The organism is Chryseobacterium koreense CCUG 49689, from assembly GCF_001045435.1.
GTDB classification, from domain to species: domain Bacteria; phylum Bacteroidota; class Bacteroidia; order Flavobacteriales; family Weeksellaceae; genus Kaistella; species Kaistella koreensis.
Genome location: NZ_LFNG01000008.1, coordinates 1 through 57,671 on the forward strand (window position 1 = coordinate 1; position 57,671 = coordinate 57,671).

At 40.0% G+C, this 57,671-nt stretch carries 50 protein-coding genes and 1 pseudogene; 24 read left to right on the forward strand and 27 right to left on the reverse strand.

Annotation, left to right across the window (positions count from 1 at the left end; genetic code table 11):
- Nucleotides 1-64: 64 nt before the first annotated feature.
- From ACM44_RS06885 to ACM44_RS06900, 4 genes are all read left to right on the forward strand, one after another.
- The gene (locus ACM44_RS06885; RefSeq protein WP_048499305.1) at nt 65-613 is read left to right on the forward strand and encodes a hypothetical protein; all 549 of its coding nucleotides are present in this window, start codon (nt 65-67) and stop codon (nt 611-613) included.
- 378 nt (nt 614-991) lie between these two features.
- Nucleotides 992-1,525, forward strand: coding sequence for a DUF5025 domain-containing protein (locus ACM44_RS06890; RefSeq protein ID WP_234109559.1), 534 nt, complete (start codon nt 992-994; stop codon nt 1,523-1,525).
- A 4-nt stretch (nt 1,526-1,529) separates the two neighbouring features.
- Entirely contained in the window at nt 1,530-4,517 is a 2,988-nt protein-coding gene (locus tag ACM44_RS06895; protein WP_048499306.1) for an esterase/lipase family protein, read from the forward strand.
- 150 nt (nt 4,518-4,667) lie between these two features.
- Nucleotides 4,668-5,636 (forward strand): ROK family protein, encoded by a 969-nt coding sequence (locus ACM44_RS06900; protein WP_048499307.1) that lies wholly within the window; start codon nt 4,668-4,670, stop codon nt 5,634-5,636.
- A 92-nt stretch (nt 5,637-5,728) separates the two neighbouring features.
- On the opposite strand, the gene hflX is transcribed toward ACM44_RS06900, so the two are convergent.
- The 3 genes from hflX to ACM44_RS06915 all read right to left on the reverse strand — a co-directional run bounded on the left by hflX (nt 5,729) and on the right by ACM44_RS06915 (nt 7,729).
- Complete coding sequence (gene hflX, locus ACM44_RS06905) at nt 5,729-6,940, reverse strand: GTPase HflX (RefSeq protein ID WP_048499308.1); 1,212 nt, start codon at nt 6,938-6,940, stop codon at nt 5,729-5,731.
- An 82-nt stretch (nt 6,941-7,022) separates the two neighbouring features.
- Nucleotides 7,023-7,292, reverse strand: coding sequence for a SemiSWEET family sugar transporter (locus ACM44_RS06910; protein WP_048499309.1), 270 nt, complete (start codon nt 7,290-7,292; stop codon nt 7,023-7,025).
- A gap of 104 nt (nt 7,293-7,396) precedes the next feature.
- Nucleotides 7,397-7,729 carry an META domain-containing protein gene (locus tag ACM44_RS06915; protein WP_160303976.1) on the reverse strand — a complete coding sequence of 111 codons (333 nt, stop codon included), beginning with the start codon at nt 7,727-7,729 and terminating at the stop codon, nt 7,397-7,399.
- Nucleotides 7,730-7,903: 174 nt separating this feature from the next.
- Between ACM44_RS06915 and ACM44_RS06920 the strand changes: the two genes are divergently transcribed.
- Both ACM44_RS06920 and ACM44_RS06925 read left to right on the forward strand, forming a co-directional pair.
- On the forward strand, nt 7,904-8,380 hold the full coding sequence (locus tag ACM44_RS06920; protein ID WP_048499311.1) for a YdeI/OmpD-associated family protein: 477 nt from the start codon (nt 7,904-7,906) through the stop codon (nt 8,378-8,380).
- Nucleotides 8,377-8,910, forward strand: a complete 534-nt coding sequence (locus ACM44_RS06925; RefSeq protein ID WP_048499312.1) for a GNAT family N-acetyltransferase — start codon at nt 8,377-8,379, stop codon at nt 8,908-8,910. Before ACM44_RS06920 ends, ACM44_RS06925 begins: the two co-directional genes overlap by 4 nt.
- A 169-nt stretch (nt 8,911-9,079) precedes the next feature.
- On the opposite strand, the gene hemE is transcribed toward ACM44_RS06925, so the two are convergent.
- Genes hemE through hemA form a run of 4 tightly spaced genes read right to left on the reverse strand, consistent with a single transcriptional unit; the run spans nt 9,080 to nt 13,024 of the window.
- A complete protein-coding gene (gene hemE / locus ACM44_RS06930; protein ID WP_048499313.1) occupies nt 9,080-10,108 on the reverse strand; it encodes a uroporphyrinogen decarboxylase in 1,029 nt (342 codons plus the stop codon).
- Nucleotides 10,109-10,125: 17 nt separating this feature from the next.
- A complete protein-coding gene (locus tag ACM44_RS06935; protein ID WP_053215447.1) occupies nt 10,126-10,809 on the reverse strand; it encodes a uroporphyrinogen-III synthase in 684 nt (227 codons plus the stop codon).
- 42 nt (nt 10,810-10,851) lie between these two features.
- On the reverse strand, nt 10,852-11,763 hold the full coding sequence (gene hemC, locus ACM44_RS06940) for a hydroxymethylbilane synthase (protein ID WP_048499314.1): 912 nt from the start codon (nt 11,761-11,763) through the stop codon (nt 10,852-10,854).
- Nucleotides 11,750-13,024 (reverse strand): glutamyl-tRNA reductase, encoded by a 1,275-nt coding sequence (hemA, locus tag ACM44_RS06945; RefSeq protein ID WP_048499315.1) that lies wholly within the window; start codon nt 13,022-13,024, stop codon nt 11,750-11,752. The genes hemC and hemA overlap by 14 nt, the downstream gene beginning before the upstream one ends.
- A 306-nt stretch (nt 13,025-13,330) precedes the next feature.
- On the opposite strand from hemA, the gene ACM44_RS06950 reads away from it, so the two are divergent.
- The 5 genes from ACM44_RS06950 to rodA all read left to right on the forward strand — a co-directional run bounded on the left by ACM44_RS06950 (nt 13,331) and on the right by rodA (nt 19,039).
- Nucleotides 13,331-14,356: a rod shape-determining protein gene (locus ACM44_RS06950; RefSeq protein WP_048499316.1), complete on the forward strand. Its 1,026-nt coding sequence runs from the start codon at nt 13,331-13,333 to the stop codon at nt 14,354-14,356.
- A gap of 25 nt (nt 14,357-14,381) precedes the next feature.
- Nucleotides 14,382-15,233, forward strand: coding sequence for a rod shape-determining protein MreC (gene mreC / locus ACM44_RS06955; RefSeq protein ID WP_048499317.1), 852 nt, complete (start codon nt 14,382-14,384; stop codon nt 15,231-15,233).
- The gene (locus tag ACM44_RS06960) at nt 15,230-15,736 is read left to right on the forward strand and encodes a hypothetical protein (protein WP_048499318.1); all 507 of its coding nucleotides are present in this window, start codon (nt 15,230-15,232) and stop codon (nt 15,734-15,736) included. Before mreC ends, ACM44_RS06960 begins: the two co-directional genes overlap by 4 nt.
- Before the next feature lie 61 nt (nt 15,737-15,797).
- Nucleotides 15,798-17,813: a penicillin-binding transpeptidase domain-containing protein gene (locus ACM44_RS06965; protein WP_048499319.1), complete on the forward strand. Its 2,016-nt coding sequence runs from the start codon at nt 15,798-15,800 to the stop codon at nt 17,811-17,813.
- Entirely contained in the window at nt 17,810-19,039 is a 1,230-nt protein-coding gene (gene rodA, locus ACM44_RS06970) for a rod shape-determining protein RodA (protein WP_048499320.1), read from the forward strand. Before ACM44_RS06965 ends, rodA begins: the two co-directional genes overlap by 4 nt.
- Nucleotides 19,040-19,494: 455 nt before the next feature.
- Here the strand turns inward: rodA and ACM44_RS06980 are convergent, their stop codons facing one another.
- Nucleotides 19,495-20,181: a C40 family peptidase gene (locus tag ACM44_RS06980; protein WP_048499322.1), complete on the reverse strand. Its 687-nt coding sequence runs from the start codon at nt 20,179-20,181 to the stop codon at nt 19,495-19,497.
- 318 nt (nt 20,182-20,499) lie between these two features.
- Nucleotides 20,500-22,698, reverse strand: a complete 2,199-nt coding sequence (locus tag ACM44_RS06985; protein WP_048499323.1) for a glutamine synthetase III family protein — start codon at nt 22,696-22,698, stop codon at nt 20,500-20,502.
- 202 nt (nt 22,699-22,900) lie between these two features.
- Here ACM44_RS06985 and ACM44_RS06990 point away from each other — a divergent pair, with 202 nt between their 5' ends.
- The 3 genes from ACM44_RS06990 to ACM44_RS07000 all read left to right on the forward strand — a co-directional run bounded on the left by ACM44_RS06990 (nt 22,901) and on the right by ACM44_RS07000 (nt 27,408).
- Nucleotides 22,901-24,586, forward strand: a complete 1,686-nt coding sequence (locus ACM44_RS06990; protein WP_048499324.1) for a DUF6909 family protein — start codon at nt 22,901-22,903, stop codon at nt 24,584-24,586.
- 122 nt (nt 24,587-24,708) lie between these two features.
- Nucleotides 24,709-26,556, forward strand: a complete 1,848-nt coding sequence (locus ACM44_RS06995; RefSeq protein WP_048499325.1) for a M1 family metallopeptidase — start codon at nt 24,709-24,711, stop codon at nt 26,554-26,556.
- A gap of 93 nt (nt 26,557-26,649) precedes the next feature.
- Nucleotides 26,650-27,408: a type III pantothenate kinase gene (locus ACM44_RS07000; RefSeq protein WP_048499326.1), complete on the forward strand. Its 759-nt coding sequence runs from the start codon at nt 26,650-26,652 to the stop codon at nt 27,406-27,408.
- 24 nt (nt 27,409-27,432) lie between these two features.
- On the opposite strand, the gene ACM44_RS07005 is transcribed toward ACM44_RS07000, so the two are convergent.
- From ACM44_RS07005 to ACM44_RS07030, 7 genes are all read right to left on the reverse strand, one after another.
- Nucleotides 27,433-27,864, reverse strand: coding sequence for a nucleoside deaminase (locus tag ACM44_RS07005; RefSeq protein WP_048499327.1), 432 nt, complete (start codon nt 27,862-27,864; stop codon nt 27,433-27,435).
- A gap of 20 nt (nt 27,865-27,884) precedes the next feature.
- On the reverse strand, nt 27,885-28,511 hold the full coding sequence (locus ACM44_RS07010; protein WP_083993665.1) for an energy transducer TonB: 627 nt from the start codon (nt 28,509-28,511) through the stop codon (nt 27,885-27,887).
- Nucleotides 28,512-28,632: 121 nt separating this feature from the next.
- Nucleotides 28,633-28,908 carry a hypothetical protein gene (locus tag ACM44_RS15580; protein WP_152669319.1) on the reverse strand — a complete coding sequence of 92 codons (276 nt, stop codon included), beginning with the start codon at nt 28,906-28,908 and terminating at the stop codon, nt 28,633-28,635.
- Nucleotides 28,871-29,512 (reverse strand): 50S ribosomal protein L25/general stress protein Ctc, encoded by a 642-nt coding sequence (locus ACM44_RS07015; protein ID WP_048499328.1) that lies wholly within the window; start codon nt 29,510-29,512, stop codon nt 28,871-28,873. The genes ACM44_RS15580 and ACM44_RS07015 overlap by 38 nt, the downstream gene beginning before the upstream one ends.
- Before the next feature lie 141 nt (nt 29,513-29,653).
- Nucleotides 29,654-30,592 (reverse strand): ribose-phosphate pyrophosphokinase, encoded by a 939-nt coding sequence (locus ACM44_RS07020; RefSeq protein ID WP_048499329.1) that lies wholly within the window; start codon nt 30,590-30,592, stop codon nt 29,654-29,656.
- A 97-nt stretch (nt 30,593-30,689) separates the two neighbouring features.
- Nucleotides 30,690-32,237, reverse strand: a complete 1,548-nt coding sequence (locus ACM44_RS07025; RefSeq protein WP_048499330.1) for an SGNH/GDSL hydrolase family protein — start codon at nt 32,235-32,237, stop codon at nt 30,690-30,692.
- Nucleotides 32,238-32,246: 9 nt separating this feature from the next.
- Entirely contained in the window at nt 32,247-33,482 is a 1,236-nt protein-coding gene (locus tag ACM44_RS07030; RefSeq protein WP_048499331.1) for an OmpP1/FadL family transporter, read from the reverse strand.
- A gap of 390 nt (nt 33,483-33,872) precedes the next feature.
- On the opposite strand from ACM44_RS07030, the gene ACM44_RS07035 reads away from it, so the two are divergent.
- The 7 genes from ACM44_RS07035 to ACM44_RS07065 all read left to right on the forward strand — a co-directional run bounded on the left by ACM44_RS07035 (nt 33,873) and on the right by ACM44_RS07065 (nt 42,090).
- Nucleotides 33,873-35,201, forward strand: coding sequence for a PSP1 domain-containing protein (locus ACM44_RS07035; RefSeq protein ID WP_048499332.1), 1,329 nt, complete (start codon nt 33,873-33,875; stop codon nt 35,199-35,201).
- Nucleotides 35,194-35,658, forward strand: a complete 465-nt coding sequence (locus tag ACM44_RS07040) for a gliding motility lipoprotein GldH (RefSeq protein WP_048499333.1) — start codon at nt 35,194-35,196, stop codon at nt 35,656-35,658. The genes ACM44_RS07035 and ACM44_RS07040 overlap by 8 nt, the downstream gene beginning before the upstream one ends.
- A gap of 8 nt (nt 35,659-35,666) precedes the next feature.
- On the forward strand, nt 35,667-38,048 hold the full coding sequence (locus ACM44_RS07045) for a penicillin-binding protein 1A (protein WP_048499334.1): 2,382 nt from the start codon (nt 35,667-35,669) through the stop codon (nt 38,046-38,048).
- A 38-nt stretch (nt 38,049-38,086) separates the two neighbouring features.
- Nucleotides 38,087-38,662 (forward strand): hypothetical protein, encoded by a 576-nt coding sequence (locus ACM44_RS07050; RefSeq protein ID WP_048499335.1) that lies wholly within the window; start codon nt 38,087-38,089, stop codon nt 38,660-38,662.
- An 84-nt stretch (nt 38,663-38,746) separates the two neighbouring features.
- Nucleotides 38,747-39,169 carry a hypothetical protein gene (locus ACM44_RS07055; RefSeq protein ID WP_048499336.1) on the forward strand — a complete coding sequence of 141 codons (423 nt, stop codon included), beginning with the start codon at nt 38,747-38,749 and terminating at the stop codon, nt 39,167-39,169.
- A gap of 71 nt (nt 39,170-39,240) precedes the next feature.
- The gene (locus ACM44_RS07060) at nt 39,241-40,785 is read left to right on the forward strand and encodes a protein adenylyltransferase SelO (protein WP_048499337.1); all 1,545 of its coding nucleotides are present in this window, start codon (nt 39,241-39,243) and stop codon (nt 40,783-40,785) included.
- Nucleotides 40,786-40,815: 30 nt separating this feature from the next.
- Nucleotides 40,816-42,090 carry a DUF6080 domain-containing protein gene (locus tag ACM44_RS07065; RefSeq protein ID WP_048499403.1) on the forward strand — a complete coding sequence of 425 codons (1,275 nt, stop codon included), beginning with the start codon at nt 40,816-40,818 and terminating at the stop codon, nt 42,088-42,090.
- An 86-nt stretch (nt 42,091-42,176) separates the two neighbouring features.
- Here the strand turns inward: ACM44_RS07065 and ACM44_RS07070 are convergent, their stop codons facing one another.
- The 4 genes and pseudogenes from ACM44_RS07070 to glmM form a co-directional block, all read right to left on the reverse strand.
- Nucleotides 42,177-43,547 (reverse strand): tetratricopeptide repeat protein, encoded by a 1,371-nt coding sequence (locus ACM44_RS07070; RefSeq protein WP_048499338.1) that lies wholly within the window; start codon nt 43,545-43,547, stop codon nt 42,177-42,179.
- 68 nt (nt 43,548-43,615) lie between these two features.
- Nucleotides 43,616-43,852, reverse strand: a pseudogene (locus ACM44_RS07075) (Txe/YoeB family addiction module toxin); the annotation flags it as partial.
- Between the two features lie 12 nt (nt 43,853-43,864).
- Entirely contained in the window at nt 43,865-44,059 is a 195-nt protein-coding gene (locus tag ACM44_RS07080; protein WP_048499340.1) for a DUF2683 family protein, read from the reverse strand.
- 230 nt (nt 44,060-44,289) lie between these two features.
- Nucleotides 44,290-45,672, reverse strand: a complete 1,383-nt coding sequence (glmM, locus tag ACM44_RS07085; protein WP_048499341.1) for a phosphoglucosamine mutase — start codon at nt 45,670-45,672, stop codon at nt 44,290-44,292.
- Between the two features lie 184 nt (nt 45,673-45,856).
- Between glmM and ACM44_RS07090 the strand changes: the two genes are divergently transcribed.
- Nucleotides 45,857-46,825 (forward strand): Fic family protein, encoded by a 969-nt coding sequence (locus ACM44_RS07090; protein ID WP_048499342.1) that lies wholly within the window; start codon nt 45,857-45,859, stop codon nt 46,823-46,825.
- Between the two features lie 101 nt (nt 46,826-46,926).
- Here ACM44_RS07090 and ACM44_RS15315 read toward each other — a convergent pair whose 3' ends face one another.
- The 4 genes from ACM44_RS15315 to ACM44_RS07105 all read right to left on the reverse strand — a co-directional run bounded on the left by ACM44_RS15315 (nt 46,927) and on the right by ACM44_RS07105 (nt 50,511).
- Nucleotides 46,927-47,076, reverse strand: a complete 150-nt coding sequence (locus ACM44_RS15315; RefSeq protein WP_160303978.1) for a hypothetical protein — start codon at nt 47,074-47,076, stop codon at nt 46,927-46,929.
- A gap of 71 nt (nt 47,077-47,147) precedes the next feature.
- On the reverse strand, nt 47,148-49,184 hold the full coding sequence (gene feoB, locus ACM44_RS07095) for a ferrous iron transport protein B (protein ID WP_048499404.1): 2,037 nt from the start codon (nt 49,182-49,184) through the stop codon (nt 47,148-47,150).
- Between the two features lie 45 nt (nt 49,185-49,229).
- Complete coding sequence (locus ACM44_RS07100) at nt 49,230-49,484, reverse strand: FeoA family protein (protein WP_083993666.1); 255 nt, start codon at nt 49,482-49,484, stop codon at nt 49,230-49,232.
- Between the two features lie 139 nt (nt 49,485-49,623).
- Nucleotides 49,624-50,511 carry a GLPGLI family protein gene (locus ACM44_RS07105; protein WP_048499343.1) on the reverse strand — a complete coding sequence of 296 codons (888 nt, stop codon included), beginning with the start codon at nt 50,509-50,511 and terminating at the stop codon, nt 49,624-49,626.
- A 128-nt stretch (nt 50,512-50,639) separates the two neighbouring features.
- On the opposite strand from ACM44_RS07105, the gene ACM44_RS07110 reads away from it, so the two are divergent.
- Entirely contained in the window at nt 50,640-51,137 is a 498-nt protein-coding gene (locus ACM44_RS07110) for a DinB family protein (RefSeq protein ID WP_048499344.1), read from the forward strand.
- A gap of 72 nt (nt 51,138-51,209) precedes the next feature.
- Here the strand turns inward: ACM44_RS07110 and ACM44_RS07115 are convergent, their stop codons facing one another.
- Both ACM44_RS07115 and ACM44_RS07120 read right to left on the reverse strand, forming a co-directional pair.
- Nucleotides 51,210-52,082 carry a GLPGLI family protein gene (locus tag ACM44_RS07115; protein WP_048499345.1) on the reverse strand — a complete coding sequence of 291 codons (873 nt, stop codon included), beginning with the start codon at nt 52,080-52,082 and terminating at the stop codon, nt 51,210-51,212.
- A 43-nt stretch (nt 52,083-52,125) separates the two neighbouring features.
- A complete protein-coding gene (locus ACM44_RS07120; RefSeq protein WP_048499346.1) occupies nt 52,126-54,813 on the reverse strand; it encodes a carboxypeptidase-like regulatory domain-containing protein in 2,688 nt (895 codons plus the stop codon).
- Nucleotides 54,814-54,965: 152 nt separating this feature from the next.
- On the opposite strand from ACM44_RS07120, the gene ACM44_RS07125 reads away from it, so the two are divergent.
- The gene (locus tag ACM44_RS07125) at nt 54,966-55,847 is read left to right on the forward strand and encodes a cupin-like domain-containing protein (RefSeq protein ID WP_048499347.1); all 882 of its coding nucleotides are present in this window, start codon (nt 54,966-54,968) and stop codon (nt 55,845-55,847) included.
- Nucleotides 55,848-55,908: 61 nt separating this feature from the next.
- Here the strand turns inward: ACM44_RS07125 and ACM44_RS07130 are convergent, their stop codons facing one another.
- Nucleotides 55,909-57,603 carry a M14 family zinc carboxypeptidase gene (locus tag ACM44_RS07130; protein WP_048499348.1) on the reverse strand — a complete coding sequence of 565 codons (1,695 nt, stop codon included), beginning with the start codon at nt 57,601-57,603 and terminating at the stop codon, nt 55,909-55,911.
- Nucleotides 57,604-57,671 lie beyond the last annotated feature (68 nt).

Here is a 57,671-nt window from a genome sequence, read left to right on the forward strand (position 1 = left end):
CAAATCATATTCATTACATAAAAAACTATTGTATATTTACATCAATCACAAAAAATAAAATGATATGAAAACAGTCTTTCTTTTACTCTTTCTTTTTGTCGTGCTCTCATGTGGTAGAAATTCTTCCAATGATGCTACGCCGCAAGATATTTTGCCGGCCGCAACCACTTCGGGGGCAAACACCGCCGGTTGCTTGGTAAACGGAAAAGTTTTAATTCCAAAGAATGGCAATCAAAGTATTGGGGGACAACCGCTATATGGATTAACGATAAATGCGATTGATACTAATTATTATATAAATATAAAAAATTATTCTACAAATCAACGAGTGTACTTTTACATGTATAATGTTACTGCTTCTGGGGATTTTATTGTAAACCAATCAGGAGGGTATGGATCGCCTACAACTCAAATTACGCAGATGTATCTTGAGTTTGATGGAAAAATTTTTTTGTCATCTGATAATTGTGGTATAATAACAATCAATAGATTTGATTATCCATATTTCTCCGGAACATTTACAGCAACACTATATAACAAAGAACAACCAACAGAAAAGATACAAATAACTGATGGCAGATTCGATATTAATAGATTAACATTAAACAAATAATATTATGAAAAAACTCTCCAATATTTTAATCTCATTTTTTTCAATACTTTTTTCATCAATCAATATCTATGCACAAACAAAGACATATACGCAATCGATGGACAGTTTGCTTGTATATCTTGACAAAAGCCAGATGGTGACTCCAATATTGTATGACCGGGTATTTTCTAATTACAATAGTAAACGACAAATATCATAGAAACTTCTTCAGAAATGGAGAAGTTTTTTTTGTTAGAAACAAAACATGCCTCAAATCATATTCATTACATAAAAAACTATTGTATATTTACATCAATCACAAAAAATAAAATGATATGAAAACAGTCTTTCTTTTACTCTTTCTTTTTGTCGTGCTCTCATGTGGTAGAAATTCTTCCAATGATGCTACGCCGCAAGATATTTTGCCGGCCGCAACCACTTTGGGGGGCAAACACCGCCGGTTGCTTGGTAAACGGAAAAGTTTTAATTCCAAAGAATGGCAATCAAAGTATTGGGGGACAACCACTTTACGGACTAAAAGAATTTTTCGGAAATAATTTCTATCCTGGAATGAATGATTTTTGGCAACTAGAAATTTCTAATAAAAAGGATTCCAACGGTTACTCCATTTTTTTATGGATCAATAATATGTCTGCTGGAACGGGAAACTATGTTGTCAATCAGTCGAATGGTTTATTATATGAAGAAGGACCAAACAACAATCAAATTATATTAATCTCGCCAGAAGGGAAAAAATATCTTTCCTCAACAAATAGTGGAAATATTTTTATAAGCCGTGCAGAAGTTACTTCTTCTACCAACATAATTTCTGGTACTTTTAGTTGTAAAGTATATAACATAGAAAATTCATCTGATATTATCAATGTAACTGATGGTAGATTTGACATTAATTACACCACTCTAAACCATTAAATTCATGAAAAAATTTTACACAAGAATTCTACAGATTATTTTCTTCAATTTTTCGATAGTATTTGTTGTATCTCAAACAAAGACATATACGCAATCGATGGACAGTTTGCTTGTATATCTTGACAAAAGCCAGATGATGACTCCAATACTGTATGACCGGGTGTTTTCTTTTACAGATATAGACAGAGCAGTAAAGGATACAGTTAGTTCAGATTATTTTGTTCAATCTTGGAGCGAGCTGTATCGGGCACATAATAATGCGCCTTTTCTCAATCCGGACCAGTTAAAAGATATGTCAAAACAAAGTGCAAAAGTTAATAATGTAGAGATTGGGCTTTTAAACCTAAAATTCGACTATCTCAACTTTGGGGATCAAAACAATCCCAATATCAATATAAATGACGGTTATTTTAGAAATGTCCCCGGTAAAAACCCGTTCTCTCAAAAGACAATTTCTATTGCTGCTCCAATTTATTCTCAATTTAATTCCGGCGCAGTCACCTTTTCCCTCAAAAATGATTTTGTGGTGCAGGATGAATCCATACCAAAGGTCACCTCAATAAATGTAGATATTGGTAATGGGACTACACAAACTTTCCAAGTCAACGGTTTTGCTTCAAAACCGATCAATCCACCTGTAGTGATTACCTATACTTCTTCGGGAAAAAAGAATTTAAAATTCACCCTGATTTTCTCGGATAATACAACTAAAATTCTATACAGCAGTATTGATGTAAATATACCTCAAACTGGGAATGCACCCAGTGGGACATACAATGAATGGGAAAATTTTATCGGAGTTAACGGTATTAACAACACGATTCCCTTTCAGGGATATGGCGAAAATAGCGCAACGAGTGGAAAATTGGAATACAGGACTTACTATAATACGATTTCTAATCCCGGATATGATCCTGTTACCAAAACATTCAGTATCCAACCCAAATTGCGAAATCCCGTTTATATTCTGGATGGATATGATCCTGGTGATAAAATAAGCATAGACATGTTATATGGTTTTATGGCATATGACATTGATAATATACCAAATAATGGAAATGAAAAAAACTTGATTGAAGATATGAGAGATAATGGATTTGACGTCACCCTTGTTAATTTTCCGAACGGTGCAGATTTTATCGAAAGAAATGCGATGGCAGTAGTTGCCTTACTCCAAAGGGAAAATTTAAAACTTCAAGAAAATGGCAGTAGTAATCAAATAGCATTAATAGGTCCGAGCATGGGTGGTTTAGTGAGCAGATATGCACTCGCATATATGGAGAAAAATAATATTCCGCATAATACCAGATTATGGGTGAGTTATGACGCACCTCATTTAGGTGCCAATATTCCAATTTCAGCCCAAAGCAATTTATATTTTTATGGTTTTCTCGGAGGGAATGAGGTGGCAAAAACCAAATATTCAGAAAACTTTTTTTCGCCTGCGGCAAGAGAAATGTTAATAGAGCAATTAGATGCTGCAAATCCGATGAAAGGTGTCGGCGGACAAAATAATGGGGACCCCGTTAGAAATTTATTTAGACAAAACCTTATTAATAATGGCGTTGCGAACTCTAACGGTTTTCCGCAGCTGAGTAGGAATATTGCTATTTCTAACGGAAATACAGATATGACAAAAAACGTAAATGATGGTCAATGCTTGTTGGAAATGGCAGCGTTTAAAAAAATACTAGGATTTAATTATAAAGCGGCAACACTCGTTGACTATGCTCTTCCATCTTATACTACAAATGCATTAAATTTTGAAGGAAAATATACAAAGACAGGTTGGTTTACAAATGGCAATATTTTTTCAATTACGATTCTTAATACAAAAGTTTATAGAACCAATAATAATTTTCATGGCTCAATGGATGCAGTACAAGGTTCAAAATACAATACGATGATGATTATGAAAGAATCATTTGAAGAACCATTAAATCAAATGACATCATTTCACGAATGGAGACAAGGACCATATTACCATACCTTTATGCCCACTGTAAGTACATTGTCCTTGAAGAATCCTAATTTTAATTGGAATGATGATATTAGTAGAAATCTTCTTTGTAATAACGAGATTCCATTCAATACCTATTTTGTTACAAGCCAAAACGACATGCATGTTGCATTTGACCAAGAAATCGCAAATTGGCTGAGTGAAGAAATTAAAGGGAATTTTCAAAGTCCTCATTTATCACTGAAGAACGTAACATTATCTGCAACAAAGACAAATCTATGTGTAAATGAAACATTTCATGTTCAAACAAACGTAACGCTATTATGTAACCTTCCAAGCAATTACTATTGGACTGTTTCAAATAATCTTCAACTTATAGGGAGCAATACAAGTTCAGTAATTGAAGTTAAAGCATTACAAAACGGTTATGGTTTTGTTGAGTTAAATTTTGATAATGGCCAAAAAGTTACACAAAAGATTTGGGTCGGAGCAAGTTCGTTACAAATCGAACCAGCATCTAACAATACAAATTATGTAACGTTTTATGCTGTTAGCTCAAACCCAAATTTAACTTTAGAACAGCAAGGGATTACATCAGAGAATGTCAAATGGAAAAGACTGGACAATGGTGTCATAAAGACAGGATATTCCTATTTTGCCAATGCTCCCGGTTATAATTGGAGTTTTGATGTTGAAGTTAAAGCAACCAATAGTTGCGGTACTTATACAACTTATGCCACAATATCTCCACCACCACCTGTTGATTGTACAATTTATAAATTAACTAAAAACGGAAATTCTGAGGATTATTCGGTTTCAAAACAAGTTGAGCCACCATGTCCAACAGCTCCAAATGGCTCTGGAAGACAAATTGACGAATATCAAATTACGGTTGCCAACAGCATGGGGGTTATCGTAATTTCCAAAACAGGAGATGGCTTCGATATGAGCGGATTTCCGACAGGAATGTACGTGGTAAATATTCAAAAAGACAATCAGGTGGTTATTAATCAAACGATAATTAAAAATTAATGAATTTTTATTTTCAATGAAAATGCCTGAATGCAGATTCATTCAAAATTAGTAAACGACAAAGATCATAAAGACTTCTTCAGAAATGGAGAAGTTTTTTGTTAACCTACTATTAATTTTTGTATTTTTAAAACTTAAATTTACAAACGGATGTCATTAATAGATTTGTCGAAACAGGTTGCGTTAGGAGTGGACATTGGCGGTACCAATACCAAATTCGGTTTGGTCAACCACCGTGGTGAAATTCTTGCAAAAGGAAGCATCAAGACCGACGAATATGAGAAAGTAGAAGAATTTATCGACGCCCTTTATGAAAAAGTTTCGCCATTAATCAAACAATACTTTTCAGAAAAACAATTTGATGGAATTGGAGTTGGTGCCCCAAATGCGAATTATTTCCGGGGAACCATCGAACAAGCTCCCAATCTGCGGTGGAAAGGTGTGGTTCCATTTGCTGAATTGATGACCAAAAAGTTTGGTGTTCCCTGCACGATGACGAATGATGCAAACGCAGCCGCTTTGGGCGAAATGATGTTTGGTGCCGCACGCGGAATGAAGGATTTCATCATGATGACACTGGGAACCGGCGTAGGTAGCGGAATTATTTCCGGCGGAAAATTAATCTATGGCCACGACGGTTTTGCGGGAGAATTAGGACACACCATCGTAAAACCGGGAGGAAGAAAACATTGGAGCACCGGTTCTGAAGGTTCTTTGGAAGCTTATGCATCTGCAACGGGAATAGCAATTACCGCAAAAAAAATGCGCGCAGAATTCCCGGATTCAATGCTGAATGATTACCGCGAAGAGGATATCGATTCAAAAGTGGTTTACGAATGTGCCAAAAAAGGCGACCCGACTGCAATTGAAGTTTTCAGATATACCGGACAAAAATTAGGTGAAGCTTTAGCCAATTTCGTGATGTTTTCTTCACCGGAAGCGATTCTGCTTTTCGGCGGAGTAATTAAAGCAGGAGATTTCATCCTAAAACCGACCAAACTTCACATGGAAAGAAACCTATTACCAATTTTTAGAAATAAAGTGAAATTGGTTTTCAGTGAATTGGACGAAGCGGATGCAGCTATTTTGGGAGCGAGCGCTTTGGTCTGGGAAAAATAAAAAACATTCACATAAAAAATCGCCACTGATTCGCGAATATTTTCGTCAAGAATCAGTGGCAATTATATTTCTGGAATTGAGTACAGAATTCGCTAATTTTCCTCGTCGTCATAATATTCAAAAAGAAAATCATTGTAGGGAAACCTCGAAATATGGATTTTCAAAACCTCGTCGTAAATCATTTTCTTCATTTCGGGGAAATTCTCTTTGGTTAAAGCCGAAATAAAGACCGTCGGATATTTGGATTTCGACATCCAGGTCTTTTCCCATTCTGCCAGAGAAATATTCTTTCTGTTGGAAGGCGTCAAGTCATCTTCTTCTTTTTTCTCGTAAGCAAAAGCATCGATCTTGTTGAAAACCATAATCATCGGTTTTTGATGCGCTCCGATTTCCATTAAAATTTGATTCACGGAATTGATATGGTCTTCAAAACTGTCGTGGGAAATATCAACAACATGAATCAGCAAATCCGCTTCACGAACTTCATCCAAAGTCGATTTAAAGCTTTCCACCAACTGTGTCGGTAATTTTCTGATGAAACCAACGGTGTCCGTCAACAGAAAAGGTAAATTCCCTACTACCACTTTTCTCACCGTGGTGTCCAAAGTGGCAAACAGTTTATTTTCGGCGAAAACCTCTGATTTCGAAATCGCGTTCATCAAAGTGGATTTTCCCACGTTGGTATATCCAACTAATGCGACACGTACCATCTTTCCACGGTTTTGTCTTTGGGTAGACATCTGTTTATCGATGGTTTTCAGTTTTTCCTTTAATAGTGAAATCCGGTCGCGGATGATTCGCCGGTCGGTTTCGATTTCGGTTTCTCCGGGTCCTCTCATTCCAATTCCACCACGCTGTCTTTCCAGGTGGGTCCACATTCTTGTCAAACGTGGCAAAAGATATTCGTATTGTGCGAGTTCTACCTGAGTTCTTGCATAAGAAGTTTGTGCTCTTTGCGCGAAAATATCCAGAATCAAATTGGTTCTATCCAGAATTTTCACCTCCATTTCCTTCTCAAGATTTTTCAGTTGCGAAGGTGAAAGTTCATCATCAAAAATAACAGTCGTAATTCCGTTTTCCTTGATATAATTTCTGATTTCTTCCGCTTTTCCGCTTCCGACAAAAGTTTTGGAATCCGGTTGCGACATTTTTTGGGTGAAACGTTTATCCACAGTTGCTCCTGCCGTAAACGCCAAAAACTCAAGTTCATCAAGGTATTCCTTAAGTTTTGCTTCGTCTTGATTTTGGGTAATTAAGCCCACCAAAACGGCTTTTTCGTATAAATGTTCTTTTTTTTCTAGCATAGGTTAATTGCGTTCAGCATTCCTGCAAATTTAAGAATTTTATTTCCGGGAGTTTAAATCCTTTACACAAAAGCAGGGAAAGTCACACTTCCTTTCCGCCAAATTTCCACTTCATCCAAAGCATAATTAATGCCGTTAAAAAAACGACAATGTTGGTAAGCATCACAGAAATACTATCTTTCAAAATCCCATAACCAATCCAAATAATAGTACTTGCAAGAACAATCATAAAGGTGTGCACGGAAATATCCTGAACAGATTTTGATTTCCAGGTTTTGAAGATTTGTGGAACGAAGGTGATGCAGGAAAGGAAACCTCCGAGCAAACCGATGAATTCAGGATTGATGTCCATAAGTAATAAGTGATATTTGAGACTTCAAATCTATGAAATTCACCTCGTAATTCAGGCTTTTTACCACTATTACAAAAAAACACTTCATGACCATATTACTGAAATCAATCCCAGTCTGATGCGATAAATTTCATGGTTTCTCCCGCATCATTGGAAAGTGTAAGATAATGTCCGTTGATTTTGTACTTAGACATGCTTGGTAAAGTTTTGGCGAAAGCGGTCTCCAAATCCATGTTATTTTCGCAATACATCATCGTGGATCCAATGCCAGAAAATCTCACCAAACCATCCGAATAAAATTCTGCGGTAAAAAACATTTTATTACAACCCATTTCCGCTCCGTATTGATTGGGATTGGTTTTCGCGGAAGTCAAATCCATATTTGCACGGTTTTTCACCATCAGATCCCGACTGAAATTTTGAAATTCAACAAGCATCCATTGACGGTTTATACCTTCATAAACTAAAGTTTTAGTTGAACAGTTTTGAAACAGAAAAATTGCGATTAAGAAGATCAAAATCCGACCAAGTCCTTTCATAATATTAATTTTCAACAACACCGCCATTATTGTGCCGTAATTCCTAAATTTGATTTCAGAAAATAATTAAAAATGACTCAGAATTATTTTAGTTTTGAAGGTGAGATTCAGAAAGCGGGCGAAATCAACGCCGCATTCGTAGAATTCCCGTTTTCGGTACAGGAACTTTTCGGGAAAAAAGGCCAGGTCAGGATCCAGGCGGTTTTTGATGGAAAAGTGGAGTATCGTGGAAGCTTGACGAAAATGAATTCAGATTGCCATATTTTGGGTTTAACTCAGGAAATTAGAAAGAAACTGGGGAAATCATTTGGGGACACTGTTTCCGTGAAATTGTGCGAAGACAAAGAAGAGCGAATCGTGGAAATTCCCGAAGATGTGAAAATAATTTTCAATGAAAATCTGAAGGCAAAGGAATTGTTTGATGCGATGAGCTATACGCACAGAAAAGAATACATCCGCTGGATTGTGGAAGCCAAAAAGCCTGAAACCCGCGAAAACCGAAAAGTAAAAATGATCGAAATGATTCTTGCAGGAAAAAAAGGAATATGATGGAAAAACAAATAATAGAAACTGAAAGACTTCTCCTGGAACCTATGTCAACCGACGATTCGCAGTTCATCTTCGAATTGTATAATTCGCCGAACTTCATCAGATTTATTGGGGACCGGAATATCAAAACCATTGCTGACGCTGAAAATTACATCAGAAACAGATTCCTGCCGCAGATCGAAAAACTGGGTTACGGAAACTATTTGATTACCAAAAAAGAAGACGGCAAAAAAATCGGCAGCGTCGGAATTTTCGAGCGTGACGGTTTGGAAGTGCACGACATCGGATTTAGTTTTCTACCAGAGTTTGAGGGAAAAGGTTATGGTTGCGAAGCCGCCTCAAAGCTGATGGAAGTTGGATTTAAAGAATTTGGCTTAAAGAAATTTTCGGCTATTACTACGAAGGAAAATATTTCTTCTCAAAAACTGATTGAAAAACTAGGCCTAAAATTCCAAAAAATGGTGAGCCTGCCGAATGACGAAGAGGAATTGATGTACTATGAAGTTGAGCAATCTGCGGAATCCATGTAATCAGCAAGAGGGAAAAACGTGCTTAGATTCTTGCTGATCACTCAAATGAAGCAGATCTAAAACAGAAAATAATGATTTACCCTAGAAAAAAAAACGCATCAAAAGTGATACGTTTTCTATTTTTTTCCAAGACCAAATACACTGTGCAACAGTCTGCTCCCACCCAATCTCAGTTCGCTTTCCAATCGACCACTGCACGAATAAACGCTTCAGCATTTTCCAGTGGGATATTGGGTAAAATTCCGTGTCCTAGATTTGCGATATAACGGTCTTTTCCGAATCGGTTGATCATTTCGTTCACCATTTTTTTAATTGTTTCCGGTGTGGAATGCAATCTCGCTGGATCAAAATTTCCCTGCAAAGTCATCGTGTGGTTCGTCAAAACCCTCGCATATTCAGGTCGGATCGTCCAATCAACTCCTAAAGCCGAAACTTTCGACAAGGTCATTTCCTCCAAAGCGAACCAGCATCCCTTTCCGAAAACTACCACGTGAGTGAGCGGACTCAATGCTTCCACAATTTGGTTGATGTATTTCCACGAAAACTCCTGATAATCCTCCGGCGACAACATTCCGCCCCAAGAATCAAAAACCTGAACCGCGGAAACACCTTTCTCCACTTTTCTTTTCAGATAAGCAATGGTGGTATCTGTGATCTTCTGTAATAATAAATGGGCAGCTTCCGGATTTTGGAAACAGAAAGATTTCGCAATATCAAAAGCTTTTGAACCCTTTCCTTCTACACAGTAGCAAAGGATTGTCCAAGGTGAGCCGGCAAAACCGATCAATGGAATATCATTGTCAAGTTTTTGCAAAGTCAGTTCTATCGCATCGAAGACATATCCCAAAGTATCATTAACATTCGGAACTTCAATATTTTGAACTTGTTCCATGGTTCTGATCGGCGTTTCCAACCAAGGTCCGACGGAATCCACCATTTTGAAATCCATTCCCATCGCTTGCGGAACCACCAGGATATCCGAAAATAAAATCGCGGCGTCTAATGGATATCTGCGAATCGGCATCATGGTGATCTCAGCGGCTAATTCCGGTGTTCTGCATCTGGTGAAAAAATCGTATTCATCGCGCATCGCACGGAATTCCGGCAGGAATCTCCCTGCCTGTCTCATCATCCAAACCGGTGGTCTTTCTACGTTTTCTCCTCGCAATGCCTTTAAATACAGGTCGTTCTTAATCATAATATTTCATTTTACGCTCATTTTTTTTGAGCATCATATTTTGCAATTAAATTCAGTAAATCATCCATGTTGCTTTCTGAACTTGTAATTACTTCATTTTTTGTAAACTTTTTAATCTCACTTTCTGTGGTTTCCCCGATGGAAAAAAGCAGGTATTGATCAAGCGAATTATGCTTCGCAAAACTTCTCACACCGCTCGGGCTGAAAAAACAAACCGCATCATAATCTCCCGAAACCTGCGGATATAGCAACTGCGTTTCATAGATGGGAACCTTCTTGTAGGAAATGTTTTGCAGCGGCAATGCATTGTTGAGCACGTTTAAAGCGAGGTTACCGCAGAAATGGAGGAATTTTTCCTTGTTATTATTTTTGATGATGAAATCGGCAAGTTCTTTGGCATGTTTCGCCACCTTGAACGTCCCGAATCCATTTTTCCTTAGCTCTCTTTTTGTCTGTAAACCCACTGCATAAATCTTGTTGAAATCTCTCTCCACGAAATTTTCATTGGGCATAAAACCATTTTCAAAAAAAGCCTCCACCGCATTCACGCTGGTGAAAATCAAAGAATAGGCCTTTAAATCATAAGGTTTCACTTTCAAATGTTTAATCTTGATCACTTCCAGAAAGTCATAAGAAAAATGATTCCCCAGTTTTTTGGAAATCATTGATTCATTGAATTTTTTGGTGAAAAGGATTCTCATTTTTATCTAGGTAATTGGTAAATAATCGCTTCTATGCGCTTGTTACAATTGGGTTTTGATTTGCTGCATTATTTCTCTTCCGCCATTCCTGATGACTTCTTCGGCGAATTTCTTACCGTAATTCACTCCTTCTTTATAGGCAAAAATTTCGTCTGTTTCAATGCAGTTTTGTCCATCCAGTGAACATAATCTTCCCCGGAAACGGATTTCATTCTTGTCATTAATTTCGGCAAAAGCACCAATCGGGGCGGTGCAGCCTCCTTCCAACGTGTTCAGAAAATTTCTTTCGATATTGATACAGATCTGAGTCGGAAGGTGATTAATTTCTTTAAAAACCTCCTTCATTTCCGGATCGTCACTTCTACCGGTAATGGCCACTACTCCTTGTGCAGGTGCTGAAATCATGATCGGAATTGCTTCATAACGAATATCTAAACCCATTCTTTCAATCGCCGCCAAGGAAAAAAGCGTGGCGTCAAAATCTTGTTCTTCAAGTTTTCGCAGGCGTGTCTGCACATTTCCGCGGATATCTGAAAATTCCGTATCCGGAAATTCCTTTAGCCAAAATGCTCTTCTACGGAGGGAACTGGTGGCGATTTTCAAATCCCGCAAATCCAAAGTCTCAGCATCTGGTTTTCTGACCAGCACATCCTGCGGAAAATCCCTTTTTAAAACCGCGATGATTTCAATGTTTTCAGGAAGTTCGGTAGGAATATCCTTTAAGGAGTGTACGGCAATATCCACTTCATGATTCAATAAGGCAATGTCTAAATCTTTGGTGAAAATCCCCGTGATTCCCATCGCATAAAGTGGTTGCTGAAGATTTTTATCGCCAGAAGAAACAATCGGCGTGATTTCGGTACTGTAATTTCTGTTTTGCAGATTTCGTTCGACTTCCCTTGCCTGCCAAAGTGCGAGCGGCGAATTTCTGGTTCCGAGTTTAATGCTTCTCATTGAATTCCTTGTTGGGTTGTTCCACTAAAATCTCATGCATTAACTTGCTGATCTCCTCAGCTTTCCATGGATTATCGATGATGTATTTCGCAAAACGGTTGGTGATTTTCTGGATCATTTTCCCAGAAAGTTCCATATCTTCTATTTCTATATATTTGTGTTTTTTGTGAATATTGTGCATTTCATTGCGTTCCATGTTTTTCAGAACGGCTTTAAAATGGTGAATGTTAGGTGCCAATTTTCTTTTCTTTTCCCATTCCAGAAAATCCTTGGTCATTTCTTTAATGATTTCCTCGGCTTTGGGAATTTCTTTTTTCCGCTGAACCATGGTTTCGCTGATGTGCAGGGAAAGTTGATCCACATCCACCAAACTGACATTCTGGTTATCCGTGATGTTTTTTTCCACATTATTGGGAATCGAAAGATCGATGACAAGCGTTTCTTTTCCGTTTGGGAAATGGCTTTTGTTGATGATCGGGTGTTTTGCTCCAGTTGCTACAATCAGGATATCAGTTTGTTTCAATTCTTCATGAAAGTCCGCAAATTCAATGTGTGGAATCTGATATTTTTCAGCGATCTTTTCTGCTTTATCTTTGCTCCGATTGGCGATTTTTACTTTTGGTTTGTAAACGTGTTTTACCAGATTTTCTACCGTGTTCTGACCAATTTCTCCAACTCCCAACAACAAGATATTCTTGTCAGAAATCTGTTGCTGATTTTTCAGGATATAGTGAACTGCGGCGTAAGAAACAGAAGCCGCCCCGTTTGAAATTTCGGTTTCATTCTTGATTCTTTTCGAAATTTGAATGGCTGAATTGATTGCTCTTTCCAAGAATGGATTTGAGTTTTGCTTTTCTTTCTTGAAACGGTGGTATGCATTTTTGATTTGACCGATGATTTCAAAATCACCAATGATCTGGCTTTCCAATCCAGCTGCCACACGGAAAAGGTGATTCAATGCTTCTTCGTGTTTCAGGATGTTCACGTATTTCATGAACTCGGTGAGACTCACGCCGGTGGTTTTGCAGTAAAGTTCTGCAATCAAAAGGTAGTTTTGGGAAGTGGTGTAAATCTCGGTTCTGTTGCAGGTGGAAACCACGAAAGCGTCACCCAAATTCTCTTCATGAATTTCGTTGACAAAACTTTTGACATTTTCATCAAAAAAGGCAAATTTCCCCCTCGTTTCGGCATCGGCTTTTTCAAAACTGATGCTCAAAACGGCAAAATTGGCGGTTTTGTGAATGTTTGGATCGGTATTCATAAAGCAACGGCAAATTTAAGACTTTATATTGAATAAAAGAAAGGCTGGAAATATGAGGATTATCATCGAAATCTATCAAATCCGGACTTCAGATTTTCTCGGTAAAATTTCTTCCAATTCATATTTTGCCTTTAAAATTAACTGATTCACAATTTTTTACAACCGACAAAATAATCTATGGCTAAAAAAGTTTAATTAAAAACCCCGTTCAACTTTAATAAAACTTTAACGGAAATTAATTATGACTAAATTCATAAAACAGTTCTAAATTTATATCTTTGTACACTTTAAAAAATCAGCAGAAAAATGGGGTTATTTGATATGTTCACGCAGGATATTGCGATTGACTTGGGAACAGCAAACACACTAATTATACATAACAACAAGATTGTAATCGACCAACCTTCTATCGTTGCAATCGAAAGAACTTCTGGGAAACCAATTGCAGTGGGCGAAAAAGCAAAACACATGCAGGGAAAAACCCACGAAGATATCAAAACAATCAGACCTTTGAAAGATGGCGTAATCGCTGATTTTCATGCCTCTGAACACATGATCAAGGAATTCATCAAACAAATTCCGGGAATTAAGGGAAAACTTTTCCAACCCACCTTGAAAATTGTGATTTGTATTCCCTCCGGAATTACAGAGGTGGAAAAAAGAGCGGTTCGTGATTCCGCACAAAAAGTGAATGCAAAAGAAGTCCGTTTGATCTATGAACCAATGGCGGCCGCAATCGGTGTAGGAATCGACGTGCAGAAACCTGAAGGAAACATGATTATCGATATAGGTGGAGGAACAACAGAAATCGCTGTGGTTGCTCTTGGAGGAATCGTTTGCGACAAATCCGTGAAAATTGCGGGCGACGTTTTTACCAATGATATTGCTTATTACCTGAGAACCCACCACAATTTATACATCGGTGAAAGAACCGCTGAAAGAGTGAAAATCGAAGTAGGTTCCGCCATCGAAGAACTGGATGTGGAAATTGAAGATATTCCGGTTCAAGGCCGCGATTTGATTACCGGAAAACCGAAAGAAATCATGGTGAACTACAAAGAAATCGCAAGGGCTTTAGACAAATCCATCATAAGAATCGAAGATGCAGTCATGGAAACTTTATCTCTGACTCCTCCGGAATTGGCGGCAGATATCTACAAAACCGGAATTTACCTTGCGGGTGGTGGTGCGCTTCTTCGCGGATTGGCAGACAGACTTCACAAGAAAACAGGACTTCCGGTTTTCGTGGCAGAAGATCCGCTGAGAGCTGTAGTTCGCGGTACAGGAATCGCATTGAAAAACATGGACAAATTCAACTTCCTGATTAAATAACAGTTAATTTTTACGACACTTTCTGATGGGATTTTTGCTGAGATTATTTTCGAAGAACGGTTTGTTCGTCTTCTTTATATTCCTGCAACTCATTGCTTTGGTATTGATTTTCAGCAGAAACTCGATGCAGCAGTCGTGGCTTGCCGCACAAACTGCTGCGTTCAATTCCTGGGTTTCCGGGTATATTGACGAAGGTGCTTCATACCTAAAACTCAAACAAATTAACGACGAACTTGTGAAGCAAAACAAAGTGCTGATGGAACAAGTTTATGGAAAAGGTACCAGCGAAATTCCAGAATTCAGAAAAGTTCACGATACAATTGGAGGAGGACAAATCTACACTTTCGTAGATGGCGAAATCGTTTTTAACAGCATCAATAGAAAAGACAACTACTTCACCATCAACCGCGGAAAACGAGACGGAGTTTTCCCGAAAATGGGAGTGATGGCGCCAAATGGAATCGCAGGAATCGTTATTAACACCACGGATTCCTATGCTTTGGTTCAATCAGTTTTAAGTTTGGATAAAATTAAGATCAATGCAGCCCTGAAAAAATCCGGATATTTTGGCACCTTGACTTGGCGTGGCGACGATTCGCGAACCATGCACCTCTCTGATATTCCAAAATATGTCGCACTGCAAGTGGGAGACACCGTGGTAACCGACGGGAAATCCGCCATTTTTCCGAGAGGAGTCATGATCGGAAAAGTTGCCGGTTATCAAGTGGACCAAAAAACAGGTTTCTGGGACATTTCCGTGGAACTCAGTGAAAAAATGGGGAATCTAAGCAAAGTTTACGTCGTAAAAAACTTAAAGAAAGCTGAAGTGAGCAGAATTCAAGATACTTTGCAGGCAACAATAAAACGGGAAAAATGATAAGCAGAACACTTTTTACAGATGTCTTGATGATTGCTTTCCTGGTGGCACTGCAGATTTTCGTGCTGAACAGGATTACGCTTTTCGGAAAATACACGCCCGTTCTTTATCCGGTTTTTGTGATGTTTTATCCATTTTTCAGAAATAAGTTCCAGTTTCTTGCACTCAGCTTTTTGCTTGGTTTGGCGATTGACGCTTTTCTTTATACTTGGGGAATCAATGCATTTGCCACCACAATCATCGCTTATTTTAGAACCTTGATTTTTAGAACTTCTACCGATACTTCCACTGATTTCTTTTCTTTTCAGAGCTTGCAGTGGATGCAGTTTCTGTTCTTCATCGGCTCAAGTATTTTCGTTCACCAACTCCTGGTGCAATACATCGAGTTTTTCAAATTCAGCAGATTCTTGGAAATCTTTCTAAATGTTTTGGCAACCAGCGCAATTTCTTTTATATTTATCCTAATGTATGCTTTGGCTTTTAGGATCAAGCAGAGAATTTGAAATCCACCCTTTTTTTAACCATAAAAATAATGACGTGGCCTTTTTAATAGGTCACTAATCAATGAAGTCACAATATCTGAAAATAACGATAGTTTTAGCTCTTCTTGCTGCGATTTTCATAGCGAGACTGGCCTATTTGCAGTTGTTCACCGACAGATATGCACTGAACGCGGCCAATACCTCAATCAAAACAGAATACATCATTCCGCAAAGAGGCGTGATTTTCGATAGAAACGGTAAAATCATGGTAGGAAACCAGCCTTCATATGAAATTTCCTATACCGAGGCCTTGATGCGGCCGGATTTCGATACTTTGGACTTTTGCCATTTGATGAAGATCAGCAAAACAGATTTCATTAACAGAATCAATGCCCTGAAAAAGGAAAAATACTTCTCGAAACTCACCCCGATGACTTTTTTGAAAAATCTAAGTCGGGAAGAAATCGCACGAATTCAGGAAATTATCTTCAAATATCCCGCATTTAATATTGTTTCCAGGCCACAAAGACAATACGAAGTTTCCACCTCGGGAAATCTTCTGGGATATACCAACGAGGTCAACGACCGCGATATCAAAAGGGACTCACTCTATTATTTACCTGGAGATTTCATCGGAAAAACCGGTGTGGAAAGATCTTATGAAAAAGAACTTCGAGGCGTGAAAGGGGTGCAATACATCCAAAAAGACATCCGCTTACGAAATATTGGTCCCTACAAAAACGGAACCCTAGACAAGGACGTGATCACCGGAAAGGATATTACTTTGACCATCGATTACGATTTGCAACGCATGGCAGAAGAGATGATGGTGAACAAGCAGGGAGCAATCGTGGCACTTGATCCCACAAACGGAGAGATTTTGGTGATGGCAACCGGACCCGACATCGATCCCAATCTTTTTACCGGACCAGAAAAAACCAAAAACCTGTACCGTCTTCAGATGGACACGCTCTACAATAACCGGCCCACTTTTGACCGGTCCGTGCAGGCGGCTTACCCACCGGGATCTACATTCAAACTATTAACCGCCGCTGCCGCCATGCAAATGGGCGTAATGAATGAAAACACCATTTTCCCCTGTGGTGGTGGGTTTTATTATAAAGGATTAAGAATTAAAGGTCACGGCGGTGCGGATCCATTGATTCCCGCAATCCAGGTTTCCAGCAACTGCTATTTTTCACATGCTTTCATCGCCATCATGAACAAATATCCAGGAAATCCCACCAAGGGTGTTGATGAATGGAAAAAAATCATGAGCAGTTTCGGCGTTGGTGAATTCCTAAATAATGATTTGGCGGTTGGTTCAAAAGGCAGAATTCCAAGTGGCGAATTTTATGAAAAACGAAGCGGCAAAAAAGACTGGAGTTCCGACTACACGATGAACGGCTCCATCTTCAACGGAATGGGGCAAGGCGACGTGTTGCTGACTCCAATGCAAATGGCGAATGCAACTGCGGCAATCGTAAACAAAGGATGGTATTATACACCGCACATCGTGAAAGCCATAGACGGAAAACCTAATCCGGATCCGAGATTTAAGGTAAAGCATAAAACTCTGGTGGAACCCAAATATTTCGAACCCATCATCAAAGGAATGGAAAAAGTTGTTCTTGCCGGAACAGCACGAGGTTTGAAATCCAATGACTTTACGATGCTCGCAAAAACAGGAACAGCACAGGTTCCACAAGGAAAAGACAACTCGATTTTTATTTTGGCCGCACCTGCCGAAAATCCAAAAATTGTGGTGGCGGCCGTGATGGAGCATGCCGGATTCGGAGCAACCTGGGCCGGACCGGCCGCAACAGTGATTGCCGAGAGGTATTTGCTGGGCGATTTAAAAAGAGAGCATCTTTATAAAAAAATGACCGGCGCAAGCTTCATGCCGGAATACAAAAGACAGTGGATCGTGGATTTGAAAAGAAAGGGACTTTACAAAGAACCCAACAAAGATTCCCTGAAAATTATTGAAATTGAAGACAGCTTGAAATTTATAAAAAATGACGCACTGAGAGAAAGGCTAACCTACCGCAGAGATTCGATCAGATACAGACTTAAAACCAGCACCAAGAAAAAATGAAGTGGACACAAGGAATAGATAAATTAGGGATTTTCCTGTATTTGCTACTCTGTTCATTTGCAGTAGCCAATATTTACAGTGTTGATCCCGTCGCCGGAATCAAGCAGGGAACCTTCTTTGTGATTTCGATTTTTATTGGGATCATCATTTTCTTCATGCGTGCGAAATTTTTCGAGAATTCAGCGGGTCTGTTTTACATTTTGGGGATACTGCTGTTAATTGGACTTTTTCCTTTTGGCAAGGAGGTTTTGGGGCAAAAGAACTGGTATCGTTTCGGCGGATTCAGTTTTCAACCGGTGGAATTTGCAAAACTGGCAGTTGCATTGATGTTGGCAAATTATGTCGCAGGTCCGAATTTTAACCTAAAATATGGAAAATCACTTTGGACCGCTTTGGCGATTGTTGGTGTTCCTGCGGTGATCGTTTTGGCGATTCCCGATGTGGGTTCCCTGTTGGTTTTTACTGCGTTTTTTATCGCTTTATTCCGTGAGGGATTATCGGGGTGGCTTTTCGGCATTGGATTCATTTTTGCTGCCGTATTTTTGGTTTCGCTTGCCGTGGAGCCGCTATTCGTTGTCTCGGGAATTGTGTCGATTGCGGCAATCATTATCTTTTTCAATTATCACAAAATTCACTGGAACATTTTTTCAATCGCTGGAATTTTTGGTTCGGTCGCGGTTCTTTGCGGCATTGCATTTGGTACCCCCAAGATTCTGGAAAAATTACCTAAGCACCAAAGAGAGCGAATCGAGGTTTTATACAAAGGTGAAAAAGCATTCCGCGATACTTCAGGCTACAATTTACTTTATTCAAAAACGGCAATTGGTTCTGGCGGATTTTTCGGCAAAGGTTACCGTGAAGGTTCGGTGACCCAGGGAAAATTTGTTCCCGAGCAAAGCACAGACTATATTTTCTGTACCGTGGGCGAAGAATGGGGATTCCTCGGAAGTTCTTTATTGGTCCTGGTTTACACCATTTTTATCGGTAGAATCTATTACCTCTCAGAAAAGCAAAAATCTATTTTCAACCGTGTTTTTGGGTACTGTTTCGCCTCGATACTTTTGATGCACTTTGCCATCAATCTTGGCATGGTGATGGGTCTTTTCCCTACAGTGGGGATTCCGCTGCCGTTTTTCAGTTCCGGCGGTACTTCTTTGGTCACCTTTTCTGTGATGACTTTTATTTTCTTTAAATTGAACTATGCGGATCGGAATAGTTTGGTCTAAGGTTTTATAAACGATTCAAATATTATTCGATCTTTTTAAGTAGTTGACGGAATTGTTGATGGATTTCAGTATTGGTTCTGCATTTCGCATGGAATGATTTTCTTAACGAAGAAGTCGTTGCATTTAAAATCAAAAGCCAATTGGATCGCATCCACTTTGTTTTTACAAAATCTATTTTTGCAAAACTGTTTTTTGCCCCAAAAAATGCTTTGTTTAAATTCTTAATGCAATCCCGTGAATTTCCTTCGAAATAGAGTCCACCTATTTGTCAAAATAGGCTTTTGATCATCGAAATCCCGTTGTCGAGTTGATGGTTTTTCTTCTGAAGTTGGATACATTGCCACGTTTTATTCTTCATTCAAGTTAATACCATTTGGACCATCAATAGATCTGATTTCCCACAAAAAAAGCCGCCCATTCTGGCGACTTTATTTGATCAATTATTCTCTTTTTGTCTAGTTGTTCGCAAAATTAGATTCCACTGCTTCCGGAGTTAGAACCCGTTTTGCGAATCGGTATTTCGGTCCCCAGTAAGAATCATTCAGTGATGAGATCATCACGCCTCGAGATGTGGCCGCATGAATGAACTTTACCTCTCCTTCTTCGTCCACGCTTTCTATGATTCCGACGTGGGTGATTCTGTTTCCGCCTTTGTGTGAAAAAAAGATTAAATCTCCTTTCTGCAGATGTTCTTTTTCAACACTATCGCCTTCTTGCGCTTGTGCGGCAGCAACTCGTGGCAGATTCATTCCAGCAGCACTAAAAACTGAAAGCACGAAAGCTGAACAGTCTATCCCTTTTCTGGTCATTCCACCATATCGGTATGGTGTTCCAAGATAGGATTCTGCTTCGGATAAGATTTCGTCTATTTTCTGGGTGAATCTGATGGCTTTTGCGATTTCCTCTTTTTTGATGGCTGCTTCCATGCTTTTTGCGGCAGCTGCCTTTTCTTGTGCAAAGCTATTGAGTAATTGCGCTTTTGCGACTTCTAATTTTTTATTATCTATTGAGGCAAGTTTGGCATTTGTTTTGTACTCGTTTGAGTAATTGGTCGGCGTTGAAACCACGTAGTTGGATACACATGATTGTAATGAAAAAGTAGCGATAATACCGGCAACATAAAACAGAACTCTTTTCTTCATATATATTTATTTGTCCGTGTTAAAAAGTAATATTTGTTTTTAAATGCAACACAAAAGTAGATATTCGAGTTAAAAAAAGGGTGAAAACACCTTTTTTGAAAACCTCTTTTAACACATTTTAACATTACTTTTTTGAATGTTAAAGAAATTGGAGCCGCAATCCCTTTATTTAAGGGGTTGCGTTTTTATTTTTATTAAGATTTCTTAACATTTATATAGACTGTCTATTTGTATTATGCAATTCTTCTATAAAACCTCCTAGAAACCAAAGAAGCCGCTTCGGTAAGGAGGCGGCTTCCAATCTTATCTCATCATTTGTTATCTGGTAAAGAGCAATTCCCGGTATTTGGTCATTGGCCAAAGTTCATCGTCAACCAACATTTCCAATTCGTCTGACGCATTTCTAATCTCATTAAAAAGAGGTTTTACCTCATTGCAAAACGCTTCCGCCATTTTGTGGGAATCTTCGATTGCTTTTGCTTTTTTGGTCGCAGCCAAAAGTTTTTCCACTCCCACTTTCATGATGGAGATATGCTCAGATATCTCTGCAATCATGCTCATCTGTTCTTTGGCTAAAGTTCTGAATTCTTGATCGCCAAAAATCTCTTTCAATCCTTTCACATTTTCAATCAGCCTGTTTTGATAATTGATAGCACAAGGAACGATATGGTTTCTAGCAATATCCGCTAACACCGTTGCCTCAATGGAAACCATGGTGGAGTATTTCTCTAGTTTGATTTCGTTTCTAGCCTCGATTTCGCGGTGCGAATAAATTCCGAGTTCTTCATAAAGATCCACAAATTTTTGGTCCAGCTCCCTGCTCAAAGCTTCAGGAGTGGTCTTCAAATTTTTCAAACCGCGCCTTTTAGCCTCTTTCGCCCACTCTTCTGAGTATCCGTCACCTTCAAACATTATGTTTTTTGAGACTTTAATATATTCCCTCAACACATTGAAAATCGCTTCATCTTTCTTTAAACCGGTTTCAATCAGCGCATCTACCTCTTTTTTGAAATCCCTCAACTGTTTTGCGACAATGGCGTTCATCACAGTCATTACTTCGGCACAGTTTGCTGAAGAACCTACCGCTCGGATTTCGAATTTATTTCCCGTAAAGGCAAATGGCGAGGTCCTGTTTCTGTCTGTATTGTCCAACAATATCTCCGGGATCTTACCAACGACATTGAGTTTCAGTTCGGTTTTTTCCTCCGGCGAAAGTTTTCCATCGGTCACTTTTTCCAGTTCTTCTAAAACACCGAAAAGCTGAGTCCCAATGAAAGCCGAAATAATCGCAGGCGGAGCTTCATTAGCACCTAGTCGGTAATCGTTGCTTGCCGAAGCAATGCTCGCCCTCAACAGATCTGCATAATCGTGAACCGCTTTGATGGTATTGACAAAGAAGGTCAGGAACTGCAAATTCTTTTTCGGGTTTTTTCCCGGGCTTAAAAGATTTTCGCCCGTATCTGTTGCCAAACTCCAGTTGTTGTGTTTCCCGCTTCCGTTCACTCCCGCGAAAGGTTTTTCATGGAAAAGGATATGGAAATGGTGTTTGTGCGCAACTCTCGCCATCAAGTCCATCAAAAGAGAATTGTGATCCACCGCAACATTCACTTCTTCAAACATCGGTGCCAATTCGTATTGATTGGGCGCAACCTCGTTATGTCGGGTTGTCACGGGAATTCCCAGTTGCATGCATTTGATCTCTAATTCTTTCATGAAATTCATCACCCGGGTCGGAATGGATCCGAAATAATGATCGTCCAGTTGCTGTCCTTTCGCGGGTGAATGTCCGAGCAAGGTTTTTCCTGTGATCACCAAATCTGGTCTGGACTGATAAAGAGCGGAATCCACCAAAAAATATTCCTGTTCCCAACCCAAAGTCGGAGTTACTTTGGTCACATTTTTATCAAAATAAGATTTGCAGATATCGGTAGCCGCTTCATCAACTGCACTTAATGCACGCAAAAGTGGAGCTTTATAATCTAAAGTTTCGCCAGTGTATGAAATAAAAATGGAAGGAATACACAATGTGGTTCCTAAAATAAAAGCTGGCGAAGTGGGATCCCATGCCGTGTATCCTCTTGCTTCAAAAGTATTTCTAATTCCTCCGTTCGGGAAAGATGACGCGTCGGGTTCCTGCTGGATCAACATGCCTCCGGAAAATCTTTCGATAGCCCGATCACTTTCGAAAGGCGTGAAAAACGAATCGTGTTTTTCCGCGGTAGTTCCGGTTAAAGGCTGAAACCAGTGGGTGTAGTGGGTAACTCCTTTGCTTAAAGCCCAATCTTTCATCGCCACGGCGATTTGGTCTGCAACATCGCGTTGGATTTTGGTTCCCTTCTTTATCGCATTCTGAATGGAGGTGAATGCTTCTTTGGTTAAGTACGATCTCATCGTTTCCTCAGAGAAAACGTTTTGGCAAAAAAGTTCGGATAGTTTTGCGGGAAATTTAACCGCATTGTCTCTTCTGAAATCTTTAAAAGAAAGTGTTTCTAGTGCTTTGAACCTTAAATTTGACATAATGCATGTGTTTTGATAGGGCAAAATTATGAAAAAATACATTACAAAATGTTTTTACCCCATATTTTTTAGGGGTGTTAATTAAATTTTAATTTTTTTATAGTTTGATTCAATTTTAAGATGAACAATGATTAATCACCTCTATAAACCAAAAAATAGGAAATTTTGCGGGTTTGTATTATCTTTGCGAAAAGATACACCTATGGTAAATTCACGAGCAAGAGAAACTACAGAAGCGATTGAGCGGCTTTATGTTTCCATGCGTCACTTATTCTATCGCGGTTTTTTCAAACCATCCGGGATCTCCGGAGAAAGTCTTAGAAATTTATTATTGACCATCAACCCCGAAATCTACGGGACAATGGGCATTCCCAACAAGGTTGAACTCAATGGATTGCTTTATGTTTTAGACCGGCTTCCGGAAGGAATCGAGGAATGTTCATTCATCCACCTGACTTCCGATGAAGGTTTTGAAAAGGGAAGTTTCGAGGTCATCGTTCCGAAAAAAAGAAGGAGAAACTGCTACAGAATTGATGAGCACCAGATGAATATTGAAGTTCTTCTTGGCCGTTCGGAAATTTATGATATTTTGACCCACCTTACCTTCCTTTATATAGAAGCAGACAAAGTTCGCAACCTCGCCTTTGTCTCAGATGAAAACGACAAGCCGACCAGAGCCTGGAAAATCATCGAGGAAGTAGCGAAAGGGGAAAAGAAATTCAGCCGCAAAGAAAAGGAAGTGGCACTCATCCATCTTTCTTCACTTTTGGGTAGAACATTTGACGAAACTTTGGAAGCCTACAACAATTTCGGCGACGATAAAAATCCGGACCGGCTTTTCAAAATCATTTATCATTTAGGAAACGAGAGCTTTAATGATGACAAGAAAATCCGTGAAAGGGAAGTCCACTTTTCGGCGATCTTGAGGGAAAGAGTCGGCCACCACTTTTTCGGGGAAAAATGGGCGAACAAAGTAAAGTCGGTTTTGGCAGAAAACAATCTGCACATGCGTCCTTTGCACATTATTTCCGCAAATATGCATTCGGTGAAAAACATGCTTTATGGAAATGACGCGCTGGGAAAAAAGGCAACCAAAAACGTGGACTATAAAATGTATGAGGAGATTTCCAACAAGAAATCGCTTCAGGAAAAAGTGCTTTCCCATTCTCTGGAGGCAGGATTGATCTCTATTGACGACCAAAGCGGAAGCAATATCGCAGTTCAACTAATCGATTTGTCGAAAACCGATTTGAAAAACACCCCTTTCTCGGGAATCAAGTTTTCCGGGGACGACGTGGTGATGGTTTTCGATTACGCTTTCGGTGAGCAAGCCTATGAAATCATGGACGAACTATTAAGACCTTATGATTACAATGGCGAGATTTACACCATGAAAGTAAAATCCATTTCGATTATGGGAAAAGCAGGAATTCTGATGGGCGAAAAAGGCGACATCATGATTCCAACTTCACACGTTTTCGAAGGTACTGCAGACAATTACCCTTTCCATAATGCATTGCAACTTTCAGATTTTCAGGATGATGAACTGCAAGCGTTTGAGGGCGGAATGGTGACCGTTTTGGGAACTTCACTTCAAAATAAGGATATTTTAAAATATTTCATGGAAACTTCCTGGAAGGCGATCGGGCTTGAAATGGAGGGCGCTCATTATCAGAAAGCGATCCAGGTGGCCTCAAAAATCCGCCACCACATATCAGAGGATCTTTTTGTAATGTATGCTTATTATGCTTCGGATAATCCTTTGGAAACTGGTTCCACCCTTTCTTCAGGCGGACTTGGTTTGACGGGTGTGAAACCGACTTATTTGATTACTTATCGAATTTTGGAGAAAATTTTGGAAAGTGCCAAAACCGGCACCAAAAAATAAAACCAACAAATTTTAACGCAAATCCTTTCATTCCATACGATTGAAAGGATTTTTTTGGGGGAGTTCACCGAAGATTTGAAATTATTTTAAATCTTTATCTTTGGTCAAATTTTATTTCAACAATGCAGAAACTTCTTCTTACCATCGTCTTTTCGGCAATTTGCACATTATCTTTTTCTCAGCAGAACGCCTATTATCAGCAATCCGCAAAATATAAAATGGATATCGATATTGATGCGCAGAACTTTACCTATCAAGGAAATCAAACCTTAACTTACACCAATAATTCTCCGGACGAACTGAAAGTAGTCTATTTTCATTTGTACTGGAATGCTTTCAAACCGAATTCCATGATGGACCAAAGAGTTCAAAGCCAGGGAAAAAATGGGGATTCAAGGTTGCAGACGAATGGTATTTCAAGATTGGCTTCGATTCCCAAAAATGAAGAAGGTGCCCAAAACATTCATTGGATCAGACAAAACGGAAAGGATCTGAAATTTGAAATCCAGGAAACCATTATGAAAGTGGAGCTGGATACGCCCATTAAACCAAATTCCTCCACTACTTTCACCATGGAATGGGATGCCAATATTCCGATGCAGATCCGCCGCGCCGGAAGAAATAACCGCGAAGGGATCGACATGACCATGACGCAGTGGTACCCGAAAATTGCGGAATATGATTATGATGGCTGGGCGACTTTTGACTATATCGGAAGGGAATTTCATGCGCCGTTCTCTGATTTTCAGGTCAATATTAAAATCGACAAAGACTATGTCATCGGTGCCGGTGGAATTTTGGAAAATCCCTCAGAAGTAAAAGGATATGAGCCAAACGCAAACATTAAAACCGATTCCAATAACAAGGCCACCTGGAAATGGACTGCGAAAAACATTCTGGATTTTGCCTTTGCAGCAGATCGCGATTACACCGTGGAAACCTTCACCATCTTGGATGGGCCAAAAGTTTTTTATGTTTATCAAAAATCAGAAAAAACCAAACTTTGGGAAGAATCAAAACCTTATGTTACGAAGTTTTTCCAGTTGATGAATGCCACTTATGGAAAATATGCTTATCCAAGCTATTCTTTTATTCAGGGCGGTGATGGCGGAATGGAATATGGAATGTGTACCATGATGCTGGGCGAAGGAAGATCCTTGGAGGGATTGGTCGGATTGATGGTTCACGAAGGCGGACATTCCTGGAACCAACAAATGATGGCGTACAACGAAAGTATGCGACCATGGATGGACGAAGGTTTCACGAGTTACTATGACGATCTGATCATGCACCAACTTTTCCCGCCGAAAGAAGCGGTTGCAAATCCTTTTGTAAACACCATTAATTCTTATGTTAATTTCACAAAAACGGGAAAAGAAGAACCAGCTGTTTGGCTAGGTGATCACCACGACGACGGAAGAGCTTATTCAGTAGCAAGTTACGTGAAAGGAGAACTTTTTTTGGTGCAACTCGGCTATATTGTGGGTGAACAGAATTTGTCTTTAATTATGAAAGAATTTTTCAACCAGTGGAAAATGAAACATCCGACCGACAGAGATTTTATGCATGTGGCGCAGAAAATTTCGGGAATGGATTTGAAATGGTTTCAACATTATTGGATCAACACGACGAAAACCATTGATTACGCCATCAAAGACGTGAAATACGACAAAACTTCTACCACCATCACTTTAGAAAACAAAGGCTCCATTCCGATGCCGATTGATTTTTCCGTTTTAACTAAGGATAAAAAAGTGGTGAATTACCAAATCCCGATGAACATGACGCACATTTGGAAATCGAAGGATATTTATGGCGATTTCAAAACTTTAGATTATTGGAAATGGACGCAGAAAGAATATAGCTTCACCATTCCTTATAACAAATCGCAAATTTCTGCTTTGGGAATTGACTTTTCACAGAGATTGGCGGATGTGAATCCGGCGGATAATTTTATAGAAGTGAAGTAGCAGGAAACTTACCGGGAAATTGCCTGGTGAATTTTTAGAAATTAAATTCCGATTCCCGTCCATTGTATCCCGTTCCCATAAATAAAATAAAATATGACCTCAATCGTAATTAACATCGGCAACACCAACATCAGATTCGGACTCTTTGAGGATGAAAACTGTGACATTTCCTGGATCATGAACACCAAACCCTACCGAACCAGCGACGAACTGCAGATGCAGTTTATGATGATGTACCAAACCCACCATATCGATGCGGAAAAAATCGACAAAATCATCATCGGTTCAGTGGTTCCGCAGTTAACCCACGATATTTCCAGAGCGATACAAAAAATTCATGGTAAAAAGCCGGTAATGGTAGACCGCAATACGCACTCCGAAGTGCAGCCGAAATCGCGGCAGATGGGATCGGATATTTATGCAAACCTTGTTGCGGCACGTTATCTTTATCCCGAAAAAAAGAAAATCATCCTGGATTTCGGAACGGCCTTAACGGCAAGCTGCATTGATGAAAAAGGCGAAACTTTAGGAGTCATCATCGCGCCGGGAATTATCACATCTTTAAATTCCTTGGTTGGAGAAACAGCGCAACTCCCTGAAATCGAACTTGTAAAACCCAAAAGAGTTCTGGGTTTAGACACCGTGTCCTGCATGCAAAGCGGAATGGTTTATGGTTTTTTGGGAATGGTGGAAGGCTTCATTGACCGGATTAACAAAGAAGTTGAAGACGATTGCTTCGTGGTAGCAACCGGCGGTGTATCCCATATCTACGCACCATTGACGGACAAAATCCATGTTGCAGACCGGCTGCATACTTTGAAAGGACTGTACTTTTTGGGGAAGGACTTATAGAGATGCGATTGATCGACTGCAAAGCTACCTTTTATTCTTAAAAAAGGTCTTCACTATTTCAGAACATTCGTTTTCTAAAACTCCGGTCACCACCTGTGTTTTGGGATGAAGAGTCAGGTTTTTGTTGATGAATCCGCGCTGTTCGTCTCTTGCTCCAATGACCAGTTTAGATATCTGCGACCAGTTCAATGCCCCCGAACACATCACGCAAGGTTCCAGTGTGACATACATGGTGCAGTTCTGCAGATATTTTCCGCCTAAAAAATTGGCGGCTGCTGTGATTGCCTGCATTTCAGCGTGTGCGGTGACATCATTCAGGGTTTCGGTAAGATTGTGGGCTCTCGCAATAATTCTGTTGCCGGAGACAATGATGCAGCCGATTGGAACCTCATCTTTCTCCAAGGCGGCTTCTGCTTCCTGCAGGGCGATTTTCATGAAATATTCGTCGGAAAACATCGAGATTCGTTTTTATGGGATTATTCAAAATTCATGGCTAAAGGAAGCCTGAAACGGTAACGAACCGGCATTCCGTTTATCTGAGCGGGTTCGAATTTTTCGGGAAGCAGGTACATTGCGATTTCCGCTTGCCGATTGAAGGTGAAATTATCTCCCACTGCATGTACCGAAGTGATGCTTCCGTCTCTTTCCACCACGAATTCTACACTGGTTTTCAATTGTTCCTGATTAGCCAAAACAGCGTCGGAATAAAACAAATCCGCCACTTGACCCCGCAGATTATTGAATCCTCCGGGATATTTAGCTTCTTGTTCTAAGTCCGTTTTTTTTGGATTAGCCAGCTCCACTTTGGGCAGGTTGGGAATTTTCAACCGATCCAGGTCTTCGCGGTTTTTTACTTTGATAAGTGCACCCACTAATGCCGTGTTTTGAATGCTGTCTATTCTGCGGATGAATTCCGAAAAGTCTTTTTTGATGTTGATTTTAGCCGAGAAATCAGATTCTGAGTCGAATTTTTTTTTGAACTCGTTATTCAGCATAAATCTCTGATAGTCAAAGAAATTCTTCACCGACTTGAACTCCGTGTTTTGCTGGCCAAAAACGAAATTCAGGGTGAGAAATAAGAAAAAAGAGAAATAATATTTCATTGGGGACTAATCTTTGGTAAATGTAGAAAAAATTTCGGAAGAAGTGGGAAATCAAGATTTTCCAGAACTCAGGTTTCTCCCCATTTTTAGGTAAGTCCGTTGAATTGGCTGTTGAACAACGCTAAATTTTGATTTTTGCGAAAACCAAGGACAAGGTGTCAGCAAAAAAACTTTGAAAGAAAAACCGACCGTATTGATAGCCCGGATCGCAGCGGTTACCCCGCAATTGCGTTGGGAAAGTTGCTGTATGAGGAGTATGAGCGGAGAGCCGGACCGAAGTTGGAAAGAAGACAAAATGCTGAAGCTCCAAAAAAAATCCCGCCAAAAGTGACGGGATGTTGGTATATTCTTCTGGAATATTATTCTGCTGCTGGAGCTTCTGCTGCTGGAGCTTCACCTTCAGTAGTTGCTTCTACTTCTTCTTCATCTTCTTCCTCGACTGCTCCACCTTTCATAGCGGTTCTAGACATCTTAACGGCTACTACAACCGCATTGTCCGGATGCATGAAAGTGAATCCGTTGGTTTTGATGTCTCCCACATAAAGTTTGTTTCCGATTTTCAAAGGAGTAACGTCGATTACCACCTCGTCTGGAAGGTTTGCAGGGATTGCTTTCAGTTTCAGTTTTCTGAAAGACTGGCGAAGCGCCCCACCTGCAACAACTCCTTTTGCACGACCAATGATTCTTACCGGAACTTCCATGATAACTGGTTTGTCATCTGCCAGCTGATAGAAATCTGCGTGTAGGATTTTGTCTGTAATCGGGTGAAACTGGATGTCCTGAAGTACGGCAGGAATAGTGTTTCCGTCAACCTCAATAGATACCGTGTGTGCTTCAGGAGTGTAAACCAACCCTTTGAAAGATTTTTCTTCCGCAGAAAAGTTTATAGTTTCTGTACCTCCGTAAACAACACAAGGAACTAAATCAGCATTACGTAAAGCTTTAGTAGACTTTTTGCCCACGCTTTCTCTTTTTGTACCTTGAATTGTAATTGATTTCATGATGAAACGTTTAAAAATTTAGGGTGCAAAGGTACAAAAAAAGATTCAAGAATCAAGTAATCTGTTTTTTACAGCTTCCATTTATTTGAAAAAAAGAGACTTCTGCGGAAATCTCTTTTTTTTATTTTATTTGAATAGCGTTTAAATAATAAACTTGTTGCTGATCGATCTGTGTTCGTGCACCATTTTCATCACATCTGCGAAAAGTTCTGCGCAGGAAAGGACCTCAATTTTGGCGGTCAAATCTGTTCTTACCGGAATGGTGTCTGTGACGATGACTCTGGAAATTTGGGATTTCTCGATATTTTCATAGGCTTTTCCAGAAAGGACGCCGTGTGTAGCCATAGCGCGCACTGATTTTGCGCCGTTTGCGATCAGGATATCTGCTGCTTTACAAAGTGTTCCGGCGGTATCGATCATATCGTCTATCAAGATTACGTTTCTATCTTTCACATCACCGATCAGGAACATTTCCTCTACTACGTTTGCTTTTTTCCTTTCTTTGTAGCAGATGACCACTTCTGCTCCTAAGTGACCTGCATAATTTTTTGCCCGCTTTGCACCGCCCATATCTGGTGATGCAATGGTGAGGTTATCAAGCTTTAAATTTTGTATGTATTCAATAAAAATCGTGGAAGCATAGAGGTGGTCTACCGGAATTTCAAAGAATCCCTGAATTTGGTCCGCGTGAAGGTCCATCGTCATCACTCTGGTTGCACCGGCCGCGGTGAGCAGATTTGCAACGAGTTTTGCGCCAATTGGTGCTCTGGGTTGGTCTTTTCGGTCTTGTCTTGCCAAACCGTAATATGGAAGAACTACGGTAATGCTTTTTGCAGAAGCTCTTTTGGAAGCATCAATCATCAGCAGCAGTTCCAGGAGGTTATCTGCCGGCGGAAATGTGGATCCAATTAAGAATACTCTGCCACCACGCACAGACTGATCCAAAACGGGTTCAAATTCTCCATCGCTGAATTCCTGCACCTTGATTTTACCGAGTGGTTGGCCATAGTAGGTGGCGATTTTTTCTGCTAAAGCCTTACTTGTTCTGGTGGAAAACAGGTAACTTGCTTGATCTGTCATTTTTACTTTTTTAATAGATGCGCAAATTTAAAAAAATAAAACCACCCAAAAGAATTTCGGGTGGTTTTTAAGTCTATCTTAATTTCCTGATTCTTTTTTAAGGAAAAGTGACACCGCTGTACGTATTCACATTGACGAATGGCAAGGTGGAGCCGTATTTGTTATTAATGGCTTTGATAAACTCGTTTGCCAAAATGGCGTAACCTCTTCCTGTAGGGTGAACTCCATCCAGTGAAAAAGATCCTCCTGTCACGAAAGTTGCGGTGTATTTCACTCCGTCAAACTGGATTCCGGATGTGGCATTAAGCTGAACCATTTTCGCATTGGCATCCACAAAAGCGTATCCCTTCGCGTCTGCAGCAGCCTTGATGGTCTGGTTATAAGCCGTGATTGCAGAATTTACTTCAGCAACTTCTGTCGAAGTAAGCACATATTTATCTTCAAATGGATATGCAATTCCTCTTGCCGCCAATGATGTAGGAACGGTTGGAGGCAAAGTTGCGTTTGACCCAATTGCAGATTTGGTGGTTAATGGAACAAGGTCACCTGCTTTCGCCTGTCGAGCTTGTCCATAAGTTGCACCTAAATAGGGCGCAAGAGCTACCAAAGTCGGATTTCCAGAGTTTGCAGCAACCAAGGTAATTTGAGCACCAAGATCCGCAATGCTTTCATCTTTCAGCAACAAAGGATTTGCTGCAGTTTTTGAAAGCGGTTTGATCCTATCTCCCGCTCCCAAAGTGGTCAAGATTTGGTTAAGTGGCCCATAAAGCTGAGCATTAAGCGCATCAATATTCGCATTACCCGCTTCAACACTTCCTTGTCCCAATACCGCAACAGTAAGCGGGTTGTAAGGAATGGTGGTAAGTGACGGAATTGAAGTCACACTTGGGATATTTGCGATAACCCCTTTTGCGTTTGTGGTGGCAATCTGACTGATAAGAAGATTATAATAGGTTGCAAATTCTGTTGGCGGGGTCAAAGGTTCGATGGTGCTGTCACCACCTGCAAGCGCATACAATAAAGCGTCATTGCTCCCTATCCATAATGAAAAGAAAGTCGGCTGTTGCTGGATAAAATCTGCAATTACCGAAGTGGTGGTGGAACTCGCAAACCTCACAAAATAAGGGTTTGCCGTTTTTGGTGTAGTCATCAAACCTGCGGGGTTTCCATATCCCGGAGCAAGCAAGTGGGAAACCCGTGCACCGGGAACTCCCATATTGTTATATGGACGACCGGCTGTAACATTATCCAAATCTGCACCAGGTGCGCTTGGAACCGGTGACAATGCCCCATCAACAACTTTTAGGGTAAGTTTGCCATAAAAACTAGTTCCTCCGCTGGCATTGAACAAATTGGTGAAGCCACCCACATTATTTGGCATCATTGGTTGCTTAAAAGCTCCACCACCCGCCAACTGCATTTGTTTGGCAATCATTGAAGGATAAGATTCATTTTGACCATCAGAATATAGCGTACCATCTCTGTATCCGGCAGTTAGTGAGTTTCCTAATGCAATGTAGTTTTTAAAATCTGCATTGCCACTTGTAACCACCACGCTGCTTACATCGCGATCAAAGTCAGTTTTACAGCTCACTGTAAGTAAAAGTGCTGAAACAGCAACAGTTGAAATTAATATCTTTTTCATAGTTATATCTTAAAATGCATTATAAGAAAGACCTAAACCAAAATAGTAAGCTTTGGCTTTTGCCTGTCCGTTGAAGTTATAGAACTCATTATTTACTTGTCTTGGCTTTTGGAAATTGTAAGCTCCTGACAGGTCAATTCCGAATGACTTGTATTTATATCCGATACCTCCTGTGATTACGTTTGCTTCGAAGGATGGGCTTTCTGCACTGAAATCTTTATCCGCGTAAGGAGTTTCGTCATGATAATAACCTAACCTTCCTGCGAAATTGTCGGTAAACATATACTGTGTCCCAAATCTCCAAGTTTGCGTGCTCTTCCAATTTTTTGGTACCACTGAAACGGTTGGGTCGTTTGCCTGGTTCCCTGCTGGAGCATGGTCAAAGTCAAGAACTAAAGTACCGTATTGATCCCATCCGGAATAATTGAAGTCTCCGGAAACCTGCCATTTCGGGGTCACTTTGTAGGTCACACCGATGGTGTATTCATCAACCAAAGGTAAAGTAGCTTTGAATCCGTCTTTTCCGGCCGCATCCAATCCAAGTGATGAATAGAGACTTTGCGAGATATTAAATGTAGCAACACCTTTCTTTGCCTCCATATCTACCGGTGAACGGTATGCAACGCTCACATCCAATTTATCGGTCGGCCTGAAATAGAAGCCTAAACCAAATCCGGTTCCGGTTGCTTTGTCATCTTTCAGGTTCACAGATCCGCCAAGTTGGTGCACTGATTTTGTCCAATCCACGGTGCCTTTAGCATAGATAAAGCTACCACCCAAAGAAACCCATGGGGCCAGTTTCACGGAAACCATAGGCTGGAAATAAAGTGCTTCTAATTTAATTTTTTGCACAATTTCACTTCCTGCCCAGTTATCAGGCCATTCTACCGTACTTCCATAAGGAGTCGCAAAACTGAAACCAACTGAAACATCATCAAGCACTTTGTATGCGATTGCCGCATAGACCGGTGTTCCCAAAGGATTATTGGTTTGTGCACTTTCCAAAGTTTGAAGATTTTGATAATCTACTTGCGCCTTGATACCAAATCCACCCGCGGCAACACTTAATTTATTCGGAATGAAAGACATTCCTGCCGGGTTGAAGAATGCAACACTCGCATCTTCAGCATGAGCACTGGTGTGAGCCATCGCCAATTGTTTCACGCCTTGCAGAGAAACTCTAAATCCTCCCGCATAAACAATTGTGCCAGCCAATAGTGCTGTAGTTACAACAATTTTTTTCATAAAGTTCTTTATTATTGGTTTCAAATATAAAATTATTTTCTAAACATTTGTTAATAAATCTTAAATTTTTTTAAACGAAATCAGTATTATAATGACCGTTTAATTATTTCCGGAATTTAAATCTTACCCAAAAGCACTTTCCATAATAATTTTCAATATATTTTCACCAGTTATTTCCCACGGTGTTTAAATCAAATAACAGCTATAAAAATTTATATTTCCGCGAGATTTGCGATTATATGATTTACATAATATTTGCCAAATAATTATGGAATCTATAAATAAATTCCCATTTTTTTAAAAATGAAAATAAATCCACACAAAAAGCCCGCACTACAAGTTACACAAAAAAAATTATACTAAATTTGCAGATATTATATAGTAAAAATTATGAGTTGTGGATGCAAAACATCCGGCGATTCGTCTCATTCATGCGGAACAAAATCCGAGAATGGCTGTGAAAAAGTAGATACCTGCGGAAATAGCTATAAATTAAGCGTTTTCGATTGGCTCTCTGATATCAATAACCCTCCCCAATCCAAATTTGATTTTGTGGAAGTGAGATTCAAGAACGACCGGAAACAATTTTATAAAAACGTACATCACTTGCCGCTCCATATTGGGAGTGTAGTAACAGTAGAGTCGAGTCCCGGTCACGATATAGGTGTAGTAAGCCTCACCGGAGAGCTGGTCAAAATTCAGATGAAAAAGAAAAGAGCATCTGAAGAAAACCCTCTCAAAATTTACCGAATTGCCAACCAAAAAGATGTGGAAGTTTGGCAAGAAGCAAGGAAAAAAGAAGAATCCGTAAAAATTCAGGCCAGAAAAATCGCTTATGCGCTAAACCTTGCCATGAAAATTACCGATGTGGAATTTCAGGGCGATGGTCAAAAGGTCACCTTCTACTACACTGCCGATAGCCGTGTAGATTTCCGCCAGTTGATTAAGGAATACGCTCTTGCTTTCCGGACCAAAATCGACATGAAACAGATCGGCTTCCGACAAGAAGCTGCAAAAGTCGGCGGAATCGGTTCCTGCGGAAGAGAATTGTGCTGCTCAACCTGGCTCACCGATTTCAGATCCGTCAACACCAATGCCGCACGTTATCAGCAATTGAGCATCAATCCACAAAAGTTGGCAGGACAGTGCGGAAAATTGAAGTGCTGTTTGAATTACGAACTCGACAGTTATCTGGATGCTTTAAGTGATTTTCCGTCTTCATCCACTACTTTGGACACCGAAAAAGGAAAGGCATTCTGCATTAAAATTGATGTTTTCAAGAAAAGAATGTGGTTTGCATACGTGGACCATTCCATGGCATGGTACGATTTGGAAGTTCAGGAGGTGAAAAAACTAATCGCCCAAAACAAACGTGGCGAAAAAACGCCGCCGCTTGAAGATCTGAAAATAGTAGATCTTCCTACAAAATCTGTGGACTTGATCCAGGAAAGCAATATCGAAAGATTCGACCGGAAATCCAGAAACCAGGGAAAAAACCAGAACAGAAGAAATTCCGGCGGAAACCAGAAAGGTCCTGGTAATCAACGCCAGAACCAAAAACCCGAAAACCGTTCCCCGGAAAACAAACCTGCAGAAAAACAAGGCGAAAGAAGGAAAAACAATCCGGAACGAAACCAGACAAAGTCTGGAAATCAGCAGAACCCACCTCAAAAAAAATTCAAAAAGAAATTTCAGCCAAAGCGTGATAACAATGCATAAGATTGTAGCACTATTTTTCGTTTTGCCGGTGGTTTTGAGTTGCGGCAACACTTCCGAAAAAGTTTATATGAAAAACCTGGATGGAGCTTGGAACAAAAAATCCGAGCAGAATTTTGACTTTAAAGTCAATGATTCTCAACATCCAAAAAACATTATATTTGTTGTAAGAAACAACAATGAGTATCCCTACAGCAACATTAGATTGATCGTGAATTTTTCTGAGGTAAAGTCTAAAAAGAAAAGTACGGACACCCTGAACTATATTCTTGCTAAACCAAACGGAGAGTGGCTCGGAAAGGGTTTTGGAGATACCAAGGAAATTATGTTTCAGTACAAGTTGAATTACAAATTTCCGGAAAACGGCGATTATAAGATCGGGATCATCCAAGCGATGAGAACCGACAACCTGAAAGGAATTGAAGATATTGGTGTAAAAATAGAATCGGCAAAACCGTAGCATCATTTATGGAAAACACAAAAAATCAAGGAAATAAACCAAAAGCAACATTTCCACTTCCGCCCAAAAAAATCAAAAACGCCGGCTGGAAAAAGTGGGTGAAATTTATCTGGATTGGATTAATCGCGCTGGTTATTGGAATTGCGGCACTGTTTTTTGCGGTTTCACAGGGATTTCTGGGAAGCATGCCCGATGTGAAAGAACTGGAAAATCCGGATATCTACGTGGCTTCCGAAATTTATTCCTCAGACGGAAAGCTTTTGGGCAAGTTTGAAAAAGAGAAAACAATGCCGGTGACCTACAAAGAATTGCCTCCTTATTTAATCTATGCACTTCAGGCCAAAGAAGATGAGCGTTTTAAGGAACATTCCGGGATCGACCTGCAATCTGTGGCAAGAGCTGTCGCGTTCGGCGGAAAACGAGGCGGCGGTTCCACCATTACACAGCAGCTTGCCAAACTGCTTTTTACCGGAACTGCTTCGCAAAACAGACTTCAACGTTCATTTCAAAAACTCAAAGAATGGGTAGTAGCGGTAAGTTTGGAAAAACGCTACACCAAGGAAGAGATTATCACCCTGTATTTCAATAAGTTTGACTTCGTGAATAATGCAAACGGAATCGAAATGGCTTCACGAATCTACTTTAACAAAAACGCATCCAAGCTCACCTTACCAGAAGCAGCAATGTTTGTGGCCATGCTTGAAGCTCCGGTAGCAAATAACCCGCTGAGAAATCCTGATCGTGCCAAGCGAAGAAGAGATGTGGTCTTAGACCAAATGTTAAAGACCGGTTACCTAGACCAGCAAACCTATCAAAAAGCCATTGATACTCCAATAACCCTGGATTATCACCCGGTGAAATCGATCGACGAAGGATATTCCGCATATTACAAATTTTATCTTAGAAAAGAAATCGATAATTATTTAAAGGATTACGAAAAGAAAACCGGAAAAACTTTAAACCTCTATAAAGATGGCTTGAAGATTTATGTCACCCTGGATTCCAAGATGCAGACCTATGCAGAAGAAGCGATTAGGGAACACTTGACCGACCTGCAAAAAAGATTTGACGCAGAACAGCGTGGCAGAAAACAAAGACCTTTCTACTACCTTAATGACCAGCAGATCAACAATCTAATGGTTCAGGCCATGAAAAGGACGGGCAGATACAAACAGCTGAAAGCAGCCGGTGTTCCAGAAGATTCCATCATGATCGATTTCAAAACACCGATCAAAACTTCCAGATTTACCTGGGATGGCGAAGAAGAGGTGGAAATGTCTCCATGGGATTCCATCCGTTACCACAAACAGATTGCGCAAGCCGGCTTAATGTCCATGGTTCCGGGAACGGGGGAAATAAAAGCATGGGTGGGAGGAATCAACTGGCAGCATTTCCAGTATGACCACATCAAACAGGGAAAAAGACAGGTGGGTTCCACCTTCAAACCTTTTGTTTATGCAACTGCAATTATGAAATTGGGAATGACGCCTTGTTCCACCGTTTCCAACGCAACTTATAGAAAGGGGACTTGGACCGTGCAGGGTTCCGGAGGAATGTTGACTTTACGTGATGCGCTCGCTCATTCCAAAAACCCTGTCGCAGTGCGGCTTATCGAAATGACCGGTGTTCCAAGCGTAGTTCAGTTGGCGCGCGATTTAGGAGTAACCGAAGAAATTCCGAACAATTACCCGGTTGCTTTAGGCTCTTCTGACATCACTATTTACGAAATGCTCGGCGCTTACAGCTCTTTCGCCAATTATGGAAACTACATCAAGCCTGAAATGATTTGGCGTATTGAAGACGCAAACGGACGGGTCATCAAAGAGGTAAAACCGGTGACGAAAGAAGTCATGAACGAGCTTTATGCCTACACGATGATCGATTTGATGAAAGGAGTTGCGGAATTTGGAACCGCTTCCGGAGAATTAGGAAGAAGAGGGATTTCCAAAGGTGTAGAAATTGCCGCCAAAACCGGAACCACCCAAAATAATTCCGACGGTTGGTTTATCGGAATAACGCCGAATCTGGCAACCGGAGTCTGGGTAGGTTGGGAAGACCGCGCCACTCACTTTTGGGGAACCGGCGAAGGACAGGGAGCAAAAATGGCATTGCCAATCTGGGCTATTTTCATGAAAAAAGTTTGGGCAGACAAAGCACTCGGAATCTCAACTGATGACAAGTTTGTGAAACCCACCAACTGGACCGGAAGTTGCTCAGACCTGCAAGGTTTAGGTGGATACGGCGATGAAGGCGGTTTGCAGACGATAGATGAACTGAAGAATCCAAAACCGGCAGAATCCGGAAATCCAAATAAAAATTCAACGGGCAAAAAAGAAGAAAATGTGAATGAAAATCTCCACAGCGGAGACGAAATTGACTTTAATAAATAGTGAAAACCTTTTTTGACTTATTACGATTTTAAAGAAATATGATCAAAAATCCCTTTTTCCTGGCATTATTATTCTCCTTTCAATTGCTGTTTTCGCAAAAGATATCTATCCAACCAATCAACGATGAAGGTAATCCATACAAAATGGGATTCATGGGTTTGGCAACGGAAAACCAATATGCGCAGTTTGTTCCGCATTCCGGTTTGCGGCAGATAAAAGGTTTGGATTTTATGATCAATCCGCAAAACAAAAGTTCCAGTTTTTATTTTAATGTTTACAGAAATGAAAATGGGCAACCTGGGAAAGTCATTCATCATGTTCTGATCGAGACCAAGAAAAATGCTAAAAGCCAATTGATTTCGATCGATTTTGATGGCTTGGATCTTCAAATTCCAGAGGAAGGTCTATTTTGCGGAATCGAATGGATTATCGTTTCAAAAAACAGAATGGTTCCCGATATGGTTTTCGCCAAGCAGAATGTAAACGTTTATTATCCGAATATTTCCAACAAAAAATCTGAAACAGAAATTTTATGGCTATTTAAAAATGATAAGTGGGAAAGAAAAATAGATGACGCTTTGGAAAGGAACGCTTTGGATATTATCGTTTATTAAAAATATTTTAGTCTATCGACCATTACATTTTTGTATGTCATTTTTTTTTTAAGTTTGTCAGAAATCAAAAACAAGCTAAGCAATATGAAATACGCTTTCTTATTTTTTCTAGCTTTTACCTTCTTGATATCTTGTAGAAAAGAAGATGAAACCCCTACTAACAAAATTGCGGGTGAGTACAAATTAGTTCAAGCAAAATCCATTTTTACAACTACTGGAGAGCCTATTGTCGTTGATTATTCCCAGCAAAACATCATCTACAATTTTTCGAAAAACAATGTGTTAACCGTTTCTGGCAGCGATAATTATGGGTATAATCCCGGAACTTATCCTTATGAATTTAAGCATGATTATTTATCTGGAACGCCATTAACAGATGCGGAAATAAAAATTGATTTTGTTCTGATTGGGGGTGGTAGCAAAATGCTATTTTCCTCGTCTGGAAACCAAATGAAATTAATTTCATCCTACGTTGACGGAACAGATTTGATTTTTGAAAAAAAGTAGAACTTTCCTTATCAAATAACATTTATCCTTTCAAACCACTGAAAGGATATTTTTTTCCCGAACTTTGAACCATGAATCTCCACAAAATCACCCAGCAATTCCTCAACACCTTTCCAGGCGATTTTTCCGGAAACCCGATGCAGCGGCAAACCCCAAAAGTTTTGTTCGCGACCACAGATTTGGCAGGATTCCAGAATCCGGAACTGATTGTCTTTAATGAAAAACTTTCCGAAGAAATCGGATTGGGAAAAATTGAAACTGAGGAAGATTTGAAATTCATCAATGCCGAAAAAATTCCCCGAAATCTAAAAACCTACGCCACCGCTTACGCAGGTCACCAGTTCGGAAACTGGGCTGGACAATTAGGGGATGGCCGTGCAATATTTGCGGGAGAAATTAAGAACTCCAACGGAAAAACTACCGAACTCCAATGGAAAGGAGCCGGAGCAACTCCATATTCCCGAAATGCAGACGGAAGAGCGGTTCTGCGTTCTTCGGTTCGGGAATACCTCATCAGCGAAGCGGTTCATCATTTGGGAATTCCAACAACCCGCGGTTTATCGCTTTCTTTAACCGGTGAAAAAGTTGTTCGCGATATCATGTATGATGGAAATCCCGCTTACGAACAAGGCGCAGTCATGATGAGAACTGCGGAAAGTTTTCTGCGATTCGGGCATTTCGAACTGATTTCTGCACAAAACGAAATTGAAACTTTAAGAAAACTCGCCGATTTCGCCATTGAAAAATATTTCCCGGAAATTGATGTGGAAAGTCCGGAGAAATATTGGGAATTCTTTCAAATTATTTCCGAAAGAACCGCCGATTTGGTTGTGGAATGGTACCGCGTCGGATTTGTTCACGGCGTGATGAATACCGACAATATGTCGATTCTTGGATTGACGATTGATTACGGGCCGTTTTCTTTTTTGGATGAATACGATTTGAATTTCACGCCAAACACCACCGATTTACCCGGCAGAAGATATGCTTTCGGAAACCAGGCGAAAATTGCCCAATGGAATCTTTGGCAATTGGCAAATGCACTCTATCCATTAATTAAAGATGAAAAAAAATTAGAGAAAACGCTGAATGGGTTCAATGAAACCTTCTGGAAAAAGCACGACAAAATGATGGCTGAGAAATTTGGGCTTCATGAGGTTTTGGAAGGAGACGACCGATTTTTTACCGACGCCCAAAGATTGCTGGAAGATTTGAAATTGGATTACACCCTGTTTTTCAACCGGCTCGAAAAATTTGATGAAAGTTCTGATTTAAAGGAACTTTTCAAAGATGTTTCCTATTCGGTTTTAGGCGAAGAGCAGTATTCGGTTCTTGAAGATTTTCTGAGAAAATATCAAAATCGATTGCAGAAAAACACCATTTCAAGATCAAAATCTTTAGAATTAATGTCTAAAACCAATCCGAAATTCATCCCCAGAAACTATATTTTGTTTGAGTGTATTGAGGAACTGAAGCTCGGGAGAAAGGATTTGCTGCATAAAATCTTACTCGCTTTGGAAAAACCTTATGAAGAAATCTATCCGGAATTTTCCCAAAAAAGGCCATCGAAATATGATGGGCAAACCGGAAGTTCCATGCTTTCGTGCAGTTCCTAAATTTCACTATTTTTGCCAAAAATCACCATTTTGAAATTCAAACAAAAATTTTTTGATTTCCTGAAAACGGTTTTCCCTGCAACAAAATTTGAGTTTTTCCTTTTTCTGGTCTTCCTGACCGCTTATGGAATTTTGGGTACCTATATCGCGATGAATTACCGGATTATTTTTGATGACCGAATTCCGTGGGATGCGTATTTCAGTTTTGACAACCGTGCAATCGTGATGACCGGCGGCGGCTTTGAAAGACATCCGCTTTCAAATTATTTTTTCGGATGGATCCGGGAATTTGCGATGATGATTTCCCATGGAAAAAAAGAGGAGACTTTTCGGTTGGTTTTGGCGTGGTGCAGCAATTTTGCGGTGAGTTTGAGCTTGATCCAGATTTACAAATATTTGAAAAACATCATCCGGCTTACAAAAACGATTTCAGTGTTAATCCTCGTTTTTTTCTCTTTTTTCACCACCCCGATTTTGCTTTCATTCACCCCTGAAACTTACACCTACACCTTGTTTTTTCTGATGCTGTTTAATTATTACGCAGCCTTAAAACTTAAAAAAGACGAGCACATTTCCACAGCTTCCTTGACTTTGGCAACGGTTTCTATCGGGGGTTTCACGGTGACGAATGCTGTTAAGGTTTTCATCCCGCTACTTTTCGAAAACGGTTTGTTTAAAAGTTGGAAGAAATTTGCAAATGCCGCAATTAGGGTTTTTGTTTCCGTTGCTGTTTTTGCGCTGCTTTTCCTTTACCGATTGGATTTCAATTACATGAGGTTTTTCGAAAAATCCGGCGAGCAATATGAAAAGTTTTCAAAACCAAGAGTCACGCCGCTTTGGGACATGGTTTGCTCCTGGTTTTTTGGCGGAAATATGCTTTTTTCGTCATTCGTGATTCGGGATTACCATAATAATAAGGGATTCCAATACAAAGCGCTTTTTATGGAGGTTTACACTTCTGCGGTTCCTTACATTTTCATCGCTTTGGTTTTGGTTTTGGTTTTTTGGGCATATTTCAAAAACTTCAAAAACAAGTTGGTTCAGGTTTTAATGATTTCTTTTTTTGTGGACATCATCATCCATTGTGTCCTGAAATTCGGACTTCACACTTCCTATATTTACGGCGGCCATTTTATTTTTGTGGTTCCGCTGATGATGGGCTGGTTGTTTTATTCGTATAAAAATTCCCCGAAAATGATGTCGTTTCTTTTCGTTACGGTTTCACTTCTTTTGTTGTATTTAGGAATAAATAATTTCTTACGGATGGAAGAATTTTTCGCTTTTCTGAATCAGTACTACAGGTAAATTGAAGCGTATTGACAAAATAAAAATTGCCCCGAATACACAAAAATTCGGGGCAATTTTAAATCATCTCAATTGATGATTCTTATTTATTTTTTCTTTGCCTTCACTTTATCCGCTTCCTCTTTGATGAAAGGATATTTCAGCTGCATGTCTTCCAAGAGATTGGGATCGAGTTCCAGTGCGATAGAAAGCACGTTTCTTCCCTGTTTCTGGTTATTCATATGGAAATAGCAGTTGCTTAGCTGATAATACAATTCTGCGCGGTTATGCATTTTGGTTGCCGATTTCAGCGTGGCAATAGCCTCTTCATATTCGCCAAGCAACATGAGTACTTCAGAGAGCGCATACCAGTTGTAGAACCGCTGTGGTTCGAAATCAACGAGTTTTTTCAGGCATTCTAAACTTTCTTCAAATTTTCCGGAATCGATATAAAGAAAAGCCAAACGTTTCTGGAAATCCAGATTGTTTTCATTCAGCGAAACTGCTTCTTGGGCAAAATGCAGGGCTTCCTTCATGCCGCCCATTTCTTCGTAAATATAGGATTGCTCCATCATCGAAAGATAAAACTGTGGATCATCCCGCAATGATTTTTGGAAGCAGTTCAGTGCCAAAAGCGGTTGTTTGTTTTCTTTGTAGCACAACCCAATTTTGTAATACGTGAAAGATTTGGTGTATTCCAGTTCCAGCATTTCCTCATACACAGCAATGGCCTTCATCCACTCTTCCATGGCTTCGTAGCAAGCCGCTTTATTTGCATAAACCGCGATCGCTTCAGCATTTATGGCCAAAAGGTAATCAAATCCTTTGATGGCTTCCTCATAATTTTTTCGGTTGAAAAAAAACTGTCCATATTCAAACCAGGCAATTTCCGAAAATGGATATTGATCCAGATAATCGTTCAAAAAGTGGATTGCCTCGTCGCCTTTATTGAGTTGATTGTAGCAATACAAAGCATTCTCCAGCGAATATTCATCCTGCGGTTCGAACTTCAGTGCGAGTTTGTAATGCTTCAGTGCGTTGAAAGGATCTTCCAGGTTCACATATTCGTCAGCAATGAAATTGTGGAGGAAATTTTCCTCTTCTTCCAGTTCCAAAGCTCTTTCGCAGAATTCTATCGCTCTTCTCGGATTTCCCAGATTGGAGTAATATTTGGCACAGCAAACCAGGAAATCTGTACTTTCCATTGAGGATTCCCGGAGTTCGTCCATGAGTTCCCTTGCCTGCGTATAATTTTCGAGTTCCAGCAGAACTTCGAATTTCTTTGTTTTCAATTGCAGGGAATTGGGATGGATTTTCAGTGCATAATTAGTTGCTATTTCCGCATAAGAAACATCACCTAATTCCAGGTAATAAATAATGATTTCATCGAACTCTTCTGTTTCAAAATAGAGTTCCTCATTATTCTCGATCATCTGCTCAAATTTGATGACCAGCTCGTTTTCAAAAAATTCTTCCAATTTATTTTCTCAAATGTTATTTCAATGCCCGAAATTATCTTGCGGACTTTGAAAAACGTTAATGATTATTAATAGTGTCCTTTCATTGATTCGATGTAAATAACTCCATCGAAAATTTCATAAATAATTCTGTGTTCGCGATTAATTCTTCTGCTCCATGAACCTGACAAACTGTGTTTTAAAGGTTCAGGTTTACCAATGCCTTCTAACGGGTTTTGCTGAATGTCTTCCAAAATCTCTGTGATTTTCTTATGAATATTTTTGTTTCCAGACTTTCTCCAAAACTCCAAATCATTTTCGGCTTGCTTGGTAAAACGCTATTTCCATAAATCTGCAATCTTGATTTTCTTGGTTTCCCCTTTCTTGATTTCACTGCGAGATTTTTGGATTTTTTCTACAAACTGTTTGCTATAAATTTCGTCATTTTCCCAAAAATCCACTTCAATAGCTTTAAGAATGGTTTTTACTTTTCTTAACTCCTTTTGGTTTTTGGGATTGATGGTAATGGTCATTTCTAAACTTTGTTTAAAATTAAGTAAAAAATTTCAATAATTGCAAATACTTTTTTTAGGTATTCTGAGAATCGCTTAAAATTTCTAAATAAACCTAAATTTGATTACCCCGACCCTAAAAGGAGCAAATTTAGGTTTATTTACAAGGAAATTTTCCGTTCGCCGCGGCGAATTGTGGTAAAAGAAAATTTCCGACATAATATTTTTATTGAATAGAATTTAAACACACTCTATATCAAGCTTGTGATTTTCAAAATCATCTGATCTCCGAGTTCATCTGCTTCTTCCTGTGAAAATGCTTCGGTATAAATCCTGATGATCGGTTCTGTATTGGATTTCCTCAAATGGACCCAGTTTTTCTCGAAATCTATTTTCACGCCGTCCACCGTGGAAACTTCCTCTGTTTGATACTCGTTTTCCATTTTGGTTAAAAGCGAATCCACGTCAATGTCCGGAGTGAGCTCTATTTTCTTTTTGCCCATGAAATAACTTGGGTAAGTCGCCCGGAGTTCAGAAACGGTTTTGTTTTCTTTGGCCAAATGCGTCAAAAATAGCGCTACTCCCACCAAAGAATCCCTTCCGTAATGTAGGTCCGGATAAATGATTCCGCCATTTCCCTCGCCGCCGATCACCGCATTTTTTTCTTTCATTAACGTCACCACGTTTACTTCTCCCACTGCGCTTGCAAAATATTCGGAACCCAAGTTTCTTGCAACATCTCTCAATGCGCGGCTTGAACTTAAATTAGAAACCGCCACACCTTTTTTATGTCTCAAAAGATAATCGGCAACTGCGACCAAAGTATATTCTTCGCCAAACATTTCTCCGTTTTCGTCAACAAAAGCCAATCTATCCACATCTGGATCTACCACAATTCCCATATCCGCTTTCTCCTTTTTCACCAGTTCGCAAATGTCTCCCAAATGTTCCTTCAGCGGTTCCGGATTGTGCGGAAAATGTCCGTTGGGTTCGCAATACAGCTTGATGACTTCGCAACCGAGTTTTTCCAGCAATTGCGGAATGGCGATTCCTCCGGTTGAATTCACCGCATCGACCACGATTTTGAATTTTTTCAGCTTGATTGCTTCTGCATCTACCATCGGTAAATCCAGGATTTTTTGAATATGGATTTCGAAGGCGTCGTGGCGTTCCTCGTATTTTCCCAAATCGTCCACTTCGGCGTAATTGAAATCCTCGGATTCCGCCAATGCCAAAACTTCAGCACCATTTTCACCATTGATGAATTCGCCTTTTTCGTTTAAAAGTTTCAGGGCGTTCCATTGTTTCGGATTGTGCGACGCGGTCAAGATAATTCCGCCATCCGCATGGAGTTCCGGAACCATTACTTCCACAGTAGGCGTGGTAGAAAGTCCCAAATCAATGACGTGGATTCCCAATCCCTGCAATGTTGCGGTAACCAGCGAATTAACCATTGAGCCGGAAATCCGCGCATCTCGACCGATTACTAAAGTTAAATCTTTTTTATTTTTATTATTTTGAAGCCAGGTTCCGAAGGCGGAAGCAAATTTCACCACATCGAGCGGAGTTAGGTTTTCGTCAACTTTACCGCCGATGGTTCCTCGGATTCCCGAAATGGATTTGATTAAAGACATGATTCTGTGTATTTTCAGTTTTTAAACTGCTGCAAAAATACGAATAATTAAAGTAGGGAAAATGATTGGATTGTGAAATGTGCGATCTGAAAAGGATGCTATCAATTGATCCTGTAACTTCACTCGAATTAATTCGATTTGGAAAAATTTAGCTACTTTTGATGCTATCAAATGATACTATCAAATGAGACCACCTTATGCTATCAGTTCCGAAATCCTTAAACTAACTTCCTCTGTTTCAGAGAAAATTGGAGAAATCAATGCACAACATTTAAGCAGACCAGCTACAGAGCTTCGCAAAAAAAATAGAATCAAAACCATTCAGTCTTCTTTAGAAATTGAAGGAAATTCTTTAACTGAAGAGCAAATTACCGCCATTCTTGAAAACAAAAGAGTTCTGGCTCCAAAAAAAGATATTCTGGAAGTTCAGAATGCGATAAAAGTGTATGATAGCTTAAAAACATTCAACCCGTTTTCCTTAAAGGATTTAGAAAAAGCACACGGAATCTTGATGAGCGGATTGGTGGAAAATCCAGGAAAATTAAGAACGGGAAATGTTGGAATAATCAAAGGTTCTAAAATTGAACACCTTCCACCGAATGGATCGATGGTTCATGGGCTGATGAAAAATTTGTTCGCTTACTTAAAGAGCGATGATGAAATTTTATTGATCAAAAGTTGTGTTTTTCATTATGAGTTCGAGTTTATTCATCCCTTTATGGATGGTAATGGAAGAATGGGTCGCTTGTGGCAAACGTTGATTTTGATGAAGAAATATCCCATGTTTGAATTTTTGCCGATAGAGTCTTTAATTAAAATCAAACAGCAAGAATATTACAAAAAGCTGTCGGAATCTGACAAAAGTGGCAATTCAACTCCTTTCATTGAATTTATGCTCAGCATTATTTTAGAATCCTTGGAGAAGGTTTTGTGGACCCAAAATCAAACAATTAATTCCGAAGACAGAATAGAGCTGTTTCGCGAAAAGATGGGCAACCATATTTTTGGCAGAAAGGATTTCATGATGAATTTTAAAAATATCTCTTCTGCAACAGCAAGTAGGGATTTGAAAAAAGCCGTTGATGCAGGAATTCTGGATAAAACCGGGGACGGGAATTTGACGCGGTATAGGTTTTTAATGATGAATGGTTAAAGTGGGGAAAATGACGGGATTTTGATGGAATCAAACGCTGTCCATCATGATCTTTATTTCGAAGAAGGGGTTAAATAAACCGAGTCAATTTAGAAATAAACTCAGTGTCCGCCACACTTATCGCAAAACGGATCCTGTCCGTGGGTTTTCTTTTTAGTGAAGTTGTTCCTGATCCATCTGATAAAATAAATGATGGCACCCAAAAGCAAAACCGCGATGATGATATATTGAATAAGAAGTGAATTGTCCATTTTAATGAATATTTATGTTAACTCGTTCAAAATCCGCTCCAAACCTCAAATCTACCTATCGGCAGACAGGCTTATTTAAACAGCTGATACACAATCAGCGAAGCCACGTAAGCCAATCCGGACATTCCGAAAAGTTGCGCCATGGTCCATTTCCAGGATTTGGTTTCTCTGTAAACCACCGCTAAAGTAGAAACACACTGCATGGCAAAAGCATAGAAAAACAGGATTGAAATTCCGGTGGCAAAACTGAAAACTTTTTCTCCATTTGGATAAGTATCGTTCCGCATTTTGTCGATGATCTTTCCTTCCGGAGCTTCATCGTCCAAACTGTAAAGCGTGGACATGGTGCCTACAAAAACTTCCCGCGCCACGAAGCTCGTTAAAATTCCGACTCCCATTTTCCAGTCATAACCAAGCGGAGCAATCACTGGTTCGATTCCCCTTCCCATTTTTGCGAGGTAGGAATTTTCAAGTTTTACGTTGGTTGCAACCACCTCGTTGGGTTGTTGTTTCGGACCGATATAGCTGAAAAACCAAATCACGATGCTGAAAAAGAAGATGATTTTTCCCGCACCGGTAATGAATTCCCAGACTTTGCTTAAAGTCAGCTTAAAGTCATACCCAAAAAGCGGCGTCTTGTAAGAAGGCAAATCCATCACCAAAAAGGATGAACCTTTACTTTTGATGATTTTTTTGAGTAAAAGTGATGCCATCAAAGACATGAAAAAACCGAGAAAATACATCGCCATCAATGCGATCGCCTTGTAACTGATTCCTCCGAAATATTTATTTGGAATTATTAATCCAATGATGATGCTGTAAACCGGGAGTCGCGCCGAACAAGTCATAAACGGAGTCACCAAAATCGTGATTAGCCTTTCTTTCACGTTTTCAATATTCCGTGTGGACATGATCGCCGGAATCGCACAAGCCGTTCCCGAAACCAGGGGTACAATGCTTTTCCCGTTCAAACCAAATGGTCTTAAAAACCTGTCCATCAAAAAGATCACTCTGGCCATATAACCGGAATCTTCCAATAAATAAAGGAAATAGAGCAGGATTCCAATTTGTGGGGCGAAAACCGCAATTCCACCGATTCCGGGAATGATTCCGTTTGCGATTAAGGAATTAACCGGCCCTTCCGGAAGATGCTGGTTGGCAAAAGAGGAAAGTCCGAGGAAAAACTCGGAAATCCAGTTCATAGGATATTCTGCCAAAAAGAAAACACTTTGGAAAATGACCAAAAGAATGGCGGCAAAAATCACGTAACCCCAAACTTTGTGAACCAAAACCCTGTCTAGTCTTTCGGTCAAAAGTTCTTTGAATTGTGGTTTTTTCGAAATGACGTTAGCAATAATTTTGTCTATTTTCTGATAACGCCGAACGGTTTCCTGGGTCTGCAATCTTTTTGGAACCAGGCATTTCCGGTCGTCATCATTCATCTGTTCCTTTACCGATTCCAGTTTTCCGATGTAGGTGTCGGAAGCGAGCAAAGTCCAGATTTTGTATTGGTTTTCTTCGTGGGTTTCCTGCAGAATTTTAAACACCATTCCCTTTTGTTCCAAAGGAATTTCAAAGGAAACTTTGTCGGATCTTACGAAATTGTTCTCGAAAATTGCTGTGCGCAGTTCGTGGATTCCGTGGTTGTGTTTGGCGTCTGTCTTTAAAACTTTTACGCCCAATTCTTTTGAAAGTTCCTCCAAATTGATGGTGATTCCACGTCTTTCGGCTTGATCGATTTGGTTCACCACCAACAGAACCGGGATTCCCAAATCCTGAATCTGCTGGAAAAGCAGCAACCCTCTTTTGATGCTCAAAGCCTCCAAAATATAGACCACTCCCGCATATTTCTGCTGTTCGTCTATCAAAAATTTTGAAAAAATTGCCTCGTCTTCGGAGGTGGGGTAAATACTGTAAGAGCCGGGTAAATCAACTACCTCTATTTCCTCACCATTAAAAATATAATCCCCGGAATGACTAGCCACGGTGACTCCCGCATAATTTCCGGTCTTTTGCTTTTTGTTACAGAGCAAATTGAAGATGGTGGATTTCCCTACGTTTGGGTTCCCAACTAGAAGGATTTGTTTTTTTGTTGGACTGCTTTGCATTGATCCGGTCCTAAATCCATTCTTTTCAGTGGATTCCAAGATATTTTAAGTTAAAGGTTCTACAATAATGAACCGCGCCTCTTCTTCTCGGAGCGCAATTCTGTTCTTTTCGTCACCAAACTCAATATAGAGCGGACCTTTAAACGGTGCCTGATAAAGAATTTTGAAAACGGTATCCGGCAAAAGCCCCATTTCGATAATCTTGTTGGGCATTTTCAGGTCGTCATTCTGGTAACCAACGATTTTCCCCCCTCTATTTCTGGGGAAACAACACAGTTTATTGGAAATATCTCCTTTCAATTCTGATAATTTGAAGCGCAAATATACGTTATTTAAATTTAATCTAAATAAGGATTTTCCCTTAATTGACAAACATCATAAAAAACCTTGAAACAGAATCTGAATCAAGGCTAAAAAATATAATTTAGTGGAATGAATGTTACTTTTTGGCTTTCACCGGAACTGGTGGAATCTCTATGGGATTGTTGTTAGACCCGAAATAATCTTTCGCGCGCTTTTCCTGCTCTTTAATCATCTCTCCCAAAGTGATGTCGGAACCGGGGAGTTTCATGGACATTCTTTCTGGCGTCATGAAAGGCCTTGCCTCTGCAATCGGATCCGCCTTGAAACTGTCGTATGCTTTTTCAAACTTTTCTCTTGTGGTGGGAATAATGGTGGGCGACATTCCGTATTTCGCGTTGATTTTGTCTGCTTCGGATTCCTCAGAATAATTGGCGATTTTTTTGTTCCCTTTCAATTCCCAGGAATAATTATTCCCCTCATCCTCAATTTTCACGATGAGACCGGGAAGACCGAAAAATTTGTACGGTCCGTCCGGAAACGGAATATCTGTTGAAAACCAGGCGGTCCATTTTCTTCCACCGAATTCTGTGGTCGCTTTTTGGGCATTATATTCACCAATTTTTTGTTTCTCATTAGAGATTTTCCAATCGAATTTCAGTTCTTCTTCATAGCCCATCCTTTTTCTACCGATCTGGTCAGAAAAAGTAGTTTTCATTTCCGGATATGCTTTGGCAACTTTATAGCTAAACTTCGGCATTCTGATGGATTTCATTAAATCCTTAAACGTTCCCGCCTTTTCCATGGCATCCACCTCAGCTTTGATAATGGAATCTTGCGCCGGAATCGTAAAATCCTGGTAAATAGATTTTTTGGTGGTGATGTCTAGAGAAGTCATCACTTTGTCCATTCTGGCAGAATCTTTTTTCGGTTTAAAGGTTAACTGATAAAAGAATCGGTTGGCTGTTTCTTGGGCATTAACACCCATAAAAATGGTTAAAAGTAACAGCAGAAAAAACTTTTTCATTGAATTGATTTTATAGATTAGTTTTAGATTTTGGTCAGATGTTACAAAACTTTATGAAATATTTATAAGTCCATGATACCAAAAATCAGCAAATCCAGCGTAAATTTATAGCCTTAAAACCATTCAAAATGAACACATTACAAAACTTGAGAGACGAACTAAAGCATGAATACGAAACCACGAAAAAATTCATTGCAAATTATCCGGAAGGAAAAAACCAATATGCACCCCATGAAAAAAGCATGAAGATGATGCCGCTTGCGACGCACATCGCAGAAGTTTTTGCGTGGCCGGCCATGATTTTGAACACCGCAGAACTGGATTTTGCGAAAGGAGATTACCAACCTACCATTCTGAATACAAAAGCAGAACTGCAAAAAAAACTGGATGAGGATTACAATGCCGGAAAAGCTGCTTTGGAAACTGCACAAGAATCTGCTTTGGACTCCAATTGGAAGATGAGATCGGGCGATCAGGTTTTGGCGGAATGGTCAAAATATGGCGCGATTCGTCATGCTTTGGACCAGATAATCCATCACAGAGCGCAACTCGGTGTTTACTACCGAATGAATGACATTCCCGTTCCGGCAAGTTATGGACCAAGTGCTGATGAGAAAGGATTTTGATCAAAAAATAATTTGTCCCATAATCACAAAACCCGCTCCAAAAAGCGGGTTCTTTGTTTAAAAGATAATTGATTAAGGTTTCAGCTCAATCCAGTTGTTGTTCTTCTTCATCTCTTCCCGGGCATTTTGTTCCAAGGCGCGCAGCACTTCTTTAGGATCTGTGAATTCCTGTCCATTGATGTTGACTTTGATTTTGGAATTCGGCTGGTTCATGATTTCGCGCATTCCCTGAACCGGGTCGTTTTGATATTGTTTGAGCTGCTTAATGTACTGCTGCCTATTGACTTCCAGCGGTTTTTTCTTGACAAAGGGAATATCTTTTCCTTGGGTGTTGAGTTCCTCTGCTTTTTGCGCCACCAGTTTTTTGATTCCTTTCAGCTCCATTTTGTGGCTTCCGGAATCATCATAAACCTCCACAATCAATCCCGGAAGTCCGGAAAATTTGTACGGGCCGTCCAAAACCGGGACTTCGTTGGTAAACCATGCGGTCCAATTTCTGCCCGCAAAATTGACAGTGGCTTTTTGCGCATTAAATTCACCGATTTTCTTTTTTTCGGGAGTGATCTTCCAATCGATTTTCCGATCTTCCAAAACTTTATAGGAGTCGTTTCCAATTCTGGAAGTGAGGTAGGTTTTGTATTCTTGATAGGTTTTCTCCACTTCGTAATTGATTTCTCCACCCTTATTTTGTCTTGAAACAGAAATGTTTTTCATTCCCGCTGCCATTTGCTTTTTAATGCTTTCATTAATGATGGAATCGCTTTCAAATGTATTTTTGCTGTAATATTTCGAGCCGTCTTTTTGGATGTCGAGATACATCCATTCAGTTTTCAGGCTGTCCACTTTCGTAGAATCGGGCCGGAAAGTATATTGGTAAATCATTCGACTGCTTTGGGCCGAAAATAGAGCTGAAAACAGGATTAACAGCAGGGACAGTTTTTTCATAACGCAAGTTTTAGTTTGTCAAATTAAAAGATTATTCCGGGTTCTACTTAAAGTTAAACTTCACGGTAAACATCACCTGACTTGGGCGAATGTTGATCGCGGTTCTGGAAATGGAATTGGTTGCCGCATCTACCGCGATCACTTCATACAATTTCTTGTCGGCAATATTCAACCACTTCAGTTCAAAATCAATTTTCTTTTTTGCCCAAGTGTACTGGTAAGAAAGATCATAGAAAGCATTGCGGTAACTTTCATTCAAAGTTTTGCTGGAGACATCGTCCCAGTTAAAACCAATGGTGTGATTTTCAAACGGATAAACAAACAGAGCCAGGTTATGGTTCCATCCGGAAGTTTTGAACTGGGTATTGGTGGTCAGATTCTTATTCTGGTTCCAGCTCATAGATATATTGTAATCCAAACTCATCCACGAAAAGTACGTGTTATTGAATTTGAACCCAAAAGTTTGTCCATTATTCTTGGATTCCTGCACTGCACCGAACAGCATGCTGAAACTGTTGGAATCTCGATTGGTAAAGCTGGTTGAAATATTCGATTTGAATTTTGGGAAATATTTCCCGATTTCCGCCCTTTCATTTTGGGATACCGGGGAGTTTTTGAAGGCGATCATTTCAACCGCGTTTCCGTTTCCGGAAATAGTTCTGTTGGCGATCAAGTTGTTGGTGGAATTATTAAAACTGTATCCCACATTAAAAAACAGGTTATTCAGTGGATTTCGGTATTCCAATCTGGAACCGATTGACCGGTTGATATTTTCAGGAAGCGCACTGTTTCTGATACTTACATTTAAGGGATTTGTCAACAAATATCCTCCATAAAGTGAACCAAAGTTTCCGAAATTATAGTTGATGTTTCCAAATGCCCAGATTTTGAAAAAAGAAGCAAAATCATAACTTAAAAACATGCTCGGCTCGAAAACTGTTTTGCTGATTTCACGTGAAACATTCCTTACTTCGTCCTGATAATCAATTCCATAAAAATTCATCGGCAAAGTAAGGTTGAAATTCAAGGCGTTGTTTTTATAGTTGAAACCTATTTGGCTATAAGGCTGAAGCTGGTTCCAATGCAGGTCGTTTCTGAAGGTATCACCCAATGAGTTGAAACTTCCGGAATTGCTACCCGAAAGCAAAGAATTCATATTATTAAAACTCAAATTCAATCCCACTTCTGGAGTTAAAGTCCATTTTTTATAAGTAAAACCCACGGATGCGGAATGATTCACTTCCACAGTTCTCAATCCGATGTTTTGTTGAAGCTGCTCATAATGATCTGCTTCTGGAAACGAGTTTGCATTGTAGGAGTAAGATCCGGGATTGACATTCAAAGTTTGTCTGTCATTTTTAAAATTAAGGTAACTCATAAAATTCACCAGTTTTTCCTTCCACGGAATAATGGTGCTCAAGGAGTTCTGGAAACTTCCGGTTGGTGATTCGATCGCTTCTGCACCGGTTTTTGTTCCGGTTTCCGAGATGCGGCTTGCATCGGCTCGATCGGCATTCCAGAAACCGTTCCAGGTGGTGGTATTTTTAAAGAATCCTTTTTTGGCGTTTTTAGAAAAAATCAATTCCGCCTTAGAGGAGTTGGTGTGGAATTTATTGCTGATGTCCTGAGAAACGGTCAATCCATCTGGAAAAATGTTGGACGGGCTGTAAACCGTTTCGAAATAGGAATCCCTGGAAACCGTATTATTAGAATAACTCGCACTTGCCTTCAGCTCCCATTCTTTATTCTTAAAAGGATTGGTCAACACGTTGGCCGAAAAGAAATGCACGTTATTCATCAGATACCTTTTTTCAGGGAGATTCGGTGTATCGGCACTTTCCACAGAAATCCAACTGGTTTGCGCGGCTTGGACCCGTCTTCCTTCAAAGCGGTTTCCAAAAGCAAGCAGGTTTCCCTCCTTTTCCACAGTTTCGCCATTGTTATTGGCTTTATAATTCACCACCCACTGATTTTTTTGGCCGAAAAACATGGGCGTCAGTTTCACATTCCATAAAAGTGGATCGAAACCCGCTCCTACTTCTCCCCTTCCGGTCATGGTCACGGTTTTTTTCAGCTTCACGTTGATTGCCGCGTTTTGAGAAGGGACTTTATCCTGAAGGATTTTCACAGGTTGGTGGTTTTCCATCACTTCCACTTTTTGCACCGCATCTTTCGGCAAAGAATTGTTGATGGTTCCGTAACCGCCCTCCATCAAATCTTTTCCGTTCACATAGAATTTATTGATCGGTTCTCCCTGGTAAAGAATCGAGCCGTCTTTGTTCACTTCCACGCCGGGAAGTTTCTTCAGCACATCTGCGAGGGTTCGGTCTGATTTGCTTTCAAACGCCTTTAAATCATAAGAAATAGTATCTCCTTTCTTGGTGATTATTTTCGATTTTAGCTTCACCTCCTTGATTTCTGTTGCGTCAGAATCCATCTTAAAATCAATGCTTTGGTTTTGATTTTTCACCGTTCTAAGGATTGACTTCTGGTTAAAAGCCTTAATTTTAAGCTCAATATTCGGTTCGTTTGAAGTAAATGTCACCTTATATTCCCCTTTCGAATTCGTGATAGAAAATGCCAGAATCGCATCTTTGCCGGGTTCTTCCACGGTTACACTTGCACTGGGAATCGGTTGGCCGCCATCATCGGAAACTTTCCCGGTGATCACGGTTTGCGCCAAGGAAAAGGCAGAAATTGAAAAGAAGAAAAATAAGAACAGTTTATTCATAAAAAGGTTTTTCCATTAGTACGCCGGAACGACTTTTTGTTACATCCATAATTACATGCTGAGTTCCCTCAAAACTCAAAAAACGCCCCCCGCTTTCAAGATTTACGGAATTCAAAAATTTCCTAATTTTGCATAATTAATAATCACTTAACATGGGGCTTCATTTAAGACCGATCGATATCGTGGACGATATCACGGAACAAGATTTTAAGGAAAAATATCTAAAGCCAAGAATACCGGTGGTGATCAAGAACATGGCCAAAAAATGGCCTGCCTACCAAAAATGGACCATGGATTACATGAAGGAAGTGGTGGGAGATGTGGAAGTTCCGCTTTATGATTCCTCCAAAGCAGATCCGTCTGCGCCGATCAACGCTTCCGCCGCAAAAATGAAATTCGGCGATTATATTGATTTAATAAAAACCACGCCGACCGATTTGCGGATTTTCCTTTTTGACCCGATCAAATCTGCGCCGAAATTATTGGAAGATTACATAGCCCCGAAAGATTTGATGGGCGGTTTTCTGGACAATTATCCGAGTATGTTCTTCGGCGGACAAGGTTCCGAGACGTTTCTGCATTTCGACATTGACATGGCGCATATTTTCCACACCCATTTTAATGGACGAAAGCATATTTTACTTTTCGATTACAAGTGGAAGGAGCGACTCTACCAAATTCCATACGCCACCTATTCGCTGGAGGATTACGATATTTCTAACCCTGATTTCGAGAATTTTCCCGCTCTGGATGGCGTGGAAGGAATCGAATGTTTCCTGGAACACGGCGACACCCTTTTCATGCCGACCGGTTGGTGGCACTGGATGAAATATCTGGACGGAAGTTTCTCCATTTCCCTTAGAGCTTGGGACAAATCCTGGGCGGTGAAAGCACACTCCCTTTGGAATTTGACCGTTCAAAGAAATTTCGACAATTTCATGAAGCGCCGATACAAAAAAAAGTACATGGACTGGAAGGAAAGTTTAGCCATAAAAAGAGCAAACCGTGCCCTGAAAAAAGGGTTGCCGAAATAAATAAACGCCTCGTCTGAATAGATGAGGCGTTTATTTTGGTTGGAGATCGTTTGCGATGTTCTTACGGAATCCTGTAAATTGGATACGCTCCCACCGTTCCTTCATAGTAATCCGAATGTTTGTAAATCCAGTCGAGTTGGGCTTTTCCGTCTTTTTGCAATTCTGGATTAAGGCTTTTCTCCATCTCAAATGCGGTTCGCAAAGCGGAATTATTCTTTAACAAATCTGCCGCAGTATCTTCAAAAACATAATCAGAATAATATTCTTTTTGGCTAAGAATTCCATCGAAAAAGTTCCAGTTAAAGAAGGAGTCAACCGCTTCCGGCTCCAAAGTTTCCAAAAGATATTTCACCCCATTTTGTCTGGTTGAAACCAGCAAGTCGCCTTTTCTGAACTGCATCACGCTCATTTCTTTCCTCGCAAAAGTATCATAGTGAAGATAATGTCCTTCATAAGGGTTTTTCAGGGTTTTGAAATCGGAAATTCTGTATGACTCTACAGTAATTGAGGAGTCTTTCGGCAAAGCGGTCATCCGGATTTGGTTTCGCTTCAGATAAGCAATCACTTGATTTTCAGACTTTGGAATAATATAATAGGAAGGAATCGCGATTTCTTTCGTCGGTTTAAATTCATCGTAAAATTTCACTTTTTTGGTAAAAGGTTTTGCCTTATCGTAAAACAATCTTGGCTGTCCGGAAACTGCACTTGGTTTTTTTCCGGCTTCATATCCTTTAAAATCAATCATTTGAACTTTCGTGCTGTCTAATTTCCATTGGATCGGATATTTTTTTCCGGGTTGCAATTCCGTTAAAGTTTCTGCCATCAACTTTTTGATTTCACTGGAATTTTTCGCAACATAATTGATGGAACTCAGCATGTATTCGTAAGTTGCACGAACCCGGTCTTTGTAGGGTTTCAGCATGTGTGTTTCAGCCACGGTTCCCAACGTGTTGAAAAGCGTGGTATAACCGGTCGCATATCGCGGAGAATCCATAAACGCGGGAAATCCTTCATCCGGAGCATCGCCGTGGATATTGACATAAGGAGTGTGAAGAATTCCCTTTTTGTCCAAATCTTTCAAAATTTCAGGTTGCATTTTCTCATTGAAATAATCGCCCAAATATTTTCCCAATCTTTCCTTATTCGTTGAAATATAGGTGAAAAGATATTGATAATCTGCTCCGTTACTTACATGATTATCAATGAAATAAATCGGTTTGAAAGTCTGAAAAATTTCCTGAAAGGTTTTGGAATTTTCGGTATCGTTTTTAATGAAATCGCGGTTCAGGTCATAATTTCTGGCATTTCCGCGGAAACCATATTCTTCAGGTCCGTTTTGGTTGGCTCTGGAAAACTTTCCCCTCCGCAACATTCCCGAAATATTGTAGCACTGTATCGCCGCGATTCTCAAATTTTTTACTTTAATTTTTCCGGTTGCCAAATCCCGCATCAGCATCATCGTGGCATCAATTCCGTCTGGTTCACCGGGATGAATTCCATTGTTGATGAGGATTACAGGAGTTTTTTTGTCTTTGGTGTTATTGAAAACCACCACTTTAATCGGTTCGCCAAGATCATCCTTCCCGAAATTTTCAATGGAAATCGTTTCAAAATTCTGGTCCAGTTCGTCGTAATATCTCAGCATTTCAGCGTAAGTAGGCGTTTGGTTTCCGTTGCCATTTTCGAACGGGGTCTGGAATTTTTGAGCAATTAAGATATCCGCAAACAAAATGAGAACAGCTGCAATGAATTTCATCTATGGGAAAATTTGAGAGCGAAAGTACAAATTTTGGGGCATTTTTCCGTGGGAAAAGGTCTGTGTAT

Bases quoted from the DNA above. Each gene is read 5' to 3' on its own strand.
- ACM44_RS06885 (WP_048499305.1), top strand. From the start codon at position 65: ATGAAAACAGTCTTTCTTTTACTCTTTCTTTTTGTCGTGCTCTCATGT.
- ACM44_RS06890 (WP_234109559.1), top strand. From the start codon at position 992: ATGATGCTACGCCGCAAGATATTTTGCCGGCCGCAACCACTTTGGGGG.
- ACM44_RS06895 (WP_048499306.1), top strand. From the start codon at position 1,530: ATGAAAAAATTTTACACAAGAATTCTACAGATTATTTTCTTCAATTTT.
- ACM44_RS06900 (WP_048499307.1), top strand. From the start codon at position 4,668: ATGTCATTAATAGATTTGTCGAAACAGGTTGCGTTAGGAGTGGACATT.
- hflX (WP_048499308.1), bottom strand. From the start codon at position 6,940: ATGCTAGAAAAAAAAGAACATTTATACGAAAAAGCCGTTTTGGTGGGC.
- ACM44_RS06910 (WP_048499309.1), bottom strand. From the start codon at position 7,292: ATGGACATCAATCCTGAATTCATCGGTTTGCTCGGAGGTTTCCTTTCC.
- ACM44_RS06915 (WP_160303976.1), bottom strand. From the start codon at position 7,729: ATGCTTGTTGAATTTCAAAATTTCAGTCGGGATCTGATGGTGAAAAAC.
- ACM44_RS06920 (WP_048499311.1), top strand. From the start codon at position 7,904: ATGACTCAGAATTATTTTAGTTTTGAAGGTGAGATTCAGAAAGCGGGC.
- ACM44_RS06925 (WP_048499312.1), top strand. From the start codon at position 8,377: ATGATGGAAAAACAAATAATAGAAACTGAAAGACTTCTCCTGGAACCT.
- hemE (WP_048499313.1), bottom strand. From the start codon at position 10,108: ATGATTAAGAACGACCTGTATTTAAAGGCATTGCGAGGAGAAAACGTA.
- ACM44_RS06935 (WP_053215447.1), bottom strand. From the start codon at position 10,809: ATGAGAATCCTTTTCACCAAAAAATTCAATGAATCAATGATTTCCAAA.
- hemC (WP_048499314.1), bottom strand. From the start codon at position 11,763: ATGAGAAGCATTAAACTCGGAACCAGAAATTCGCCGCTCGCACTTTGG.
- hemA (WP_048499315.1), bottom strand. From the start codon at position 13,024: ATGAATACCGATCCAAACATTCACAAAACCGCCAATTTTGCCGTTTTG.
- ACM44_RS06950 (WP_048499316.1), top strand. From the start codon at position 13,331: ATGGGGTTATTTGATATGTTCACGCAGGATATTGCGATTGACTTGGGA.
- mreC (WP_048499317.1), top strand. From the start codon at position 14,382: ATGGGATTTTTGCTGAGATTATTTTCGAAGAACGGTTTGTTCGTCTTC.
- ACM44_RS06960 (WP_048499318.1), top strand. From the start codon at position 15,230: ATGATAAGCAGAACACTTTTTACAGATGTCTTGATGATTGCTTTCCTG.
- ACM44_RS06965 (WP_048499319.1), top strand. From the start codon at position 15,798: ATGAAGTCACAATATCTGAAAATAACGATAGTTTTAGCTCTTCTTGCT.
- rodA (WP_048499320.1), top strand. From the start codon at position 17,810: ATGAAGTGGACACAAGGAATAGATAAATTAGGGATTTTCCTGTATTTG.
- ACM44_RS06980 (WP_048499322.1), bottom strand. From the start codon at position 20,181: ATGAAGAAAAGAGTTCTGTTTTATGTTGCCGGTATTATCGCTACTTTT.
- ACM44_RS06985 (WP_048499323.1), bottom strand. From the start codon at position 22,698: ATGTCAAATTTAAGGTTCAAAGCACTAGAAACACTTTCTTTTAAAGAT.
- ACM44_RS06990 (WP_048499324.1), top strand. From the start codon at position 22,901: ATGGTAAATTCACGAGCAAGAGAAACTACAGAAGCGATTGAGCGGCTT.
- ACM44_RS06995 (WP_048499325.1), top strand. From the start codon at position 24,709: ATGCAGAAACTTCTTCTTACCATCGTCTTTTCGGCAATTTGCACATTA.
- ACM44_RS07000 (WP_048499326.1), top strand. From the start codon at position 26,650: ATGACCTCAATCGTAATTAACATCGGCAACACCAACATCAGATTCGGA.
- ACM44_RS07005 (WP_048499327.1), bottom strand. From the start codon at position 27,864: ATGTTTTCCGACGAATATTTCATGAAAATCGCCCTGCAGGAAGCAGAA.
- ACM44_RS07010 (WP_083993665.1), bottom strand. From the start codon at position 28,511: ATGAAATATTATTTCTCTTTTTTCTTATTTCTCACCCTGAATTTCGTT.
- ACM44_RS07015 (WP_048499328.1), bottom strand. From the start codon at position 29,512: ATGAAATCAATTACAATTCAAGGTACAAAAAGAGAAAGCGTGGGCAAA.
- ACM44_RS07020 (WP_048499329.1), bottom strand. From the start codon at position 30,592: ATGACAGATCAAGCAAGTTACCTGTTTTCCACCAGAACAAGTAAGGCT.
- ACM44_RS07025 (WP_048499330.1), bottom strand. From the start codon at position 32,237: ATGAAAAAGATATTAATTTCAACTGTTGCTGTTTCAGCACTTTTACTT.
- ACM44_RS07030 (WP_048499331.1), bottom strand. From the start codon at position 33,482: ATGAAAAAAATTGTTGTAACTACAGCACTATTGGCTGGCACAATTGTT.
- ACM44_RS07035 (WP_048499332.1), top strand. From the start codon at position 33,873: ATGAGTTGTGGATGCAAAACATCCGGCGATTCGTCTCATTCATGCGGA.
- ACM44_RS07040 (WP_048499333.1), top strand. From the start codon at position 35,194: ATGCATAAGATTGTAGCACTATTTTTCGTTTTGCCGGTGGTTTTGAGT.
- ACM44_RS07045 (WP_048499334.1), top strand. From the start codon at position 35,667: ATGGAAAACACAAAAAATCAAGGAAATAAACCAAAAGCAACATTTCCA.
- ACM44_RS07050 (WP_048499335.1), top strand. From the start codon at position 38,087: ATGATCAAAAATCCCTTTTTCCTGGCATTATTATTCTCCTTTCAATTG.
- ACM44_RS07055 (WP_048499336.1), top strand. From the start codon at position 38,747: ATGAAATACGCTTTCTTATTTTTTCTAGCTTTTACCTTCTTGATATCT.
- ACM44_RS07060 (WP_048499337.1), top strand. From the start codon at position 39,241: ATGAATCTCCACAAAATCACCCAGCAATTCCTCAACACCTTTCCAGGC.
- ACM44_RS07080 (WP_048499340.1), bottom strand. From the start codon at position 44,059: ATGACCATTACCATCAATCCCAAAAACCAAAAGGAGTTAAGAAAAGTA.
- glmM (WP_048499341.1), bottom strand. From the start codon at position 45,672: ATGTCTTTAATCAAATCCATTTCGGGAATCCGAGGAACCATCGGCGGT.
- ACM44_RS07090 (WP_048499342.1), top strand. From the start codon at position 45,857: ATGAGACCACCTTATGCTATCAGTTCCGAAATCCTTAAACTAACTTCC.
- ACM44_RS15315 (WP_160303978.1), bottom strand. From the start codon at position 47,076: ATGGACAATTCACTTCTTATTCAATATATCATCATCGCGGTTTTGCTT.
- feoB (WP_048499404.1), bottom strand. From the start codon at position 49,184: ATGCAAAGCAGTCCAACAAAAAAACAAATCCTTCTAGTTGGGAACCCA.
- ACM44_RS07105 (WP_048499343.1), bottom strand. From the start codon at position 50,511: ATGAAAAAGTTTTTTCTGCTGTTACTTTTAACCATTTTTATGGGTGTT.
- ACM44_RS07110 (WP_048499344.1), top strand. From the start codon at position 50,640: ATGAACACATTACAAAACTTGAGAGACGAACTAAAGCATGAATACGAA.
- ACM44_RS07115 (WP_048499345.1), bottom strand. From the start codon at position 52,082: ATGAAAAAACTGTCCCTGCTGTTAATCCTGTTTTCAGCTCTATTTTCG.
- ACM44_RS07120 (WP_048499346.1), bottom strand. From the start codon at position 54,813: ATGAATAAACTGTTCTTATTTTTCTTCTTTTCAATTTCTGCCTTTTCC.
- ACM44_RS07125 (WP_048499347.1), top strand. From the start codon at position 54,966: ATGGGGCTTCATTTAAGACCGATCGATATCGTGGACGATATCACGGAA.
- ACM44_RS07130 (WP_048499348.1), bottom strand. From the start codon at position 57,603: ATGAAATTCATTGCAGCTGTTCTCATTTTGTTTGCGGATATCTTAATT.